This is a genomic window from Mesorhizobium sp. WSM4976 (assembly GCF_029625685.1).
Lineage (GTDB): Bacteria > Pseudomonadota > Alphaproteobacteria > Rhizobiales > Rhizobiaceae > Mesorhizobium.
In genome coordinates this window covers 57672-115342 of record NZ_JARTVT010000009.1, presented here as the reverse complement: position 1 = coordinate 115342, position 57671 = coordinate 57672, and the positions used below count along the sequence as shown (strand labels likewise).

The 57671-nt window shown below is 65.1% G+C and carries 47 protein-coding genes (2 of these 47 cut by a window edge); 22 read left to right on the top strand and 25 right to left on the bottom strand.

All coding sequences use genetic code 11. The annotated features are described in order from the left end of the window. From P9272_RS12970 to P9272_RS12950, 5 genes are all read left to right on the top strand, one after another. A protein-coding gene (locus tag P9272_RS12970) for an ABC transporter substrate-binding protein (protein ID WP_278160850.1) crosses the window boundary here: on the top strand, window positions 1-640 show its 3' portion. Its footprint begins 665 nt before the window's first position; 640 of the gene's 1305 nt are visible here — the last part of the coding sequence; its start codon lies beyond the left edge, outside the window; the stop codon is at window positions 638-640. A 218-nt stretch (window positions 641-858) separates the two neighbouring features. Continuing rightward, window positions 859-1740 carry a branched-chain amino acid ABC transporter permease gene (locus P9272_RS12965; protein ID WP_278160849.1) on the top strand — a complete coding sequence of 294 codons (882 nt, stop codon included), beginning with the start codon at window positions 859-861 and terminating at the stop codon, window positions 1738-1740. Then, window positions 1737-2699, top strand: coding sequence for a branched-chain amino acid ABC transporter permease (locus tag P9272_RS12960; RefSeq protein WP_278160848.1), 963 nt, complete (start codon window positions 1737-1739; stop codon window positions 2697-2699). Before P9272_RS12965 ends, P9272_RS12960 begins: the two co-directional genes overlap by 4 nt. Further along, on the top strand, window positions 2696-3424 hold the full coding sequence (locus P9272_RS12955; protein ID WP_128259869.1) for an ABC transporter ATP-binding protein: 729 nt from the start codon (window positions 2696-2698) through the stop codon (window positions 3422-3424). The genes P9272_RS12960 and P9272_RS12955 overlap by 4 nt, the downstream gene beginning before the upstream one ends. Further along, window positions 3417-4145, top strand: a complete 729-nt coding sequence (locus P9272_RS12950) for an ABC transporter ATP-binding protein (protein ID WP_278160847.1) — start codon at window positions 3417-3419, stop codon at window positions 4143-4145. Before P9272_RS12955 ends, P9272_RS12950 begins: the two co-directional genes overlap by 8 nt. A 115-nt stretch (window positions 4146-4260) precedes the next feature. On the opposite strand, the gene P9272_RS12945 is transcribed toward P9272_RS12950, so the two are convergent. Together P9272_RS12945 and pncA are read right to left on the bottom strand one after the other, a co-directional pair. After that, entirely contained in the window at window positions 4261-5661 is a 1401-nt protein-coding gene (locus tag P9272_RS12945) for a sodium:proton antiporter (protein ID WP_278160846.1), read from the bottom strand. Between the two features lie 58 nt (window positions 5662-5719). Further along, entirely contained in the window at window positions 5720-6334 is a 615-nt protein-coding gene (pncA, locus tag P9272_RS12940; protein ID WP_278160845.1) for a bifunctional nicotinamidase/pyrazinamidase, read from the bottom strand. 310 nt (window positions 6335-6644) lie between these two features. On the opposite strand from pncA, the gene P9272_RS12935 reads away from it, so the two are divergent. From P9272_RS12935 to P9272_RS12910, 6 genes are read left to right on the top strand one after another with little or no spacing between them, the layout of a single operon-like run. Continuing rightward, window positions 6645-7502, top strand: a complete 858-nt coding sequence (locus tag P9272_RS12935; protein ID WP_278160844.1) for a xanthine dehydrogenase family protein subunit M — start codon at window positions 6645-6647, stop codon at window positions 7500-7502. After that, on the top strand, window positions 7499-10282 hold the full coding sequence (locus P9272_RS12930; RefSeq protein ID WP_278160843.1) for a molybdopterin-dependent oxidoreductase: 2784 nt from the start codon (window positions 7499-7501) through the stop codon (window positions 10280-10282). Before P9272_RS12935 ends, P9272_RS12930 begins: the two co-directional genes overlap by 4 nt. Continuing rightward, on the top strand, window positions 10279-11820 hold the full coding sequence (locus tag P9272_RS12925; RefSeq protein ID WP_128259875.1) for a 6-hydroxynicotinate reductase: 1542 nt from the start codon (window positions 10279-10281) through the stop codon (window positions 11818-11820). Before P9272_RS12930 ends, P9272_RS12925 begins: the two co-directional genes overlap by 4 nt. Further along, window positions 11820-12704 carry a UPF0280 family protein gene (locus tag P9272_RS12920; protein ID WP_128259876.1) on the top strand — a complete coding sequence of 295 codons (885 nt, stop codon included), beginning with the start codon at window positions 11820-11822 and terminating at the stop codon, window positions 12702-12704. The genes P9272_RS12925 and P9272_RS12920 overlap by 1 nt, the downstream gene beginning before the upstream one ends. Continuing rightward, window positions 12697-13281 carry an amino acid synthesis family protein gene (locus P9272_RS12915; protein ID WP_128259877.1) on the top strand — a complete coding sequence of 195 codons (585 nt, stop codon included), beginning with the start codon at window positions 12697-12699 and terminating at the stop codon, window positions 13279-13281. Before P9272_RS12920 ends, P9272_RS12915 begins: the two co-directional genes overlap by 8 nt. Then, window positions 13278-13739, top strand: a complete 462-nt coding sequence (locus tag P9272_RS12910) for a MarR family transcriptional regulator (protein ID WP_278160842.1) — start codon at window positions 13278-13280, stop codon at window positions 13737-13739. The genes P9272_RS12915 and P9272_RS12910 overlap by 4 nt, the downstream gene beginning before the upstream one ends. Window positions 13740-13861: 122 nt before the next feature. Here the strand turns inward: P9272_RS12910 and P9272_RS12905 are convergent, their stop codons facing one another. Next, a complete protein-coding gene (locus tag P9272_RS12905) occupies window positions 13862-15550 on the bottom strand; it encodes a hydantoinase B/oxoprolinase family protein (protein WP_278160841.1) in 1689 nt (562 codons plus the stop codon). A 1-nt stretch (window position 15551) separates the two neighbouring features. Further along, window positions 15552-17624, bottom strand: coding sequence for a hydantoinase/oxoprolinase family protein (locus tag P9272_RS12900; RefSeq protein WP_278160840.1), 2073 nt, complete (start codon window positions 17622-17624; stop codon window positions 15552-15554). Between the two features lie 218 nt (window positions 17625-17842). Here P9272_RS12900 and P9272_RS12895 point away from each other — a divergent pair, with 218 nt between their 5' ends. The 5 genes from P9272_RS12895 to P9272_RS12875 all read left to right on the top strand — a co-directional run bounded on the left by P9272_RS12895 (window position 17843) and on the right by P9272_RS12875 (window position 24444). Beyond that, complete coding sequence (locus P9272_RS12895) at window positions 17843-18670, top strand: ferredoxin--NADP reductase (protein WP_128259881.1); 828 nt, start codon at window positions 17843-17845, stop codon at window positions 18668-18670. A gap of 141 nt (window positions 18671-18811) precedes the next feature. Next, window positions 18812-19858 (top strand): deoxyribose-phosphate aldolase, encoded by a 1047-nt coding sequence (gene deoC, locus P9272_RS12890; protein ID WP_128259882.1) that lies wholly within the window; start codon window positions 18812-18814, stop codon window positions 19856-19858. A gap of 241 nt (window positions 19859-20099) precedes the next feature. Further along, on the top strand, window positions 20100-22475 hold the full coding sequence (locus P9272_RS12885) for an aldehyde dehydrogenase family protein (RefSeq protein ID WP_278160839.1): 2376 nt from the start codon (window positions 20100-20102) through the stop codon (window positions 22473-22475). Between the two features lie 218 nt (window positions 22476-22693). After that, the gene (locus P9272_RS12880) at window positions 22694-23425 is read left to right on the top strand and encodes an SDR family oxidoreductase (protein WP_278160838.1); all 732 of its coding nucleotides are present in this window, start codon (window positions 22694-22696) and stop codon (window positions 23423-23425) included. Window positions 23426-23598: 173 nt separating this feature from the next. Beyond that, on the top strand, window positions 23599-24444 hold the full coding sequence (locus P9272_RS12875) for a fumarylacetoacetate hydrolase family protein (protein WP_278160837.1): 846 nt from the start codon (window positions 23599-23601) through the stop codon (window positions 24442-24444). 42 nt (window positions 24445-24486) lie between these two features. Here the strand turns inward: P9272_RS12875 and P9272_RS12870 are convergent, their stop codons facing one another. From P9272_RS12870 to P9272_RS12845, 6 genes are all read right to left on the bottom strand, one after another. Further along, on the bottom strand, window positions 24487-25485 hold the full coding sequence (locus tag P9272_RS12870) for an ABC transporter ATP-binding protein (protein ID WP_278160836.1): 999 nt from the start codon (window positions 25483-25485) through the stop codon (window positions 24487-24489). 14 nt (window positions 25486-25499) lie between these two features. Continuing rightward, window positions 25500-26561 (bottom strand): Gfo/Idh/MocA family oxidoreductase, encoded by a 1062-nt coding sequence (locus tag P9272_RS12865; RefSeq protein ID WP_128259887.1) that lies wholly within the window; start codon window positions 26559-26561, stop codon window positions 25500-25502. After that, complete coding sequence (locus P9272_RS12860; protein WP_278160835.1) at window positions 26558-27397, bottom strand: carbohydrate ABC transporter permease; 840 nt, start codon at window positions 27395-27397, stop codon at window positions 26558-26560. Before P9272_RS12860 ends, P9272_RS12865 begins: the two co-directional genes overlap by 4 nt. Window positions 27398-27405: 8 nt before the next feature. Continuing rightward, on the bottom strand, window positions 27406-28335 hold the full coding sequence (locus P9272_RS12855) for a sugar ABC transporter permease (RefSeq protein WP_128259962.1): 930 nt from the start codon (window positions 28333-28335) through the stop codon (window positions 27406-27408). 242 nt (window positions 28336-28577) lie between these two features. Next, entirely contained in the window at window positions 28578-29837 is a 1260-nt protein-coding gene (locus tag P9272_RS12850; protein ID WP_278160834.1) for an ABC transporter substrate-binding protein, read from the bottom strand. 53 nt (window positions 29838-29890) lie between these two features. Further along, window positions 29891-30799 carry an N-acetylmuramic acid 6-phosphate etherase gene (locus tag P9272_RS12845; protein WP_278160833.1) on the bottom strand — a complete coding sequence of 303 codons (909 nt, stop codon included), beginning with the start codon at window positions 30797-30799 and terminating at the stop codon, window positions 29891-29893. Between the two features lie 201 nt (window positions 30800-31000). Between P9272_RS12845 and P9272_RS12840 the strand changes: the two genes are divergently transcribed. From P9272_RS12840 to nagA, 4 genes are read left to right on the top strand one after another with little or no spacing between them, the layout of a single operon-like run. Continuing rightward, window positions 31001-31882: an N-acetylglucosamine kinase gene (locus P9272_RS12840; protein ID WP_278160832.1), complete on the top strand. Its 882-nt coding sequence runs from the start codon at window positions 31001-31003 to the stop codon at window positions 31880-31882. Next, entirely contained in the window at window positions 31879-32658 is a 780-nt protein-coding gene (locus P9272_RS12835; RefSeq protein ID WP_278160831.1) for a GntR family transcriptional regulator, read from the top strand. The genes P9272_RS12840 and P9272_RS12835 overlap by 4 nt, the downstream gene beginning before the upstream one ends. Further along, window positions 32655-33686: an SIS domain-containing protein gene (locus P9272_RS12830; protein ID WP_278160830.1), complete on the top strand. Its 1032-nt coding sequence runs from the start codon at window positions 32655-32657 to the stop codon at window positions 33684-33686. The genes P9272_RS12835 and P9272_RS12830 overlap by 4 nt, the downstream gene beginning before the upstream one ends. Then, on the top strand, window positions 33683-34843 hold the full coding sequence (nagA, locus tag P9272_RS12825) for an N-acetylglucosamine-6-phosphate deacetylase (protein WP_278160829.1): 1161 nt from the start codon (window positions 33683-33685) through the stop codon (window positions 34841-34843). Before P9272_RS12830 ends, nagA begins: the two co-directional genes overlap by 4 nt. Before the next feature lie 275 nt (window positions 34844-35118). On the opposite strand, the gene P9272_RS12820 is transcribed toward nagA, so the two are convergent. The 12 genes from P9272_RS12820 to P9272_RS12765 form a co-directional block, all read right to left on the bottom strand. After that, window positions 35119-36642 carry a malonyl-CoA synthase gene (locus tag P9272_RS12820; protein WP_128259895.1) on the bottom strand — a complete coding sequence of 508 codons (1524 nt, stop codon included), beginning with the start codon at window positions 36640-36642 and terminating at the stop codon, window positions 35119-35121. 107 nt (window positions 36643-36749) lie between these two features. After that, window positions 36750-37487 carry a GntR family transcriptional regulator gene (locus P9272_RS12815; protein WP_278160828.1) on the bottom strand — a complete coding sequence of 246 codons (738 nt, stop codon included), beginning with the start codon at window positions 37485-37487 and terminating at the stop codon, window positions 36750-36752. A 254-nt stretch (window positions 37488-37741) separates the two neighbouring features. Continuing rightward, a complete protein-coding gene (gene rpe / locus P9272_RS12810) occupies window positions 37742-38419 on the bottom strand; it encodes a ribulose-phosphate 3-epimerase (protein WP_278160827.1) in 678 nt (225 codons plus the stop codon). A gap of 187 nt (window positions 38420-38606) precedes the next feature. Next, window positions 38607-42461: a hypothetical protein gene (locus P9272_RS12805; RefSeq protein ID WP_278160826.1), complete on the bottom strand. Its 3855-nt coding sequence runs from the start codon at window positions 42459-42461 to the stop codon at window positions 38607-38609. Then, window positions 42458-44710, bottom strand: coding sequence for a hypothetical protein (locus P9272_RS12800; protein ID WP_278160825.1), 2253 nt, complete (start codon window positions 44708-44710; stop codon window positions 42458-42460). The genes P9272_RS12805 and P9272_RS12800 overlap by 4 nt, the downstream gene beginning before the upstream one ends. A gap of 79 nt (window positions 44711-44789) precedes the next feature. Continuing rightward, a complete protein-coding gene (locus P9272_RS12795; protein WP_278160824.1) occupies window positions 44790-45731 on the bottom strand; it encodes an alpha/beta hydrolase in 942 nt (313 codons plus the stop codon). Window positions 45732-45947: 216 nt separating this feature from the next. After that, window positions 45948-46730, bottom strand: a complete 783-nt coding sequence (locus P9272_RS12790) for a carnitinyl-CoA dehydratase (protein WP_128259901.1) — start codon at window positions 46728-46730, stop codon at window positions 45948-45950. Next, window positions 46723-48801 carry an acetate--CoA ligase family protein gene (locus tag P9272_RS12785; protein WP_278160823.1) on the bottom strand — a complete coding sequence of 693 codons (2079 nt, stop codon included), beginning with the start codon at window positions 48799-48801 and terminating at the stop codon, window positions 46723-46725. Before P9272_RS12785 ends, P9272_RS12790 begins: the two co-directional genes overlap by 8 nt. 64 nt (window positions 48802-48865) lie before the next feature. Then, entirely contained in the window at window positions 48866-50029 is a 1164-nt protein-coding gene (locus tag P9272_RS12780) for an acyl-CoA dehydrogenase (RefSeq protein WP_278160822.1), read from the bottom strand. Window positions 50030-50033: 4 nt separating this feature from the next. Beyond that, the gene (locus P9272_RS12775; RefSeq protein ID WP_278160821.1) at window positions 50034-51176 is read right to left on the bottom strand and encodes a carnitine 3-dehydrogenase; all 1143 of its coding nucleotides are present in this window, start codon (window positions 51174-51176) and stop codon (window positions 50034-50036) included. A gap of 2 nt (window positions 51177-51178) precedes the next feature. After that, complete coding sequence (locus P9272_RS12770) at window positions 51179-51805, bottom strand: peptidase (protein WP_278160820.1); 627 nt, start codon at window positions 51803-51805, stop codon at window positions 51179-51181. Between the two features lie 14 nt (window positions 51806-51819). Continuing rightward, on the bottom strand, window positions 51820-52743 hold the full coding sequence (locus P9272_RS12765; RefSeq protein ID WP_278160818.1) for a 3-keto-5-aminohexanoate cleavage protein: 924 nt from the start codon (window positions 52741-52743) through the stop codon (window positions 51820-51822). A 124-nt stretch (window positions 52744-52867) separates the two neighbouring features. On the opposite strand from P9272_RS12765, the gene P9272_RS12760 reads away from it, so the two are divergent. After that, window positions 52868-53848 carry a GlxA family transcriptional regulator gene (locus P9272_RS12760; RefSeq protein ID WP_278160817.1) on the top strand — a complete coding sequence of 327 codons (981 nt, stop codon included), beginning with the start codon at window positions 52868-52870 and terminating at the stop codon, window positions 53846-53848. 29 nt (window positions 53849-53877) lie between these two features. Here P9272_RS12760 and P9272_RS12755 read toward each other — a convergent pair whose 3' ends face one another. Further along, the gene (locus tag P9272_RS12755) at window positions 53878-54081 is read right to left on the bottom strand and encodes a hypothetical protein (RefSeq protein ID WP_128259908.1); all 204 of its coding nucleotides are present in this window, start codon (window positions 54079-54081) and stop codon (window positions 53878-53880) included. A 199-nt stretch (window positions 54082-54280) separates the two neighbouring features. Beyond that, the gene (xylA, locus tag P9272_RS12750; RefSeq protein WP_278160816.1) at window positions 54281-55606 is read right to left on the bottom strand and encodes a xylose isomerase; all 1326 of its coding nucleotides are present in this window, start codon (window positions 55604-55606) and stop codon (window positions 54281-54283) included. Between the two features lie 112 nt (window positions 55607-55718). Here xylA and P9272_RS12745 point away from each other — a divergent pair, with 112 nt between their 5' ends. After that, entirely contained in the window at window positions 55719-56081 is a 363-nt protein-coding gene (locus tag P9272_RS12745; protein WP_128259910.1) for a nuclear transport factor 2 family protein, read from the top strand. Window positions 56082-56269: 188 nt separating this feature from the next. Here P9272_RS12745 and xylB read toward each other — a convergent pair whose 3' ends face one another. Next, on the bottom strand, window positions 56270-57671 hold the 3' portion of the coding sequence (xylB, locus tag P9272_RS12740) for a xylulokinase (protein WP_278160815.1). It continues 53 nt past the right edge of the window; the window shows 1402 of its 1455 coding nt (coding positions 54-1455); its start codon lies beyond the right edge, outside the window — the gene reads right to left on this strand; the stop codon is at window positions 56270-56272.

Below are 57671 nucleotides of genomic sequence, written 5' to 3'. Positions count from 1 at the left end.
GCCGACGGAGAGCTCCTTCACCAAATACTTCCCGCAGATCCCGGCCGAGACCGAGGTGATCTACCACGTCATGGTCGGCCCTGCGGTGCTCACCTTCGTCAAGGAGCTCGGCGAGTTCTACGGCTCGCAGCGGCCGCAGCTCTTCGGCTTCATGGATTCGCTAGAAGCCGTCGACATCAACAGCCCCGGCCTCGAGTTCCTCGACGGCAGCCATTTCTGGGAAGGCTCACCCCGCTACGCGCAGCCCGACGATTCCGCCGCGCAGAAAGCCTACCGCGCCGCCGTCGGCATCGACGACAACGGCGCCGCGGTCGGCGATCCCAAGGACATTTCCACCGCCTCGCACATGTTCGGCTGCTGGGAAACGCTCTATGTCGTCAAGAAGGCGATGGAAGATGCCGGCTACAAGGGACCCGAAGACCGCGCCAAGCTGGTCGAGGCTACCGAGGCGCTGAAGGAATTCGCAGAAGGGCCGGAGCATCCGCAGGGGCCGAAAACCTTCAACGGCAAGATCCACCAGTGTTTCGGCATCCAGAACATCTCCAAGGTCGAAGGCGGCAAGCTCAGGGTCGTCCACAAGACCAAGATCGAGGACGGCCTCTACGAGCCGGAAGGGGATTACACGACGCAGGCGCTGTGAGTTTAGCTGCTCCTGCAAAGGTGAACGCCAAGGCACCCCCCTCTGGCCTGCCGGCCATCCCCCCCGCAAGGGGGGAGATCAGCAGTTCGCGCGGCGGCGCCTATCTGGCCACGTTGGCGATTTGCGAAGCCTGCGATGACCTCCAATCTCCCCCCTTGTGGGGGAGATGCCCGGCAGGGCAGAGGCGGGTGCCTCGCGCATCCCTCGGTGCCTAGCCAATGCATTTCGGCCCCCATCTTCTCCTCGCCGCCCTCGAAGGCCTAGTCACCTCCGCCGTGCTGGCGCTGACGGCGCTCGGCCTGTCGCTGGTGTTCGGCGTCATGCGCATCGTCAATGTCGCCCATGGCGAGTTCTTCATGCTGGGCGCGGTGCTCGCCTGGGCGATCTCGACGGCGATTTCCGGCCATCCGGCCATCGGCTTTGCCACAGCACTTGTGATCGCGCCCCTGCTCGTCGGGCTGGTCGCGTTTCTCGCCGAGTGGCTGGTGCTGCGGCGGCTGAACTACAACCCCGAAAGCACCATCGTCGCCACCATCGGCATGCTCTACATCATCCAACAACTGGCGCTCACCTTTTACGGACCGGAGGCGCGCCCGGTTGAGCCGCCCTTCAGCTATCGCATCCTTCTGCCGTGGTTCGGCTATTCCGGCTACAAGCTGTCGGTGGTTGCCGCTTCCGCCATCCTGCTCGTGATCACCTGGCTGGTGCTGACGCGCACCAAGATCGGACTGATCATGCGCGCCACCCAATACGATCGCGAGACGGCGCAGGCCTTCGGCATCCCGGTCGAGCGCGTCTATGCCGGGGTCTTCGCCATAGGCGCCATGCTGGCCGCGATCGCCGCGGTTCTGATCGTGCCGATCAGCCAGGCGCATTATCTGATGGGACAGGACCCGCTGCTGCTCTCCTTCATCGTGGTCATCATCGGCGGCCTCGGCTCGCTCCGCGGCACCGTGGTCGCGGCCGTCCTGATCGGCCTCTCCGACGGCATCATCTCGATGTTCTTCTCGCCGACGCTCGCCAAGATCATCGCCACGCTGGTTGTCGCCATGGTGCTGGTGTTCCGGCCGCAGGGCCTGTTCGGAACCGCGCCGCGATGAGGGATGCTTCGCCCGCAAAGACTTATGCCCTGCACATCGTGGTCATCGCGCTTCTGTTCGCGTTGAACTTCGTTCTGCCGGATTATCACCAGGGCCTGTTTGCCCGCATCATGGCGCTTGCGGTCTTCGCCATGGGCTACAATCTGCTGTTCGGCTATGTCGGCCTGCTCAGCCTCGGTCACGCCATGTTCTTCTCGGCCGGCCTCTATGGCGCGGGCTTGACCGTCTACCACCTCGGCTGGGGCGTGCCGGAAGCTTTCCTGGCCGGCGTCGTTTCCGGCGCGCTGCTCGCTCTCGCCATCGGCCTGCTGGCGCTCCGCACCTCGGGCGTGGCGTTCATGATCGTCACCATGATGTTCGCCCAGGTCTTCTATCTGCTCATCCTCTATTTCGCCGCCTGGACCGGCGGCGACCAGGGCCTTGTCATCCAGCAGGCATCGAGGGCGATCGCGATCGGCGGCGTCTCGCTCGACCTGACCAACCCGACGGTGCGCTACATGGGCGCGCTGGCGCTGTTCTCGGTCGTGCTGCTTATCACTTTGGCCATCGTCCGCTCCCGCTTTGGCCGCGTGCTGGTCGCCATTCGCGAGAACGAGGAACGGACAAAGATGCTTGGCTATGACACCGTGGCGAGCAAGCTCATCGCTGTCATCACCTCCGGCGCCATCTGCGCGGCATCCGGCGCCGCCTATGCGCTGCTGTTCGGCTATGTCGGATCGAATTTCGCATCGATCCAATATTCGATCCTGCCGCTGCTCTGGGTGCTGCTGGGGGGCGCTGCGACCACGCTCGGACCGCTCATCGGCACCCTGTTCATGTATTATGTCACCGACATCACCAGCGGCTTCACCTCGGCCTATCTCCTGATCGTCGGCGTGGCGCTCATCCTGCTCGTCCTGTTTGCACCGAAAGGTATTATGGGCAGCATCCGCGAGCGCTGGTTGGGATGGCTGCCATGACGCCGCTGCTCACCACCAAGGGCCTTTCGCGCCAGTTCGGCGGCCTGCGCGCCGTCGACGGCGTCGACTTCGCGCTGATGCCGGGCGAGATCCGCGCCGTGATCGGCCCCAACGGCGCCGGTAAGACGACTTTCGTCAGTCTGCTCAGCGGCCGCATCCGGCCATCGTCGGGTGTCGTTGTCTTCAACGGGGTCGACATCACGGGCATGCCGGCCTACCAAAGGGTCAGGCTCGGCGTCGCCTACACGTTCCAGATCACCAGCGTCTTCGCCAACCTCACGGTCTTCGACAATGTCGCGCTGCCGGTGCAGCGCACGCTGACGGACGGCCGCACCAAGGGACAGGTCAGGACCGGCGTCATGGCGGCGCTGGAGCGCACCGGGCTTGCCGACCGCGCCGCCACGCTGGCCGCGCATCTTTCCTACGGCCATCAGCGCCTGCTCGAAGTGGCGATGGGCCTGGCGCTGAAGCCGCGCCTGCTGATCCTAGATGAGCCCACACAGGGGCTGGCCGATAGCGAGATCGACAATTTCATCACGCTGGTGCGCGGGATCGCCAAGGACGCGACGGTTCTTCTGATCGAGCACAATATGCCGGTCGTCATGGGACTCGCCGATCGCATCACCGTTTTCAATTCGGGAAAGATCCTCGCCGAGGGCACGCCGGGTGAGATCCGCGCCAATACCGAGGTGCAGGATGCCTATCTCGGGGCGACCCATGGCTGACGCCATTAGAACCGATGACGAATTGCTCACCATTGCCGGCCTCGACTGCTTCTATGGCGAGGTCCAGGTGCTGTATGGCCTCGACCTCGTCCTCAACAAGGGCGAGGTGCTGTGCCTGTTCGGCCGCAACGGCGCCGGCAAGACGACGACGCTGAAGGCGATCATGGGGCTGGTGCCTGCGGCGGCCGGCTCGATCAGGCTTGACAGCAAGGAACTGACCGGGCTCGCCGCGCATGATGTACCCAAGGCCGGCATCGCCTATGTGCCGCAGGGCAGGCGCCTGTTTGCCGAGATGACGGTGGCGGAGAACATCGAGATCGGCCTGATGGCGTGCCGCAAGGGCAGGCAGACGCGCGAGAATGTGCTCGATCTCTTCCCGCTGCTGCGCGAGCGGCTGAAGCAGCGATCCGGCACGCTCTCCGGTGGCGAGCAGCAGATGCTGGCCATGGCCCGCGCGCTCTGCCTCGAACCGCAGGTGCTGTTGCTGGACGAGCCGACCGAGGGCCTGATGCCGTCGATGATCGCCAGGATCCGCGAGACGGTGGCGAAGCTGCGCGAGCTTGGCGTCTCGACCATTCTGGTCGAGCAGCGCGTTGACGCCGTGCTGTCGGTCGCCGACCGCGTCTCGTTCATCGAGAACGGCCGCAACCGCGAGACGATCGATGTCGAGGCATTGCGCGCCGACCCATCCGCGGTGCGGCGCTATGTGGGGGTAGGCTGAGGATTACCCCTTTGTTGGGAGGGTCGCAGCGAAGCAGCGGGGAGGGGCGGCGCCGACCCCCACCCGGACCTTCGGTCCGACCTCCCCACAAGGGGAGGTAACGCTCTGCACCGCTTCAGCTAAAAAACAAAAAGCCGGCAATCAAAAAGGCCGGGATCAGCACCAGGCCCGACCACGCCATGTAACCGAAGAAGCCCGGCATCTTGAAGCCACGATGCCTGGCAATGGCGAAGACCATGAAGTTCGGCGCGTTGCCGATATAGGTGTTGGCGCCCATGAAAACCGCCCCGGCCGAGATCGCCGCAAGCGTCGAGGCGGCCTCCGTCATGAGATGCCGCGCATCACCACCGGCGAGCTCGAAGAACACCAGATATGTCGGCGCATTGTCGAGGAAGGAAGACAGCGCCCCGGTCAGCCAGAAATAGGCGAGATCGTTGGGCTGGCCGTCGGCGGATGTGACCAGTGCCACCAGCGGCGCCAGCGCGCCGTCATGGCCGGCTCGCAGGATGGCGATGACAGGCACGATGCAGATGAAGATGCCGGCAAACAAATTCGCCACCTCGGCGATCGGCCCCCAGGTGAAGCCGTTCGCTTGCCTGTGGCTCTTGTACGAGACTTTCAGCGACAAGAAGGCCAGCGCCAGGATGAAGGCGTCGCGCACAAGGTTCTGCAGCTCGAGTCCGACACCCAGCACGGAAACCCCGATTCCCGGCCTCCAACTCGCCGAAAGCAGGATCGCGCCGATCACGCCGGCGAGCAGCGGCAGGTTGGCCAGCCCGCGCAGGCGCACCTTTGTGTCGGGTGTCGGATCCTTGATCTTGGGCATGCCAGCCTCCCGGCGGTGCAGGATGATGTCGATCGCGAGAAAGACAGCCAACACCAGGCCGCCGACGAAGAGCGTGTCGGGCAGGATGTGCACCGTCGTCCAGAAGAAATCGACGCCGCGCAGGAAGCCGACGAACAGAGGCGGGTCGCCGAGCGGCGTCAGCGAGCCGCCGATGTTGGAGACCAGGAAGATGAAGAAGATGACCACATGCGCGTTGAACGGCCGGTTGTCGTTGGCGCGCAGCATCGGCCGGATCAGGATCATTGAGGCGCCGGTCGTGCCGATGATCGAGGCAAGCAGGGCGCCGATCGAAAGCAGGCCGGCATTGACGAGGGGGGTACCATGGATGTTGCCGGCAAGCAGGATGCCGCCCGAGATTGTGTAGAGCGCGAACAGCAGGATGATGAAGGACATGTATTCGGTCAGCAGCGTGTGCAGCACCGCTTCGCCTGCCGTCGGAATGCCGAAGGCGACTGCCAGCGGGACGACCGCCAGCGCCGCCCAGCCGGCGGCGATCTTGCCGTAATGATGTTCCCAAACGTGATGAAAGAGCAGCGGTCCGGTCGCGATCGACAGCAGCAGGCCGGCAAAGGGCAGTCCCCACCAGAGCGACATCGCGGCGCCGGGCAGTTCGTGAATTTCGGCAGCAAAGGCCGATACCGGACAACCAAGAACGAGTGCGGCAGCCATGCCTGCCGCCAGCACTTTCGCGAATGTCGTGAAGCCCCCTCGCTGCCTCACCGGGGCGTCAATCCGCCGAGTGATCTTCGAGCGTCACGCCGGCTTCGCGCATGCGCTTCAGCATGGCCTCGACCGAGCCGGCGAGGTCGATGCCGCGGCAGGCGTCGAGCCGCACGGTCGTTTTGAAACCATGCTTCACCGCGTCGAGCGCCGAGAAGGCCACACAGAAATCGGTGGCCAGCCCAACCAGCGTGATCGTGTCGATGTCGCGTTCCTTGAGGTAGCCGCCAAGGCCGGTCTGCGTCGTGTGGTCGTTCTCGAAGAACGCCGAATAGGAGTCGATCGCTGTGCGAAACCCTTTGCGGATCACCAGTTCGGCCTTGGTCCATGCCAACCCGGAATGGAAATCGGAACCGAGGCTGCCCTGGATGCAATGGTCCGGCCACAAGGTCTGCGACCCATAGGGCATCTCGATGGTTTCGAAGGGCAGTTTGCCCGGATGGCTGGAGGCGAAGCTCGAATGGCCGGCCGGGTGCCAGTCCTGCGTCAGGATCACATGATCTGTCCGCCGGATCAGGTCGTTGACCAAAGGCACGATCTCGTCGCCGCCGGCAACTGCCAGCGCGCCGCCTGGACAAAAATCGTTCTGCAGGTCGATGACGATGAGCGCTTCGTCGGCCATGCGGCTTCCCTCTCGTTTGGGCCCCTTCGTTTCGGCTTGGGGCTCCAGTCCAAAAGCCGCTGACGCGACCGGACACGGAACCTTGACCAGATGGCCGGCGGCGTCAACCTCCAAGGCCACAGCAATGCGTTCAGGCCGGCACGCCGCCCCAGCGGCACGAAGTCTTGCTTTGACAATTCCAGTCCGCCTGATATCATTTGCATACGAATGAATTTGAACGGTGTGAAACCGGCAGAAAGCCCGAAGCCAAGTGCTTTGGGAGGGCCAAGTGGGAATGGTCCGTTTCTGGGAAGGTTCTGGAAGGCAGAGCGTGATCCGTTACGCGAAACCCACCACGGTCGACGAGGCGCTCGCTCTGCTTGGCGAGGATCGCTGGCGCATTCTCGCCGGCGGCACCGATTTCTACCCCGCCCAGGGCGCGAAACCTTTTCGCGACAGCATCCTCGACATCAACGGTCTCGCCGAACTGCGCGGCATCGCCGAGACCGACGAGAATTGGCGGATCGGCGCCCGCACCACCTGGACCGATATTGTCCGTCACAAGCTGCCGCCTGCCTTCGACGCGCTGAAGGCCGCCGCACGCGAGGTCGGCTCGGTCCAGATCCAGAATGTCGCCTCGGTCGCCGGCAATCTCTGCAACGCCTCGCCGGCCGCCGACGGCGTTCCGGCGCTGCTGACGCTCGATGCCGATGTCGAGTTGCGCTCGGCTGCGGCCATCCGCCATCTGCCGCTCGGCGCGTTCATCCTCGGCAATCGCCGCACGGCGCTGCAGCCGGGCGAGATGGTCACCGCCATCCGCGTCCCGAAGCGTTCGGCCGTCGGCACCTCGGCCTTCGTCAAGCTCGGCGCTCGTCGTTATCTCGTCATCTCGATCGCCATGGCGGCGGCGCGGCTCGTGGTCGAGGAAGGCGTGATTGCCGATATGGCGATCGCGGTCGGCTCCTGCTCGGCGGTCGCGCGCCGCCTGGTCGGCGTCGAGGCGGCGTTGTGCGGGCATCGGATCGATGAGGCGCTTGCCGACGCGGTGCTGTCCGCGCCCATGGATGAACTGTCGCCGATCGCCGATGTGCGCGGCAGCGCCGAGTATCGGGAGCAAGCGGCGCGCGAGATCGTCGTCCGGGCCGTGCGCCACGCAGTCGGGCTCGATAGAGGCAAGGTGGCCGCATGACCATGGTCCGACCAGGCATGGCCCAGTCCGGTATGGATCGCGCCGACATTGCCTTCGATCTGAATGGAGCGGCTGTCAGCGTCTCGGTTCCGCCGGTGCGGCGCCTGTCGCAAGTGCTGCGCGACGAGTTGCGGCTCACCGGAACCAAGGTCGGCTGCGATGCCGGGGATTGCGGCGCCTGTACCGTGCTGGTCGACGGCAATCCCGTCTGCGCCTGCCTTGTGCCGGCGGCATCTGTGACCGGGGCTTCCGTCACCACAGTCGAAGGCCTTGCCGATGGCAGGCTCTCCGCCCTGCAGGCCTCCTTCCTCGAACATGGCGCCGCGCAATGCGGCATCTGCACGCCCGGCCTGCTGGTCGCGGCCACCGCGCTTTTGGAGCGCAACCCGACACCCAGCGAAGCCGACACACAGGACGCGCTGGGGGGCGTGCTCTGCCGCTGCACCGGCTACCGGAAGATCGTCGCAGCGGTGATGCAGGCCTCGCGGCATATGAACGGCATCGATCTTCGCCTGCCGGACGTGGGGCACGCGGTCGGTGCTTCGCCGATCCGCCTCGACGGCGTGCCGAAAGTCACCGGCGGCGAGAAGTTCGGTGGCGACTCCTTTCCGGCCGATGCGTTGTCTGTGCTGGTGGTCCGTTCGCCGCATTATCATGCCGGCTTCAGCTTCGGCGATCTCGATGCCTGGACCAAAGCGCATCCCGGTATCGCCGGAATCTTCATCGCCGCCGATATTCCCGGCAAGAACTGCTTCGGCGTCATCGGTCCTTTCGCCGATCAGCCGGCGCTCGCCGAAGGGTTTGTCCGCCTGCGCGGCGAGGCTGTGGCGCTGGTGGCGGGAGACCGCGAGGCGATCCTCGATCTCGACCTGACGGATTTTCCGGTCACCTGGACCGAACTGCCGCATTTGCTTCAGCCGCGCGAGGCGAAAGCCGAAGGGGCGACGCTGATCCACCAGCACCGCCCGGCAAACCTGCTGACCTCCGGCTATGTCGAACGCGGCGATCCTGAAGTAGCGCTCGCGGGCGCTGCTGCTACTGTCTCCGGCTCAATCGAGACTTCCTTCGTCGAGCACGCCTATATCGAGCCGGAAGCCGGCTACGCTTATATGGATGGCGACACGCTGGTCGTCGTCGCCTGTACCCAGGCGCCCTATATGGACCGCGACGACACGGCCAAGGTGCTTGGCCTGCCCGTCGACAAGGTGCGCATCGTGCCGACCGCCACCGGCGGCGGCTTCGGGTCGAAGCTCGATGTCTCGCTGCAGCCGCTCATCGGCCTTGTGGCGATGAAGACCGGCCGGCCGGCGGCGCTCGCCTACACCCGTAATGAATCGATGATGTCGACCACCAAGCGCCATCCGGCCGAGATGAAGGCGACCATCGGCGCTGATGCCGAAGGCCGGATCACCGGCATGGTGTTTGAAGGCGATTTCAACACCGGGGCTTATGCAAGCTGGGGGCCGACCGTCGCGAACCGCGTGCCTGTGCATGCCTCCGGCCCTTATGCTACGCCGAACTACCGCGCCACCGGCTACGCCATCCACACCAATGGCCCGATCGCCGGCGCCTTCCGCGGCTTCGGCGTGCCGCAGGCCACCATCATGCAGGAAACGCTTTATGATGAGCTTGCCGCAAAACTCGGCATCGACCGGCTCGATTTCCGCCTGAAGAACTGCCTGCGCGACGGCTGCGAGACGGTCACCGGTCAGCGCCTGGAATCGGGTGTCGGCATCGGCGAATGCCTGGAGCGGCTTCAGCCGCATTGGGCGCGTGCGCTGGCCGAGGCGGAAGCGTTCAACGCCGCCAACGCAGCAAGCAAGCGCGGCGTTGGCGTCGCCTCCTGCTGGTATGGCTGCGGCAACACTTCACTGCCCAATCCTTCGACCATCAAGGTCGGCATCTCGGCTTCGGGCGAGGTGATCCTGCATCAGGGCGCGGTCGATATCGGCCAGGGCTCCAACACGGTGATCACCCAGATCTGCGCCGACGCGCTCGGCCTGCCGCTGGACACGTTCAAGCTGAAGGGCGCCGACACCGCCATCACGCCCGACGCCGGCAAAACATCCGCCTCGCGCCAGACTTTTGTAACGGGCAAGGCGGCGGAGAAGGCAGGTCGCTCATTGCGTGAGAAGATCCTGCGCTTCGCCAATGTTTCGGGCGAAGCGACGATCGCGCTCCACGGCGGCAGCCTCTCCATCCGTGAAGGCGACGCCGCGCGGCGCATTGAACTGGCGGCATTGAAGGCCGATGCCGACGGCCTGGTGTTCGTCGCGGAAGAGACCTACGACCCGCCGACGCTGCCGCTCGACGCCAAGGGCCAGGGCAAACCCTACGCGGTCTATGGCTATGGCGCGCAGATCGCCGAGCTCGAGGTCGACCTCAAGCTGGGCACCGTGAAGCTGATCAAGATCACCGCCGCGCATGATGTCGGCAAGGCGATCAACCCGGTGCTGGCCGAAGGCCAGATCGAGGGCGGCATCGCGCAGGGCATCGGCATGGCGCTGATGGAGGAATACATCCCCGGCCGCACCGAGAACCTGCACGATTACCTCATACCCACTATCGGCGACGTGCCGCCGGTCGAGCACATACTCGTCGAGGTTCCGGATCCGGAAGGACCATTCGGCGCCAAGGGCCTTGGCGAGCATGTGCTGATCCCCACCGCGCCGGCGATCCTCAACGCCATCCGCCATGCCACCGGCGTCCTGGTCACCAAGGTGCCGGCGACGCCGAGCCGCATCCTGGCGGCGATCCGCGAGAAGGAGGCGCGCCGATGAGCGAGCTTGCCGAACGTTTCGAAACCCATGATCCCGGCGAAAAGCAGGTGGCGGAGAAGATCCGCTGCGATGCCTGTCCGGTCATGTGCTACATCGCTGACGGGCGCACCGGCGCCTGCGACCGCTACGGCAATATCGGCGGCCGAATCGTGCGCATGGACCCGCTGACTATTCTCGACCATGCGGCCGAGACCGCCGGCGCGGTCGTGCCTTTCGTCGCCGAGGGCGAAGCGTGGAGCGGCGAGCTGGTCAACACCGGCCGCCGCTTCGTGACTGCCATCGGCGCCGGCACCACCTATCCCGACTACAAGCCGGCGCCCTTCATCGTCAGCCAGGAGGTCGAGGGCGTCGACCTCGTCACCGTCGTCACCGAAGGCATCTTCTCCTATTGCGGCGTCAAGGTGAAGATCGACACCGACCGCCACATCGGCGACGAGACGGCGATCGTGCGCTCGGAAGGCGAGGCGATCGGCCATGTGACAACCGGCGAATATGGTTCGCAGATGCTGTCGCTTGGCGGCGTCCATCACCTGACCGGAGGCTCCAAGGCTGAGGGGCGCGCGACTTGCGACGCGCTGCTCAATCTGTGTAACCGCAAGCCGGTCGAGCTCACCATCGATGGCGGCGCGACGGTCGTCGTCGAAGCCGGCAAACCGCCGGTCATCGACGGGAAGGTCGAGCACCGCATGCGTGTCGGCTGCGGCTCGGCCACCATCGGCATGTTCGCCACGCAATGGCGCGGGCTGGTCGACGAGGTGGTGGTGGTCGACGACCACATCACCGGCGTCGTCTCCGAGCATCAGGCCGGCAAGGTGCTGGGCTGGGAGGATACCGGTATAAAGATCATCGGCCGTCGCTCGACGCCCGGCCGCTACTTCAAGGTGTCGGAGCCCGGCCTCGGCTGGGGAGGCACCACGATCTCCGACCCGCTGTCGATCCTCGGCGACTGGAACGCCAAGAAGGGCGCGCGTCCCGGCCTGTCGCTGCTGATGGTGTCGACCACCGGCGAGCAGTTCGCCTATTACGAGCTGGACGACGAGTTGAAGCCGGTCCAGAAGCCATTTCCCGAGCGGCTGCAAAAGTCGGTCGGCCTGATCGAGGACAATTGCGAGCCGGCGCTCTGCACGGTTCTCTTCGTCGGCGGCGCCGGCGGCTCGCTGCGCGCCGGCGTCACCGAAAACCCCGTCAACCTCACGCGCTCGGTTCAGGGCCTGAAGACTTACGTCACCGTCGGCGGCGCCCCGGTCTATGTCTGGCCGGGCGGCGGGATCACGCTGATGGTCGACGTCACCCGCGTGCCGGAAGGTGCCTTCGGCTACGTGCCGACTCCAGCGCTCGTGGCGCCGATCGAATTCACCATGCGCCGCGACGACTATGTCCGGCTCGGCGGCTATGAGAATGAGATACGCAGCGTAGAGGATATCCTCGCCAAGGGCGGCGAGTATCTCAACCCGCGCCGCGGCACCGGCGCGCCGGTCGACAACCCCTGGCCGCTGCTGGCGCAGCTGCGGCGCGCGGCCGCGAACGGTGTCGGGTGATGAACGGCCCGCAGGCGCATTGGCTTGCCGACGGCCGGCGGCTCCATCTCAATCACGGGCCGATCGATCTGATCGTCGAGACCTTTGGCGAGCCCGATGAATGCCGCGCCGCTTACGAGCAGGCGGTCACCCGTTTTCAGACGATCCTGATCGAGGTGGTCGAGGAACTGCCCGAATTGCGCTTGCCCGCCTTCTTCCTGGCGCCGCGCGATTTTGCCGGCCCAACGGCGCGCCGCATGGAAGCGGCCGTCATGCCATTGGCGGAATGCTTCATCACGCCGATGGCCGCCGTTGCCGGTTCGGTAGCCGACGAAATTCTCGATGCTCTGCTTTCCGGTCGCCGGCTCGAACGGGCCTACGTCAACAATGGAGGCGACTGCGCTCTGCATCTTGGCGTTGGCCAGTCGATGACGGTGGCGATCGCTGGCACCGGGAATGGCATGGCCGATCGCGTCACCGTTTGCGCCGAGGATGGCGTGCGCGGCGTCGCCACCAGCGGCTGGCGTGGCCGGTCGTTTTCCTTAGGGATAGCCGATGCCGTCACCGTTCTTGCGCGCACCGGCGCGGAAGCCGACGCGGCGGCGACGCTGATTGCCAACGCCGTCGACCTGCCTGGACATCCGGCCATCGCACGAGCTTCGGCGCGCGATCTGGCGCCTGACAGCGATCTCGGCGATCGCCTGGTGACGCAGAGCGTCGGTGCGCTCGCGCCAGGCGATATTGCCCAGGCGCTAGACAAGGGCCTCGCCGTCGCCGAAGATTTTCGCCGGCGCGGCCTGATCGTCGCCTCGGCGTTGTTTCTGGCGGGCGAAGCCCGCGTCAGCGGCGCGATAGCGCTCGCCGCGCCCAACAAGCATGAAAGGGAGGAATTTGCCCATGCCTGAGTTTCCGATCCGCAAGGTCGCGGTGCTGACCGAGGAGATTTTCCACGATGGCGGCCCCATGGCCAAGCAACCGCGCCTGCGTGCCGCAGCTCTTGCCGTGGTCAAGAACCCGTTCGCGGGTCGTTACGTAGAGGATTTGCAGGGTGCGATGGAAGATCTGAAGCCGCTGGGTCTCCTGCTCTCCGACAGGCTGATCGCGGCGCTCGGCGGCGATGTGAAAAAGATCGACGGCTACGGCAAGGGCGCCATCGTTGGCACCGCCGGCGAGTTGGAGCACGGCGCGCTCTGGCATGTGCCGGGCGGCTACGCCATGCGCGAGCGGCTCGGCGATGCTAAGGCCATCGTGCCGTCGGCCAAGAAGGTCGGCGCTTTCGGCTCAAGGCTCGACGTGCCGCTCGGCCACATCAACGCCGCCTATGTGCGCAGCCATTTCGACGCCATGGAGGTCGGCATCAGCGACGGCCCGCGCCCCGACGAGGTCCTGTTCTGCCTCGCCATGACCTGCGGTCCGCGCGTCCACAACCGCATGGGCGGGCTGGCGGCGGAAGACATCAAGGCATGGGATGGCCTCAGATGAGCGGCGAGGACAATCTGCTGCGCCTGGTCGAGGCCGAAGACGGCGACGAGAACAACTACCATCTGCAGGATCAGGTCGGCTTCATCCTGCGCAAGGCGCATCAGCGCCATGTCTCGATCTTCGCTTCGCAAATCGGCGACCTGACGCCGCCGCAGTTCGCCGCTTTGGCCAAGCTCTACGACATCGGCGAAACCTCGCAGAATCAGCTCGGAACGCTGATCGCGATGGACGCCGCCACCGTGAAAGGCGTCATCGACCGGCTGAAGGCGCGTGGCCTGGTCGAGGTCTCCAAGCACGAAGTCGACAAGAGGAGGCTGCTGGTCAATCTGACGTCGGAAGGCCGCGAGGCGATCGAGCGGCTGATCCCTCTGGCGCGAGCCATCACCGACGAAACGCTGGCGCCGCTCACCGCCAAGGAAGCCGCGACGTTGTTGCGGCTGCTGGCTAAGCTGGCTTAGAAGGATTGCTTTCGACAGAGTGATAGACGCTGGCGGGACAGCACCCCCCTCTGCCCGGCAGGGCAGAGGGGGGTTGGCGGGAGCTCGACCTAGGTATTTGGCCTATTCCCCACGTCGGTCCCCTACAAATCCACCCCAAACATCTCCTTGGCCTGCTCTGCCGTATAGTACCCAAGCCTGACATCCTCCGCGACCAACCGCGCGTCACGCTCGCGCGGATCGCAATAGCCGCCGCCGCCGGGCGTGCCGACGCGCACGCGATCACCGGCCTTGAGCGCGATGTCCTGCTCCTTGGACAGATGCGGCGGTACATGCGCTTCGCCGCCCCGGAACACGGTCACGCTGTTCGGCATGCCATCCTTGCCGCCGAGCGCGCCCTGCGGGCCGAAGCGGCCGTGATCCATCACGAAGGACGCGCGCGCCTCGCCGCGCAAGATCTCGACCTCGTAAGCAAGCCCGAAGCCGCCGCGATGTTTGCCGGCGCCCCCCGAGCCCTCGCGCAGCGCATAGTGGCGGTAGAGCACCGGAAAGGCCTGCTCCATGATCTCGACCGGTGGCGACTTCGAAATGCCGATGGTCGAGCAGCCATTGCTCAAGCCGTCATGGCCGGCATTGCCGCCATAACCGCCGCCGGAGATCTGGTACATGACATAGTCGCGGCCACGCGCCGGATCGTTGCCGCCGAGCGCGAAATTGCCGCTGGAGCCGGCGGGCGCCGCCGTCACCTTTTCGGGCAATGCCTGCACCATACCCGCGAACACGGCTTCCGCGATGCGCTGCGACACCTCCGCCGCGCAGCCCGACACCGGGCGCGGGTATTTGGCGTCGAGGAAAGTGCCCTCCGGCCGCTTGACGATCAGCGGTTCGAAGGCGCCGGCGCTGATTGGCACCTCCGGAAAAATATGGCGCATCGCGAGGTAGACGGACGACAAGGTCGTCGCCAGCACGCTGTTCATCGGCCCGGCGCAGGGTTTCGACGAGCCGGAGAAATCGAAGGTCAGCGTATCGCCCTTCTTCTCGACGGCGAGATTGATGGTCAGCGGCTCGTTCACCACCCCGTCGGAATCGACGAAGGCCTGCGAGCGATAGACACCGTCCGGTATGACGGCGATCGAGGCGCGCATCTGCTCGGCGGCACGGCGTCGCAGTTCCGCAATCGCCTCAATGACGGTTTCGTCACCGTAACGATCCAGGATTTCGTTGAGCCTGTCCCGGCCGATCAGCAGCGCCGCCGCCTGCGCGCGGATGTCGCCGATCCGCTGGTCGGCAACGCGGATGTTCGAGCAGATGATGGCGTAGATCTCGGGATCGAGCACGCCCTTCTTGAACAGTTTCACCGGCGGCAGCCGCAGCCCTTCCTGCTCGACTGCCGTGGCCGACGCCGAGAACCCGCCCGGCACCGAGCCGCCGATATCCGGCCAATGTCCGGTGTTGGACAGCCAGCAAAAGATCTTGCCGTCCCGATAGACCGGCATGACGAAGCGAACGTCCATCAGATGCGTGCCGCCGAGATAGGGGTCATTGACGATGTAGATGTCGCCTTGTTCCGGCGCGAGGCAGCGGCCATCGGCGATCATCTCGATCACCGTCCTGGTCGAATATTGCATGACACCGACAAAGACCGGCAGGCCCTGGCTGCCTTGCGCGATCAGGGACCCGTCGACCGCCGAATAGATGCCGTCCGAGCGGTCATTGGCTTCGGCGATGACCGGCGAGAAGGCGGCGCGGGAGAAGGTCAGGTCCATCTCGTCGCAGACCTGCTGCAAGGCGGCCTGCAATACCGAAAGGGTGATCGTGTCGAGCTTTGCCATCTCAAGCCTCGCCGATGTCGATGATGATGTTGCCGTCCGCGTCCGAGCGCGCCCGGTCGCCGGGTTCGAGCACCGTGGTGGCGTCCATCTGTTCCAGGATCGCCGGCCCTTCGATCACGGCGTCGAGCGGCAGCTTTTCGCGGGCATAGACTGGCGTGTCGTGCCAGGTGCCGTGATACCAGACCGGCCGGATCTCGCGCCGCGCCTCGTCAAGCGTCGCCGCGCGGCCCGCGGGGTCGATCAGCCGCGACAGGTCGATCTGCGGCCGCACGCCGGTGACCGAGGTGTTGAGGTTGACGAGGTTGGCGCGGATTTCCGGCAGCTCGACCTTGAAGCGAGCGAAATAGGCTTTTTCGAACAGAAGCTGCAGCGTTTCTCGTGAAACCGAAGAGGAGGGCAGCGGCACGTTGATGATATGCGTCTGGCCGACAAACTGCATGTCGGCGGAATGCGTGACGCGGATCGCGTCCGGCTTCACCGCTTCCTTGGCGATCAGCGCCTCGCCTTCGTTACGATGCCGTTCCAGCACCTCGCGAAGGGCAGCTTCGTCGAGTAGCTTGACGGGCTGATTGATTGTGTTGACGAAGTCGTGGCGCAGGTCCGCGACGACGCAGCCGAGCGCGTTGGTGATGCCCGGGCGCGCCGGCACCAACACTCTGGGTAGGCCGAGTTCGCGGGCAAGTGCCGTCGCGTGCAGCGGCCCGGCGCCGCCAAAGGCGAACAGCGCGAAATCGCGTGGGTCGTGGCCACGCGAGACCGAGACCATGCGGATCGCGCCGGCCATCTTCATGTTGCCGAGCCTGAGCACAGCGCCCGCCGCTTCGACGCCGGAGAGGCCGGTGCGCTTGCCGATCTTGTCCTCGAAAATGCCGGTGACGCGCTCGACGGTGACCGGGTTGTCAACCGCGAGCAGCTTTTTCGGCGCAAGGCGTCCGAGCACCAGATTGGCGTCGGTGATGGTCGGCTCCTCGCCGCCGCGCCCGTAGCAGATCGGGCCTGGATTGGCGCCGGCGCTTTCCGGGCCGATCTGGATCAGCCCGGCCGCATCGACGCGCGCTATCGAGCCGCCGCCGGCGCCGACCGTATGCACGGCCACCATTGGCACATGGATCGGCATCGCATATTCGATCTCGATCTCGTTGGAGACGGCCGGCTCGGCGTTGCGAATCAGCGCCACATCGGTCGAAGTGCCTCCCATGTCGTAGGTGACGAGGTTGCCGAAGCCGGCACGCTTGCCCGTATAGGCGGCAGCGATGACGCCGGAGGCCGGGCCGGACATCACCGTCTTTGCCGATTCCAACGTGACGAAGCGGGCCGAGATCATGCCGCCGTTGCCGTTCATGATCAGGAAGTCGCGCGCGTAGCCTTTCGCGCCAAGCTCCTTGCGCAGCCGCTCGACATAGCGCTCGAGGATCGGCTGCACCGAGGCGTTGACCGCCGCCGTCACGCCGCGTTCGAACTCGCGCGCTTCCGAAAGCAGCGCATGTCCGGTGGTGATGTGCCCGTTCGGCCAGAGCTCCGCCGCGATCTCGGCGGCGCGCCGCTCATGCGACGGGTTGGCATAGGAATGCAGGAAATGGATGACGAGGGATTCGCAGCCGGCGTCGAGCAGCTTCTTCACCGCATCGCGCATCTCGGTTTCGTCGAGGGGAATGCGCACCGTGCCCGAAGCCTCGACCCTTTCCGACACTTCGAGCCGTAGGTCCCGGGGGATGACGGGGACAAACGTGCCGGTCATGCCATAGGCCTGCGGCCTTGTGCGGCGCCCAAGCTCGATCACATCGCGAAAGCCGCGCGTGGTGATCATGCCGGTCCGCGCCAGGCGGCGTTCCAGCACGGCGTTGGTGGTGGTCGTCGTGCCGTGCACGATGAGGTCGATGCCGTCGATCGGAAAGCCTGTCGCGCCGAGCGCGGCGACCACGCCGAAGGCCTGGTTTTCCACCGTGGTCGGTGTCTTGGCGATATGGACCTTGCCACCCGCCTTGCCGTCGATCAGGAGCAGGTCGGTGAAGGTCCCGCCGACATCGATGCCTGCGACAACATTTCCCGCCGACGCCGAAAATTTCTCACCCATTGTCGAAACCCGAAATGCTAAAACTACGGACATGTCCTAGTTTGGAAAGGCGTTTTACGCCTCGATCTTGACCGCAAGATCGTTTGTATACTAATAACTTTCCAACACAAGGGCCTACTGTTGGCAGTGTGCGGTAAGCGCGTCGGAACCGACCGTTCGGAGGCGCAGGGAGCAATTTGGCGCCAGGGCCTCGCGTCTGGGCCGGAAAGTTGGGTTTGATGAACACGACATCCGCGTTGAACACCGCCGGCGCAAGGCCGCTGCAGTTCCCGATCCCGGCCAATGTCTACGCCGAGACTGTGGTGTCGGTGAAGCATTACACCGACCGGCTGTTCTCCTTCCGCATCACCCGCCCGCAGTCGCTGCGCTTCCGCTCCGGCGAGTTCGTCATGATCGGCCTGCCCAATGCCGAGAAGCCGATCTTCCGCGCTTATTCGGTCGCCAGCCCCGCCTGGGACGACGAGCTGGAATTCTTCTCGATCAAGGTGCCGGACGGCCCGCTGACCTCCGAGCTGCAGAAGATCCAGGTCGGCGACACCGTCATCATGCGCCAGAAGGCGACCGGCACGCTGGTGCTCGACGCGCTGACGCCCGCCAAGCGTGTGTTCATGATCTCGACCGGCACCGGCATCGCCCCCTTCGCCAGCCTGCTGCGCGATCCCGACACCTATGAGAAGTTCGACCAGGTGATCCTCACCCACACCTGCCGCGACATTGCCGAGCTCACTTACGGCCAGGAACTGGTGGCGGCGCTCGAAAGCGATCCTCTGATCGGCGAGCTGACCGCCGGCCGCGTCACGCTCTACAATTCGACGACCCGCGAGGAGTCGGCGCGCATGGGCCGCATCACCGCGCTGATCGGCTCGGGCAAGTTCTATTCCGACCTCGGGATCGAGAAGCTCAATCCCGAGACCGACCGCATCATGATCTGCGGCTCGATGCATATGCTTAAGGACGTCAAGGAACTCGCCGAAAGCCTCGGCTTCCAGGAAGGCTCCTTGAGCAATCCGGCAAGCTTCGTCGTCGAGCGCGCCTTCGTCGGCTGAGGCACGCCATTCCGTTTTGACCATGCGGTCAAAAATCGGCTGCTTTTGCTGCCTTTTTCCGCTATGAGCCTTTGAAAGACTCGTGAAGCATCGCTTCACGGGCTATCCTTCGGCGTAATCAGCTGAATGAAAGGGCAGGAGATGAGCACGATCCGCGAAGCAGGCGCTGGCGCTTCCAAGGTGATGCCGCTGCCGTCGCGCGCCGCCGCCAACACGCCGCTGCCGCTGGAACACGGCATTGCCCGCAATCCCGGCATGAAGCTCGATCTCGGCTTCCTGGAATCGGTACGCAGCGTCAACCGCTCAGCGCTGGAGCGCCGCGTCGCGACGCTGACCAAGCGGCGCTCGATCAAGGCCGACAATCAGGCCGCCTGGCTCCTGCGGGCCATCGCCTGCATGGATCTCACCACGCTGAATTCCAATGACACGGACGAGCGCGTGCGCCGGCTCTGCGCCAAGGCGATCAATCCGCTGCGCCGCGACATCGTCGAGGGTCTCGGCATATCAGGTGAAACCATCCGCCCGGCGGCAGTCTGCGTTTATCATCCCTTCGTCGCCACCGCGGTCGACGCGCTGCGCGGCACCGGCATCCATGTCGCCGCCGTCTCCACCGCCTTCCCGCACGGCCTTGCGCCGCTGTCGACGCGCCTGCAGGAGATCGAGGCTTCCGTAAAGGACGGCGCAAACGAGATCGACGTCGTGATCCCGCGCGGCCTAGTCTACGGCGCCAAATGGCGCGAGCTGTTCAACGAGATCGTCGCCATGCGCGCCGCTTGCGGCGATGCGCATCTGAAAGTCATCCTCGGCACCGGCGATCTCGCCACTTTGCGCAACGTGATGCTCGCCTCCATGGTAGCGATGATGGCGGGCGCCGATTTCATCAAGACCTCGACCGGCAAGGAGAGCGTCAACGCCACGCTCCCCGTCGGTCTCACCATGGTGCGCGCCATTCGCGCCTATTTCGAGGAAACTGGTTATCTCATCGGCTTCAAGCCGGCCGGCGGCATTTCCACCGCCAAGGTCGCGCTCGACTGGCTGGTGCTGATGAAGGAGGAGCTCGGCCGGCCGTGGCTGGAGCCAGACCTGTTCCGCTTCGGCGCCTCCAGCCTGCTCACCGACATCGAACGCCAGCTCGAGCATCATTTGACCGGCCATTACTCGGCCAACCATCGCCACGCGATGGCGTGAGGCGAGTGAAGGCCTTGAACGCCGAGTTCCTTCGCGCCCCCCTCTGTCCTGCCGGACATCTCCCCCACAAGGGGGGAGATCAGCTTCCGCCTTTGTCCGCTTCAGTCCTGCAACGCTGGCGATTGGCGAAATCGCCGACGGCGGCCAATCTCCCCACAAGTGGGGGAGATGTCCGGCAGGACAGAGGGGGGCGCCGTAGAGCACCTACTTGTCCTGAAATCTCCTCCCGAAGGAGCGCCCCATGAACATCCTCGAACGCTATCACGCTATGGAATACGGCCCGGCACCGGAAGCCCGCAATGAGGCCGATGCCTGGCTCGCCGGGCGCGATTTCTCCAAGGCTCTGTTCATCGACGGCGCCTGGAAAGCGGCGGCCGGCGGCAAGACCTTCGAGACCAGCGAGCCGTCCTCCGGCAAGCTGCTGGCCAGGATATCGGATGCCGGCGCCGCCGATATCGATGCCGCGGTCACGGCGGCCGCCAAGGCGCTGCCCAAATGGAGCGCCAGCCCAGGTTACGCCCGCGCAAAAATCCTCTACGCCATCGGCCGCGCCATGCAGCGCCATCAGCGCCTGTTTGCCGTGCTGGAATCGATCGACAATGGCAAGCCGATTCGCGAGAGCCGCGACATCGACGTGCCGCTGGCGATCCGCCATTTCATCCATCATGCCGGGTGGGCTCAGACGCTGGAGAAGGATTTTCCCGACCACAAGCCGGTCGGCGTCGTGGGCCAGGTCATCCCGTGGAACTTCCCGCTTCTGATGCTGGCCTGGAAGATCGCGCCGGCGCTGGCCGCCGGCTGCACCGTGGTGCTGAAGCCTGCCGAGTTCACGCCGCTCACCGCCATTCTGTTCGTAGAGATCTGCGAGCGGGCCGGCGTGCCGAAAGGCGTCGTCAACATCGTCCAGGGCGGGCCTGAGGCGGGCGCAGCCATCGTCAATCATCCCGGCGTGCAGAAGATCGCCTTCACCGGCTCTTCGGAAGTCGGCAAGATCATCCGCAAGGCGACGGCCGGGTCCGGGAAAAAACTGTCGCTGGAGCTTGGCGGCAAGTCGGCCTTTGTCGTTTTCGAGGATGCCGATCTCGACAGCGCCGTCGAGGGGCTGGTCGACGGCATCTGGTTCAACCAGGGCCAGGTCTGCTGCGCCGGCTCGCGCCTCCTTGTGCAGGAGGGCATCGCCGAGGCCTTCATCGCCAAGGTCAAGGTCAGGATGAGCCGGCTGCGCGTCGGCAACCCGCTCGACAAGAACACCGATATCGGCCCGCTGGTCGACCGAACCCAGCTCGACCGTGTCAAGGGCCTGATCGCCGAGGGCGCCAAGCAAGGCGCCGTCTGCTGGCAGCCCGACGCTACCTTGCCGTCCTCCGGCTACTATCACCTGCCGACGCTGGCGACGTCTGTTTCGCCGGCTAACATTCTCGCGCAGGAAGAGGTGTTCGGCCCGGTGCTGGCGACCATGACCTTCCGCAACATCGAGGAAGCGATCGAGCTTGCCAACAACACGCGCTACGGCCTTGCCGCTTCCGTGTGGAGCGAGAACGTCAATCTGGCGCTGCATGTCGCGCCGCAATTGAAGGCCGGCGTGGTGTGGGTCAACGGCACCAACATGTTCGACGCCGCTTGCGGCTTCGGCGGCTATCGCGAAAGCGGCTTCGGCCGTGAGGGCGGCCGCGAGGGCATGTTCGAATATCTGGCGGCGAAGCTGCACGCCGGGCCGGCCATCAAGCCGTCGGCCCCCGGTTCCGCCCTGCCGGTCGAGCAGGCCGACGGCACAGCCATCGACCGTACCGCAAAACTGTTCATCGGCGGCAAGCAGGCGCGGCCGGACGGCAACTATTCTCTGGCTGTCGCCACCGCCAAGGGCAAGTTTGCCGGTGAAGTCGGTCTCGGCAACCGCAAGGATATCCGCGATGCCGTGGCCGCAGCCCGCGCCTGCAAGGCCTGGCCGGACGCGACCGCCTATAACCGCAGCCAGGTTCTCTATTATTTCGCCGAGAACTTGTCCGGCCGCGCCGACGAGTTCGCCGCGCGCCTTGTTCAGCTGACGGGCGTTACGGCTAAGGCGGCGCGCGAGGAGGTCGACCAGTCGATCGAGCGGCTGTTCCTCTATGCTGGCCTCGCCGACAAGTTCGAGGGCCGTGTCCATCAGCCGCCGGCCCGTGTCGTGACATTGGCGCTGCATGAGCCCGTCGGCGTCGTCGGCATCGTCGCGCCGGACAACCAGCCGCTGCTCAACTTCATCTCGCTGGTCGCGCCGGCGCTCGCCATGGGCAACACGGTGGTCGCGGTTCCGTCGGAGCGGCATCCGCTTTTGGCTACCGACCTCTATCAGGTGATCGAATATTCCGACTTGCCTGCCGGCGCCATCAACATCGTCACCGGCCGCAGCGCCGAGCTTGCCGGCGTTCTGGCCAAGCATGACGATGTCGACGGACTCTGGCTGTTCGCCGATGCCGACACCTGCGCCAAGGCGGAGGCCGATTCCATCGGCAACCTCAAGCGCCTCTGGACCGGCAACGGCCGCACGCTCGACTGGGCGTCGAGCGAAGCGGCCGGGGAGCCCTTCCTGCGCCGCGCCATCGAGGTCAAGAACGTCTGGGTGCCCTACGGCGACTGAGGCATCCCGCCTGAGGCGCGCCGCGCGGAGTCATTTCGGCCGCTGTCGCGAAGGTGATGGCGTTCGGGCTTGACGCTCGTGCGCGTGTTCTTTAACGAGAAAAAACATCTTTATCTGTGAAGCGGCAGTCTGACCGCACGATGCCGGCTGTCTGGCACACGACGCCGGGGCCGGCCATCGTTAGAGGCGAAACGCTCCAGGCGGGCGAGGAGGAATACATGGCGGATCTGGCGGGTAAGGTGGTTGTCGTCACTGCGGCGGCGCAAGGCATCGGCCGGGCGAGCGCGCTGGCTTTCGCCAAGGCGGGCGCGAGCGTTCACGCCACCGATATCAACGAGCCGCTGCTGGCCGAACTGGGTAAGACGCCCGGCATCCAGACCCGCAAGCTCGATGTGCTGAACGACGCGGCCGTCGCCTCCGCCTTCGCCGAGATCGGCCGGGTCGACGTCCTGTTCAACTGCGCCGGTTTCGTCCATGGCGGCTCCATTCTGGAGATGAAGGACGAGGATCTCGACTTCGCGATCAACCTCAACGTCCGCTCGATGATCCGCACCATCCGCGCCGTGCTGCCAGGCATGCTGGAGCGCGGAGACGGCTCGATCATCAACATGGCCTCGCTGGCAAGCTCGCAGAAGGGCGTGCCGAACCGCTTCGTCTACGGGCTGACCAAGGCGGCCGCGGTCGGCCTGACCAAGGCGGTTGCCGCCGATTATGTCGCCAAGGGTATCCGCTGCAACGCCATCTGCCCGGGCACGGTCGAAAGCCCGTCGCTGCAGGACCGCATGCATGCGCAGGGTGACTATGAGGCTGCCCGCGCCGCTTTCATCGCCCGCCAGCCGATGGGCCGGCTGGGTACGCCTGAGGAGATCGCCGATCTCGCCGTTTATCTTGCCGGCGCCACCTACACGTCGGGTCAGGCCTACAACATCGACGGCGGCTGGTCGATCTGACGAAAGGCTCCGAAGTCGGCGGGTTGGTCGGATCGAAACGTCTGAAAATCTCGACGATTTGGTCGGCATCGCAGCGGGCTCGCTTGCCGCCGGTGTGGTCGGCGACTAGGGTCCGCTGGCTTTGACGGGAATTTATGAAAACGGCCGCTGGCCGCAAGGTGGAGAAAGTTGAGATGAAGTTGTTGCGCTATGGCGAAGCTGGCAGTGAAAAGCCCGGCCTGCTCGATGCGGATGAGAATATCCGCGACCTTTCCGCTCATGTCGCTGATATTGCCGGCACGGCGCTTCATCCGGCCTCGCTGGAGATGCTCTCCAAGCTCGATCCCAAGACGCTGCCGGTGGTCTCCGGCAAGCCGCGCCTGGGCGCCTGCGTCGCCGGCACCGGCAAGTTCATCTGCATCGGCCTCAACTATTCCGACCATGCCGCCGAGACCGGCGCCACCGTGCCGCCGGAACCGATCATCTTCATGAAGGCAAGCTCGGCCATCGTCGGGCCGGATGACGACGTTCTGATCCCGCGCGGCTCGGTCAAGACCGACTGGGAAGTCGAGCTTGGCGTGGTGATCGGCAAGACGGCGAAGTATGTCTCAGAGGATGACGCGCTGGATTATGTTGCCGGCTACTGCGTCTCGCACGATGTGTCCGAACGCGCCTTCCAGGCCGAACGCCAGGGTCAGTGGACCAAGGGCAAGTCCTGCGACACGTTCGGACCGATCGGCCCATGGCTGGTGACCAAGGACGAGGTCGCCGATCCGCAGAACCTGAAGATGTGGCTGACCGTCAACGGCAAGACCATGCAGAACGGCTCGACCAAGACCATGGTCTTTGGCGTGAAGTATCTGGTCTCTTACCTCAGCCAGTTCATGTCGCTGCATCCCGGCGACATCATCTCCACCGGCACCCCGCCCGGCGTCGGGCTGGGCATGAAGCCGCCGGTGTTCCTGAAGGCCGGCGACGTCGTCGAGCTCGGCATCGAAGGCATGGGTCAGCAGAAGCAGACGTTCAAGGCGGACGAGTAAGCGCCGACCTCCCCTGGCGGGAGAAGGGAAGGTCGCGCCAATCTACCTCAGCACCTTCCCATCCGCTCCAAACCGGTACGTCTTCGCCGCATCCGGGGTCACGTAGAGCGTTGCCCCCGGCTCGGCATTGTAGACGCCAAAAATGCGCACGGTGATCAGCCCGGCCTTCTCGCAGTCGAGATAGACGTTGGTGTCGGCGCCGAGATGCTCGGCATGTACCACCGTGCCTTTCCAGGCACCGGAATTGGCATCCACCGTCAGATGCTCCGGCCGCACCCCGACGGTCTTCGCCGTCTCGCCGAGCCGCGCGCCGTCGATGAAATTCATCTTCGGCGAGCCGATGAAGCCGGCGACGAATTCGTTGGCCGGCGCATTGTAGAGCTCCATCGGGCTGCCGATCTGCTCGATCCGGCCGGCGTTGAGCACCACGATCTTGTCGGCCAGCGTCATAGCCTCGACCTGGTCGTGGGTGACGTAGACCATCGTCGCCTTCAGCCGCCGGTGTAGTTGCGCGATCTCCAGGCGGGTGTTGACGCGCAGCGCCGCGTCCAGGTTCGACAGCGGTTCGTCAAAGAGAAAAAGCTTCGGCTCGCGCACCACGGCGCGGCCGATGGCAACGCGCTGTCGCTGGCCGCCCGACAGCTCCGCCGGCCGGCGTTCGAGATAGGGCTCGAGCGACAGCATGGCGGACGCGATCTTGATGCGGCGCTCGATCTCGGCCGTCGGTGTGCTGGCCTGCTTGAGGCCCAGCGCCATGTTGTTCTTCACCGTCAGATGCGGATAGAGCGCATAGGTCTGGAATACCATGGCTATTCCGCGTTTGGCCGGCGGCGTGACCGAAACGTCCGCGCCATCGATCAGCACACGGCCCGAGGTCGAATCCTCCAGCCCGGCGATCACGCGCAGCAGCGTCGATTTTCCGCAGCCGGACGGGCCGACGAAGACGACGAACTCGCCGTCATTGACCTGAAGGTCGATGCCCTTCAGCACCTCGACCGGCCCGAAAGCCTTCTTCACATTCTCGATCTTCAGCGAGCCCACGGCTTCTTCCTGTTCTAGAGTTTGACGACGTTGCCGCTGCGCACGCTCTCATCGGCTGCAAGGCAGACGGCGAGCGACTTCACGGCATCGTCCATGTGGCGGGTGAGGTCGATGTCTTCGCGGATGGCCTTGAGCAGGAAGGCCTGCTCCAGGTCGCACAGCTCCTGGTGGCCCGGCTCGCCCTCCATCGACAGCAGTTGGTCTTCCTTGGCGAAGCTGCCGTCCGGACCCGTCGCCGCGCTGTGCAGCCGGATGGTCGAGGTCTTGGTGTGGGTGTCGATATCGTCGGACTTCACACCTTCCTTCATGACGATCGACACGCAGCCCTTGGGCGACATCACGTCCTTCACGAAGAAAGCTGTCTCCGAGATCATCGGTCCCCAGCCGGCTTCGTACCAGCCGACCGAGCCGTCCTCGAACAGCACCTGCAGGTGCCCATAATTGTACATCGACGGCGCCACCTCGTCGCTGAGCCGCACGCCCATGCCGCGCACCTCTACGGGCTTCGCATCGGTGATCTGCAGCATCACGTCGAGATAATGCACGCCGCAGTCGACGATCGGCGAGGTCGTCTGCATCAGTTGCTTGTGCGTCTCCCAGGTGTGGCCGGAAGACTGCTGGTTGAGGTTCATGCGAAAGACATATGGGCCGCCGAGCTTGCGCGCCTCGGCGATCAGCCGGATCCAGGACGGATGGTGGCGCAGGATATAGCCGATCACCAGCTTCCTGCCGTTGGCCTTGGCGGCGTCGACGACGCGCTGCGCGTCGGCAACCGTCGTCGCCAGCGGCTTTTCGACGAAGACATGGCAGCCGGCCTCGAAGGCCCTGACCGCATAGTCGGCGTGGCTGTCGGAATAGGTGGCGATCGCAGCCACATCCGGCTTCTCGTCGCGCAACACGTCCTCGAACGAGCGCCGTATGCCGTAGCCGCCGAGCCCCTCCGGTAGCGGCACGTCGGAACGGTTGACGAGCGCGGCTATCTCGAAGCCCGGATTGGTGTGATACGCCAGCGCATGGCTGCGGCCCATATTGCCGAGCCCGGCGACGACGACGCGAAGGGGTTTTTGCGAACTCACTTGACGGCTCCCGAGGTGATGCCGCGGATCAGCTGCCGCGAGAAGATGACATAGAGGATCAGCACTGGCAGGATCGCCAGCGACAGCGCCGCCAGGATCGCGTTCCAGTTAGTGACGAACTGGCCGAGGAAGAGCTGCGCGCCGAGCGTCACCGTCTTGGTCTCTTCTGACGGCGCCAGGATCAGCGGGAACCACAGATCGTTCCAGATAGGGATCATGGTGAAGACGGCGACCGTCGCCATGGCCGGCCGCACCAGCGGCAGCACGAGCCGGAAGAAGATCGTGTATTCCGACAGCCCGTCTATGCGTCCCGCATTCTTCAAATCGTCGGACACCTGCTTCATGAATTCCGACAGGATGAAGATCGCCAGCGGCAGGCCTTGCGCGGTGTAGACCAGGATCAGCGCCGCGAGCGTGTTGACCAGCCCCGTCGCCACCATCAGTTGCAGGATGGCCACCGTGCCGAGGCGGATCGGGATCATGATGCCGAGCGCCAGGTAGAGCCCCATCAGCGTATTGCCGCGGAAGCGGTATTCCGACAGCGCGAAGGCGGCCATCGCGCCGAACAAAAGAACGAAGAACAGCGAGAGCACGGTGACGACGAGGCTGTTCTGGAAATAGTGGACGAAATCGCCCTGGCCGAACACGGTGGTGTAGCCGATCAGGTCGAAGGTCTTCGGCGTCGGCGGCGTCAGTGGCGCCCCGAAGATGCCTGCGCGCGACTTGAACGAATTCATCACCACCAGGACGACCGGGAACAGCGCGATCATCGTGTAGGTGATAAGGATGGCGTGCGCGCCGATGGTGCGGGAAAGCGAACGGGTAGCTGTGCTCATGGCGCGCCTCAGAACTGGTAGCGACGCAGGCGCGTCTGCACGAGGAACAGGTAGACGCAGACGCCGGCGAGGATGATCAGGAACATGATGGTGGCGATCGCCGCGCCCATATTGGGATCGCCGACCTGCAGCTGAAAGCCGAAGAAGGCGCGGTAGAGGAAAGTGCCGAGGATGTCGGTCGAATAGTTCGGCCCGGCGAGCGCGCCCTGCGCCGTGTATATCAGGTCGAAGGCGTTGAAATTGCCGACGAAGGTCAGGATCGAGATGATGCCGATCGAAGGCAGGATCAGCGGTAGCTTGATCTTCCAGAACTGCGCCATGCCGGTGACGCCGTCGCATTCGGCCGCCTCGATCACCTCGTCGGGGATCGACAGCAGCGCCGCGTAGATCAGCATCATCGGGATGCCGACGAACTGCCACACCGACACCAGGCTGAGCGCGGTCAGCGCATATTGCTCCTTGCCGAGCCATGGCGTGAAGAAGCTCTTCAAGCCGACGAAATCCATCAGATGCGGCGCCACGCCCCAGATCGGCGACAGGATCAGTTTCCAGGCGAAGCCGACGATGACGAAGGACAGGATCGTCGGCACGAAGATCGCTGTGCGGTAGAAGGCGGTGAACCGCAACCTGGGGCTGGAAAGCAGCGCCGCCAGAAGGATGCCGATCGGGTTCTGCACCAGCATGTGGATGATGAAGAACCAGACATTGTTCCTCAGCGCATTCCAGAAATTCACCGACCAGTTCGGGTCGCCGAACAGCGTGCGGAAATTACCGAGTCCGACAAAGACCTGGGACTGTTCGATGTTGCGGAACAGCGAGAGCTGCAGCGTGCCGAACAGCGGCAGGATCATGAAGGCGGTGTAGACCAGCACCGCCGGCGCCAGGAAGACGCCGACATGCCAGCGGATCGGTCTTTTCGCTCGCGTTTCTGCAGCCATGGTTTCGGTATCCATGAGTTCGGTTCCCCGCCGTCTCTGGGTTCCAGTTCGGTGATGCTAGCTGATGCCTCGATGCATGGCCTGGCTGTCCCCTCAGGGGAAGGACAAGGCCAGCGACAGATCGGCTCCGTCTTTCCCTCGGGATCGAGGGTAAGACCGGGAGGCTGCGCCGACAATCGCCATCTGGATGCGTCTGAATGCCGGCCGGGCACGCGCCCGGCCGGCATCGCTCTTCGATTCTCTTACTTCGCCGGCTTGTACCAGCTGTCGAGACCGTCCTGCAGCTTCTTGGCCGCGGCTTCCGGGGTGTCGGTACCGTTGATCACATTGGCCGATTCAACCCAGGTCTCGTTTTCGAGGTTCGGCGTGCCGCGCGACAGGATCTGGTAGGTCGAGCGGATCGTCGACTTGCATTTGCCGCGCCAGGAGACGAATTCCTGCGCCAGCGGGTCTTCCATCTTCACCGGCGTCGAGTTCAGGCTGAAGAAGCCCGGCAGCGCGTTGGCATAGATGGTGGCGAAGTCCGGCGAAGCCACCCATGAGAGGAACTTCTTGGCCTGTTCCGGATGCTTCGATGCCGCGTTCAGGCCCATGCCGATATCGGTATGGTCGGAGATGTAGCAGGTGTCGCCGGCCTTCTGCACCGGCGGCGGGAACGCGCCCATCTTGAACTGTGCCTGGGTGTTGAACAGGCCGATCTCCCACGAGCCGGCCGGGTAGATCGCGGCGCGGCCGAGCGTGAACAGGTTCTGGCTGTCCGGATAGGTCTGCGCCTCGAAGCCGTCGCCGAGATAGGGCTTCCACTTGGCCAGTTCCTTGTAGGGCTCGACCCACTGCGGATCGGTCAGCTTCTGCTCGCCCTTGATCAGCGCCTGGCGGCCTTCCTCGCCCTTCCAGTAGTTCGGGCCGATATTCTGGTAGCCCATGGTCGCGGCTTCCCAGAGGTCCTTCGTGCCCATCGCCATCGGAATGTAGGTGCCGTCGGCCTTGATCTTGTCGAGCACGGCGAAGAACTCGTCGCGCGTCGTCGGCACCTTGAGGCCGAGCTTCTCGAAGGCGTCCTTGTTGTAGATGAAGCCGTGGATGACCGAAGCCATCGGCACACAAAAGCTCGACTTGCCGTCGTCGGTCTGCCAGGCGGCCTTGGCGACCGGCGAGAAGTTGTCCATGCCGGGCAGCGAGGAGATGTCGGCGAGGTTGCCCTTCTTGAACAGCTCGAGCGACTTGTCGAAGGGGCGGCAGGTGATCAGGTCGCCGGCCGAGCCGGCGGCGAGCTTGGCGCCCAGCGCCGCGTCATACTCGGTCGGGGCCGAAGGCGCGAACACCACCTTGATACCGGGGTTCTTTGCTTCGAAGGCCGGGATCAGCTTGTCCTTCCAGATGGTCAGGTCGTCGCCGCGCCAGCTTTCGATGTTGAGGGTCACGTCCTCGGCCAGAGCCATCCCGGTGGTGCCGAGGATGCTGGTGCCGAGCAGAAGGGCCGTCAGTAGTTTGGTCTTCATCTTCAGTCTCCCTGTTGACCTTTTTCAGGTTCGGTTTTGATGAGAACAGGGGCTCAGCGCCCCTTGCTCCCCTCGATCTCGGAAAGCGCCGGCCGAAGCTTCTGGCCGGTTCCTTCCAGTATCTTCTCGGCCGCGTCGGCGCTGGCGGCGCCCGCGGCGAGCAGAATGGCGGTCTTGACCACGCCGCCGCTCTCCTCGAGCAGGCGGGCGGCGTCGTCGCGGCTCTTGCCGCTGATGGCCGCGACCATGCGCACGGCGCGGTCGCGCAGCTTGATGTTGTCGGCGGTGAGATTGACCATGTAGCCGTCATGGACATGGCCGAGATGAATGGCGGTCAGCGTCGACAGCATGTTGAGCGCGATCTTCTGCGCGGTGCCGGCGCCCATGCGCGTCGAGCCGGCGATCAGCTCGGGCGGCGTTTCCAGCAGGATGGCGACGTCGGCCTGCTTGAACAGCGCGGCGCCCCGGTTGTTGGCGATCGCGATCGTCGCCGCGCCGCGGCCGCGCGCGTCTTCGAGCGCCCGAACGGCGTAAGGTGTGGAACCGCTGGCGGAGATTGCGATCAGGCAGTCGCTCTTGCCGATGGCGGCCGCGGCAACAGCCGCAGAAGCTTCGTCGGTGTCATCCTCCGGTCCGCCTGCCAGCGTGCGGAAAGCGTCGTCGCCGCCCGCAATCAGGATGGCGATGCGATCGCGTGCAATGCCGAACGTGCCGGGCAGTTCCAGCGCGTCGGCCACGGCCATCAGGCCGGAGCTGCCGGCCGCCGCGTAGGCGAGCCTGCCGCCGCTTTTCAGCTGCTTCGCGATGAGATCGGCTGCGGCGGCGATCGCCGGAATGGCGCCGTGCACGGCCTTGGCGGCCTCGATCTGGGCGTTGGCCAGGAACGCCAGAATGGCTTCCGGGGCTTGGATATCCAGCCCCTCGGCATTCTGGTGGAGCGCTTCCGTGCGCGTCTCGGCCATCCATTTTCCTCCGACCTGATCGAACAATACCAAAAAAATACCACTTGTCCACACGCATTAACGAATTTCAGGCAGAGGAATTCCCTTGTCGGCAAATTACCGTGATTTTTCAATAAAATATGGCTTAATCTTTTTTGAACCGAAATTAACTCTTGGCTATTGGTATTTTATTGGTATTATCCAAACCCGAGGAGAAATCGCGTGAAATTCGTGCTTGGCATCGATGGCGGCGGCACCAGCTGCAGGGCGGCCCTTGCGACCGTCGACGGCGCTGTCGTCGGCCGCGCCAAGAGCGGCGCCGCCAACATCCGCACCGATCTCACCGGCGCGCGCGCCAACATCGTAGAAGCGGCCAGGCAGGCTTTCCTTGCCGCCGGCGCCAATCCGGAGCTGATCCCGCAAACGCCGGCCATTCTCGGCCTCGCTGGCGCCAATGTCGGGACCTACCGGCAGCAGCTCGAGGCGATCCTGCCTTTCAGCCTCAGCCGTGTCGAAACCGATGCCGAAATCGCGCTCGAGGGCGCGGTCGGTTCCGGTGACGGCGCCATGGCCATCCTGGGCACCGGCACCGCCTATATGGCACGTAAAGAGGGCAAGTCGCGTGCCATCGGCGGCTGGGGTTTCCAGGTCGGTGACCAGGGCAGCGGCGCCCGCATCGGCCGCGACCTGCTGGAGCAGACGCTGCTTGCCTATGACGGCATTCGTCCGGGCTCGCCGCTGACCGATGCCATGCTCGCCGTCTTTCGCAACAATCCCGAAGACGTGGTCGAATTCACCACCAACGCCAAGCCCGGCGATTTCGGTGGCTTCGCGCCGAAGGTCTTCGAGCACGCCGAAAAGGGCGATCTCGTCGCCAATTTTATCCTCGCCAAGGCGGTGGCTGACGTCGAGGCCTCGCTCGGCGCGCTCGATCTTGCCGACGACGCTCCGCTCTGTCTGCTCGGCGGGCTGGCGCCGCTTTACGCGCCGCGGCTGTCGGCGCGCTATCAGGCGCTGCTCAAAGCTCCGCTTGACGATGCGCTGGGCGGTGCCGTGCAGATGGCCGTGCGTCTCTTCGCCAAAGGCCCGGGGGCGACGCGATGAGCGCCGCCGACCAGATCTTCGCCATGTTGAAAGAATCCTCACAGAGCGGCGCGCCGCTCTATCTGCAGCTCAGGCGCAGCATTGAGGAAGCCGTCAATCGCGGCCTGATCGGCCCGGGCGATGCCCTGCCGTCCGAGCGCGATATCGCCAGCAAGGCCGATATTTCGCGGGTCACCGTGCGCAAGGCGGTGCAGGACCTGGTCAAGGGCGGCATCCTCGTCCAGCGCCACGGCTCCGGCACGTTCGTCGCTCCGCGCATGGAACGCGTCGAGCAGTCGCTGTCGCGGCTCACCTCCTTCACCGAGGACATGGCGCGCCGCGGCATGAACGTACGCTCCGTCTGGCTCGACCGTGGCCTCTATGCGCCGTCGCCGGACGAGATGATGGTGCTGGGGCTGTCCTCGACCGAACTGGTGGCGCGCGTCGCGCGCCTGCGCATCGCCAACGAGACGCCGCTGGCGATCGAGCGCGCGGCGCTTTCGGCCAGCGTCCTGCCCGATCCCGAAGCGATCGGCTCCTCGCTCTACGCGGCACTGGGCACGACCGGCAATCGCCCGGTCCGCGCCGTGCAGCGCATCTCGGCAACCAATCTCGGCGATGCCGATGCGCGCCTCCTGGAAGTGCCCCCGGGGGTTGCCGGCTTGCAGATCGAGCGCATTTCATACCTGGCGAGCGGCAAGGTGATCGAGTTCACCCGCTCGGTCTACAGGGGCGACGCCTATGATTTCGTCGCCGAACTCCGGCTGACCGGGCCGGGAGAGGAGATCCGGCCATGAGCGCCAACACCACGCATATGCGGCGCGAGATCGACGAGATCCCTGAAGCCGCCGCCCGCCTTCTCGACGGCTCGGCTTCGGCTTTGGTCGAGGCCGGTCGCGGCTTGCGCGAGCGCGATCCGCAGTTCGTCGTCACCGTCGCGCGCGGCTCGTCCGACCATGCCGCGACCTTCATGAAATATGCGGTCGAGCTGACGGCAGGCCTGGCGGTCGCCTCGGTCGGGCCCTCCATCGCGTCCATCTACGGCGCCAAGCTGAGACTCCGCGGCTCCGCCTGCCTGGCAGTCTCGCAGTCGGGCAAGAGCCCGGACATCGTCGCCATGGCCGAAACGGCCCGGGCGGGCGGCGCGCTCACCGTGGCCATCACCAATACCGCCGACTCGCCGCTCGCGCGGGCTTCCGATTACGCCATCGACATTCTTGCCGGGCCGGAACGCTCCGTCGCGGCCACCAAGACCTTCGTCAATTCCGCCGTCGCCGGCCTGGCGCTCATGGCGCATGCGACCGATGACAAGCCGTTGCTGAAGGCGCTCGCCGGCCTGCCGGCTCATTTTGAGAAGGCGATCGCCTGCGACTGGATGGCGCTCGCCGGCGCCCTAGAGGATCCGCAGTCGCTCTTCATCCTTGGCCGTGGCCCATCCTTCGCGATCGCCAGCGAAGCGGCGCTGAAATTCAAGGAGACCTGCGCCATGCATGCCGAGGCCTACAGCGCGGCCGAGGTTATGCATGGCCCGCTGGCGCTGGTCGGGCCTGGTTTTCCGGTCCTGGCGCTCGCCGCCCGTGATGCGTCCGAACCCTCGGTCGCCGAGGCGGCCGACAGCCTGACGGCCAAGGGCGCCGCCGCCTTCGTCACCTCCGACAAGGCCAAGGCCGCGAGGCTTCTGCCGCATGTGGCCACCGGCCATCCGCTGACCGATCCGCTGCCGCTGATCGTGTCCTTCTACGGCTTCGTCGAGGCCTTCGCGCGTCATCGCGGCCTCGACCCCGACACGCCGCGCAACCTGCGTAAGGTGACGGAAACCGTATGAGCAATCGTTTCGCACTCACTGGCGCCCGCATTTTTGACGGCGCCGACTGGCATGACAACGCTGCCCTTGTCGTAAAGGGAGACGCGGTCGAGGCCATTCTGCCCGCCGGCGCCATTCCGTCCGGCGTTCCGGCGGTCGAGGCTGGAGGCGGCCTGCTGGTGCCGGGCTTCGTCGACATTCAGGTCAATGGCGGCGGCGGCGTCATGCTCAACGACCATCCCGACGTCGCCTCGATCGAGACCATCTGCCGGGCGCATGCGCCATTCGGCACCACGGCGCTGCTGGTGACGCTGATCACCGACACGCCGGCGATCACCGCCGCCGCCGTCGCTGCCGGCGCCGAGGCCAACCGGGCAAAGGTGCCGGGCTTCCTCGGCCTGCATCTGGAAGGTCCGCATCTTTCCCTGGCCCGCAAAGGCGCGCACGATCCGGCGCTGATCCGGCCGATGACCGATGCCGACCAGGCGGCGCTTATCTCGGCGCGCAAGGACCTGCCGGTGCTGCTCACCACGATCGCGCCCGAATCGGTCGAACCGGCCCGTGTCACGGCGCTGGCCAAGGCCGGCGTTGTCGTCAGCCTCGGCCATACCGATACGAATTACGCCACGGCCAGAGCCTACGCCGAAGCCGGCGCTACGGTGGTCACGCATCTGTTCAATGCCATGAGCCAGATCAGCAACCGCGAACCGGGCCTGGCGGGCGCGGCGATCGACACTGGCGGCTTGTATGCAGGCATCATCGCCGACGGCATCCATGTCCATCCGGCGACGATGGTCCTTGCGCTGCGCGGCAAGCAGGGGCCCGGCAAAATCATGCTGGTCACCGACGCCATGGCGACGATCGGCACCGACATGACGTCGTTCACGCTGAACGGCCGTACCATCTACCGCAAGGACGGCAGCCTCAGGCTCGCCGACGGCACGCTGGCGGGCGCCGACCTCGACATGATCTCCGCCATCCGCTTCGTCCATCGCGGCATCGGGCTCGATCTCGACGAGGCGTTGCGCATGGCCTCGCTCTATCCGGCCGAGGCAATCGGCCAGGCGCACCGGCTCGGGCGGTTCGCCAACGGTACCGCCGCCGACATCGTTGGGCTGTCGGAGGGGCTGGATGTGAAGAACGTCTGGATCGGCGGCAAGAAGGTTTTTGGCGCGTAGGCCTGTCGATCCCGTCGTCACAGGAAACCCACGCAAACGTTCGCGATTGGCCGAAGCCTTTAGCGCGTCGTCATCCTCGGGCTTGACCCGAGGATCCATTCCGTGACCTGTGACGTAGAGTGCAACGGTGCGGAATTCTGCAATGTTAGCGGCGCGTTAGCGTCACGGCATGGATCCTAGGGTCTGCGCGCGTCGCTTCGCTCCTTGCTCCGCCCTAGGATGACCACCTGATGGCCGTCTCGGCTAAATAACCGAGGTTCGCCGCTCGATAATTGTTAGCCAGCTTTGCCGGCATAAATATCCTTATACGTCTCGCGCAGCACGTTCTTCTGCACCTTGCCCATCGTGTTGCGCGGCAGCTCGTCGACGAAGATCACCTGCTTCGGGTGCTTGTATTTCGCCAACCGGCCGGCGATGGCGCCAGCAATGTCGGCGGCGCCGATCGCCGATCCCGGCTTGCGGACCACCACCGCGGTCACGCCTTCGCCGAAATCCGGATGAGCGACGCCAATCACCGCGCTTTCGCTGACGCCGTCGAGCATGTCGATCTCGCTCTCGATCTCCTTTGGATAGACGTTGTAGCCGCCGGATATGATCAGGTCCTTGCCGCGTCCGACGATGTGCACATAGCCGTCGGCATCGATCAGCCCGAGATCACCGGTGATGAAGAAGCAGTCGTCGCGGAATTCGGCCTTGGTCTTCTCGGGCATGCGCCAATAGCCGGCAAAGACGTTGGGGCCTTTGACCTCAATCATCCCGATCTCGTCCTGGGCCAGCGGCTTGGCCGTCTCAGGATCGGTGATGCGCAGCGAGACCCCGGGCAAGGGGAAGCCGACCGTGCCGGCGCGCCGCTCGCCGTCATAGGGGTTGGAGGTGTTCATGTTGGTCTCGGTCATGCCGTAGCGCTCGAGGATGGCGTGGCCGGTGCGCTCGCGCCAGGCATTGTGTGTCTCGGCGAGCAGCGGCGCCGAGCCGGAGATGAAGACCCGGATCGTCTTCGTTGTCTCGCGCGTCAGGCCCTCCTGCTGCAACAGCCGCACATAGAAGGTCGGCACGCCCATCAAAGCCGTCGCGCGCGGCAAAAGCGACAGAATCCGCGCTGGGTCGAATTTCTGTTCGAACAACATTTTCGCGCCGGCCATCAGGACGACGTTGGTGGCGACGAACAGCCCGTGCGTGTGGAAGATCGGCAGTGCGTGGATCAGCACATCGTCGGCGCCGAAGCGCCACTGCTCGACCAGCACGCGGGCATTGGACGCAAGATTCTCGTGGGTGAGCATCGCGCCCTTCGAACGACCAGTGGTGCCGGAGGTGTAGAGGATGGCGGCGAGGTCGTCTGGCCCGCGCGCGACATCGCTGAATTCCGTCGCCTGCCGCGAAGCCTGGCTGGCCAAAGTCCCTTGTCCGTCGCGGCCAAGCGTGAGCACCGTGGCGCCGATCGACGCGGCAAGCGGCTCGACGCCGGCAAGCCGGTCCGGATCGCATATAATCAGCCTCGGCTCGGCGTCGCGGAAGAAATAGTCGAGTTCCGGCAGCGTGTAGGCGGTGTTGAGCGGAAGGAAGACCGCGCCGGCGCGCAACGAAGCGAGATAGAGCAGCGCCGCCTCCGGGCTCTTCTCGACCTGGACCGCGACGCGGTCGCCGGGCTCGACGCCGGCCTGCGCCAGGGCATGCGCCAGCTGCGCCGACTTTGCCAGCATGTCGCCGTAGGTGATCGACCGGCCGTCATCCGTCTCCATCAGCAGCCGGCCGGGCGCCGGCATGCGGGAACGGAAGGCATCGAACAGGTGATTGGTCATGCATCTCTCTCAGCCGCGCTGAAGCCGAATGGCCCATGCGTTGCGCTTGCCTGAGCGAATATCAGATTTGGCGGCCGGAGCAAAAAGCCGCGTGGTTTGCCAATCCGCTATTTGCGACGGCGTCGCGACTTGCTGGCTCTCGGGTCATAGCCCCGGGCGAGGCCTTCCATGCACAGAGCCGCTGTGAGGCGGTAGTGATTGAGAAGCGCCTCGACCGCGCCGTCGGCATCGCCGTCCAGTGTGCGCTCGGCAATGATGCGGTGCTCGCCGAGATCGTCGCGCCCAATTCCTGGCGCGTCTTGCGAGATCAGCCGGTAGCGCGAGGCCTGGTCGGAAAGCTGGTCGCAAAAGCCGATCAGCCAGTGCGACCTGCATGCCGAGATCAGTGCCCGGTGGAAAGCCCGGTGCAGCTTCTCCCATTCAGGATTGTTGGTCGAGGGATCTTCCGGCAGGCGGCGCTCCGCGCGGGCCAAGCGGTGGAGGGCCAGCACCAGCTGTTCTTCCGATTCGGCCGTGCGATGAGCAATGGATTCGCGCAGCGCCCTTTCCTCCAGCCAGCACCGTGTCCGCGTCAATTCTTCCAATTCCGCGGCGCTGACCGGCATGAGGAAAAAGCCGCGCTGGTCGTGGCGGCCGAGCAGCCCCTCGGCGGCCAAGCGGTTGAGCGCCTCACGTACCGGTGAAGCGCCAGCGCCATAACGCGAAACGACCCATTCGACGCGCAACTTCGTCTCGACTTCCAGAGCTCCGCGAAGCAGATCGTCACGGAGTTGCTGGTAAACCGCGCTGGCAAGCGTACTTTTGACGCCCTTGGCGGCGCTTTGCTCGATGTTTCCGCTTGTCAATCGAACTCCTTGCCCCTGGCGCGCCAGGGCCCCTCGGCGAAGCAATTCTCGTAAACGTATCATACAGCGAGGCAACGACGCCTCAAGCGGAAGATGATGATATTGGACTTAAAAGCGGGGCGAACCGTCTATTTATTGGATAAAGTACAATTTGGAGGAAAAGCGGATGTTCCTGCACAGCCTCATCTATTCAACAGTCGCTCAACCGTCGGGGCGATTGTGCAACTCTCGCGTGAGGTCTGACGGGCATAGGTTTAACTGGCGGCCTTGTCGCCGGCCCCTCTGATTGCTTCGATATTTGCCCGATAGGCTTCGACGCTGCCGCCCTTGAAGACAGCGGCGCCCGCCACCAGCACATTGGCGCCGGCCGCGGTCACGAGTGGCGCCGTCTCGGCCGAGACGCCGCCATCGATCTCGATGTGGATCGGCCGGCTGCCGATCAGCGCCTTCACCCGCTTCACCTTCTCGACGATCGCCGGGATGAAGGCCTGTCCGCCGAAACCCGGATTGACGGTCATGATCAGGATCAGGTCCAGCCGGTCGAGCACATACTCGATCGCCGTCTCCGGCGTCGCCGGGTTCAGCGAGACGCCGGCTTTCTTGCCGAGGCTCTTGATGGTCTGCAGAGAGCGGTCGAGATGCGGCCCGGCTTCGGCGTGCACTGTCATGCCATCGCAGCCGGCTTCGGCGAAGGCCGCCAGATAAGGATCGGCCGGCGCTATCATCAGATGGCAGTCGAAGAAGGCCTTGGTGCGGTTGCGGATCGCCTTGATCACCGGTGGGCCGAAGGTGATGTTGGGCACGAAATGGCCATCCATCACGTCGAGATGGATCCAGTCGGCGCCCGCCGCCGCGACTGCCTCGACCTCATCGCCCAGCTTGGAGAAATCCGACGCCAGCACCGACGGCGCGATCAGGGTCTTCTTGCTCATGGCGCAAATTCTCCCGGCAGTCCTGCGCGCGGCCGCGCGCCTGTCAGGGCGATTGCCTAGACCATGAACCGGCCAAGGGGAAGCATGTTTTCAGACGGGCGCATCGCTCGCCTGCTGTGATGTGGAAAAGAAACCCGCCGGATCGCTCCGGCGGGTTCTCGTTCAGTCGGCAAACTGCGGCTTGATGCTACTGGATGTTCGCGCCTGTCGGGTCCTGCAACATGCGCCGCGGCTGGCGCTGCGGCACCAGTTGCTGCAACACGTTCGGATTGAGCAGGATGCCGGGGTTGATCTCGATACCCGGCTGCCTGCGGATAGGCGTGCAGTCAGGGAACCGCCCGGTCGTGCCGGCCGGGCAGCGCCGCCGGGTGAAGACTGGCTGGCACTGTCCGTCGATGAACTCCGCACCCGGCGCGCATTCCACCTGCGGCTTGCGGCAGGCGCCGTTGCGAACCTCGGTCCCGCGAGGGCAGACGCAGTCGCCCCGTTTGTTGTGGACCTGGCCGCGAATGGTGCACTGCTCCTGGCTCGGCTTCGGCCGTTGGCAGGCCTTGCCGCGCACTTCCAGGCCGTCCGGGCAGGCGCAATTGCCGTTGGCGTCGCGCACCTGGCCTCGGATCGGGCATTGCCTCGACACGATCGGCCGGCAGGCGCCGCCACGCACCTCCGTACCGCTCGGGCAGACGCAATCGCCGTCACCGTTTCGGACCTGACCGCGGATGCCGCACTGGACCGGCGGCTGTCTGTCGGGCACGCAAGCCTTGGCAATGCGGTCGAGATGCGTGCCGTCCGGGCAGGTGCAGCCATTGCCGTTGGAAGTCGGCACCGCGCCACGGATCGTGCATCGAGGCGGGACGACCTGGCACACACCGTTCACCAGCTCGCCACGGCGACAGACGCAATTGCCGTCCTGGTCGCGGTATTGGCCTGGACGCAGCGTACACTGCGGCTCTTCCGGTATGTCGCTCCGTACGCATTTGCCGTTCTCGAGATCGGTCCCGCGCGGGCAGACACAGCGTCCGTCCGCCGTCCGGATCTGGCCCTGCAGCAGGACACAGCGGGGCGGTGGGGGCAGCGGCAGAAGTTTGGTGCCTCCGCCGGACGTGCCCCCGCTGCTCGAACACTGGCCATTGCGGAAGGTGGTGCCCTCAGGGCAGACGCAACGGCCGGCCGAGTTCATCACCAGTCCGAACGAGCACTGATTCTTCACCTCATGCCTGATGGTGAAGGGGTGGCACGCATAAGCCTTGCCGCGATCGCCCTGGACGTTGGTCAGGTCGCGCGACAGCACGTCGCCGCCGCCTTGCACCGGCGTATTCGGAGGAAGCACGCCGACGCAGTTCTGGCCGCTGACCGTGCCCTGAAGAGCGGCAAGCCGCCCATCCTGGGGAAGGGTCACGGTGACGTGGTGGCTGTGGCTTTCGCCGGCTCCCAGCCTCAGATTGGCGATGCAGGACGCGGGCAGCGTCGTCGGCTCCGGCGAGCAGCCGAAAGGCGGATCGATCGAGGTGATCTGAACGCCATCCAGCCGGCCGAGACCCTCCACGCCGATCGCATCGCCGATGCGGAGGGGACCGGAGAAGGGGTTCGGCCCATCGTTCGTGATGGTGATCTCGAAAGAGCATGGTTGTCCCGGCCGGCATTCGGCGTCGCCGGTCTTCTCCACACGGATGGTGGAGGCGCCGCCGCCCTTCGCGCAGGCCTGGCCGATCGGGTAAACGATGTCGTCACCCGGCGCCGGCCCGAAGCTGCCGCGCGCGCAGTTCTCGAACGCGCCATTGCCGCTCACCGTCACGTCGAAGTGCCGGCTGGTTCCGGGCGTCATCACGGCGCCGGGAATCTGGCAAGACAGCGTGTTGGCAGGCACCGATCCGCAAGCCCAGTCCGCACCGTCAGGGGTGACTGTCTGGACTTGCACCGGCGCTCCGCTCGACACCAGCGTCGCGGCATCGCTCACGCGCACTGGGCCAGTCGGGGCCGCGGTGCCGGCATTGCTGACGGTGATCCGGCAGGAAACCATCCCAGCACCCACGAGCTGATCGCCGCCGCAGGTCTTGGTGATGCGCAGGCCGGGCTGACCGCCATTCGGATGGCGGATGCGCTCGGTGGCGCAAGCCTTGTTGTTGGCGAGGTCGACCTCGCCGGGAATGCCTTTCACCTCGGCGCAGTTCTCGACCGTGTCCGGCCGGTAGTTTGCCGGCATCACCGCCTTGACGACGATCGGCGTCGAGGCACCCGGAGGCAGCGAGATGCCGCCATTGTCGCAACGGAATTGGCCGGGCCCGTTCGGTCCGCACGCCCATGGCGGGCTCGGCCCGAAGGTCGACGAGGTCGGCGCGCCGCCCGGATAGGTGTCGATCACCGTCAGCGGCCCGTTATAGGTGCCAGTGCCGTTGTTGATGATGTGGATCACGAAGGAGCAGACGCCCTCCGGCGTGCAGACCGGGGTGCGGGCGCGCTTCTTCAGGATCAGGTCGACCTTCTTCTCGACCGGCGGGTTGCACTGCGGATCGCGATCGCCACGGCGGCAGATGGGGATCGAAGCGCAGCCGCGGTCGTCCTGCTGGCTGCCGAACAGCGGCTTGCCGCTGGCTTGGTAGTCATAGGCGGCGCAGTTGCGCAGCACGCTGCCCTGCCAGCCGCCCGCCGGCTTGAAGCCGAGCTTGAGGTTGACGGAGGCGCCGGGGTTGAGCGTCGTCGCCGGATAGGTGCAAGTCATCGGTGTCGTGCCGGGCACGCAGACCCAGGGCACATTCGGCCCGGAAGTCAGCACGGAGTTGGCCGGCAACGTCACCTCGTCGAGCACGATCTTGCCGTTATAGGGCGCGTCGCCGACATTGGTGACGGTGATGGTGAAGTCGCAGCCGCCGGCCATCGTGCAGCGTGGCACATCGGCATGTTTCTCGACCTTTAGGTCCGGCTCCTTGTCTTTCGGCGGGCATCTCAAATCGCGCGGGATGACGATGTCGATGACCTGCGTGCAGCAGAGCCCCCAGCCCTCCTTGGGTCCGGCATAGGTCTCGATGCCGGTGACGATGAGGTGGATGGCCTCGCCTGGCGAGGCGCCGATGATCTTCCAGTTCAGCACGCCGCCACCGACCGGCACCTTCTGAGTGTCGGGAACGATGCTGATGCCGGGGGTGGTCGTCGACACCTGCACCCATTTGCCGCCCATCTCGGGTCCGACCGGCATGTGGTAGATGAAGGCGCCGCCGCCGGGCACGCAGTCGACCGTGCCGTGCTCGACCTTGAAGCATTCCTTGCCGGGAGGGGGAGGCGGCGGGTTGCATTTGGTCGGGTCGATCTTGATCGAGGTTTTCACCCCGGTGAGGAAATCGCCGTCGTCTGGCTTGTCCGGATCCTGCGAAGGGATGGTCGTTGCCGGTCCGCCACGCAACGAGACCTTTATCTCACCCTGGTTGTCGACCGCCGCCGGCACGGGGAAGGTCGCATGGTCTATCTTGGCGGTGATGCGGAAGGTGATGACGCGTTCGTTGGCGGCGCCGACGCCATCGAGGTTGGCAGCGCTGATGCGGAAGTTGGAGATGTTCGCCGTGTCGTTCGGGCCGGCCGACGTGCTGATTGAAGCAGCGGGCAGCGGTCCGCCGGAGGCGCTGGTGCCGTCGCCGGCGACATTGACGCTGACGATCTGCAAGCCGTGCGGCAGCTGGTCCTTGAAATCGAGCCTTGTCGCCTTGAGCAAAGCAGCCACGCTTGGCCGGTCGAAGTCCTGCGGGTCGCCGTGGATGCCGAAGGTCAGGACATACTCGACCGTATCGCAGCTTCTCTGGCCGCCTTTCTTGGTGAAGAACGGCACGATACGCGCGAGTTCCGCATTGATGCCGCGTGCCGGATTGGCGGCCTGATTGGTCGTGGCCGGAGTCTGGTCCTGGGCGAGCACCGGCAAGGCCGGCATCATGGCGACCGCGATACCGGCCGCCATCAGCCAGCGCGCGCCGCGCCTGGCATATGACAGGGGTTTCATGATCGTCTCCATGATGGTTTTGCACGAGGCGAAGCGGGAATGGGCGAGATCGCTCATCTGTCCCTCCTCGGCGCTTCGCAGTCGACGGCTGGCGTCCTGAGCGGCAGCGTCATCTTGCAGCAAGGGTAGTAGCCACCCTTGTCCTGGTCTGACTTGCGGTAGAAGCAGAGCCCGACATTGACGGTGTCGCCCGGATTGTGGCCGGTGATGTCGACCGTGTAGGGCTTGCCCGGGACATGCGACATGGGGGTGGTCACCCCGATGCCGGGCGTCCTGGACTGCGCCTTGATCGAATCGCCGCCGAAGCCGGCGTGGTCATGGAGAGTGAGTTCGGCCCGCAGCCCGCGCGGCGTGCAGTAGAAGTGCACGTCCTCGACGTCGACGCAGGGCGGCAGATTGCCGGGCGGCGGGAAGTCGGGCGGATAGAACGGAGGCAGATAGCCACCGGGAATTTCCTCGTAATAGCCGGCGCGGCCCTCACAGGGGCGCCAGACCTTGACGTCGCCGACATGGCCTTGGACGTCCGGGTCTTCGAAATAGCCGTCGAAGTCGACGAACCAGGAGCCGAACGGCGGGACGTTTGCCGGCTTGGCCAGTGCGCTTGGCGTCACCTGCACGCCATGAACGGCAAGCGGTCCGCCGGCGCCGAGCCGCTCGGCAAGTTCGGGATTGTCGCGCAATTTGTCGCCGGTGTTGACGATGGTGTCGGTGCAGACGGACGTATCGAGATCGCCTTCGGCATCGTAGCGATATTGCAGGTCGACGCCGCCGGCCGACTGGCGATTGCCCTGGGGGAAGCCGACCGCATATTCCTCTGGAACCTCGACCCAGGCCGATTCCGTCGCCGGATCGTCCGGCTCCTCGCGCCGGTAGCGGATCAGCTCGCCTTTTCCGGAGGAGGCGAAGCGGCTGTAGTCGTAGCGGTTCTCGACCGGGCCGCGCTGGGCGAGATACATAAAGCCGTGGTTGTCGAAGGCGATGTCGGTGACGGCGTAGTCCTGGTCCGCCTTGACTGTAAGCTCCCAGCGCGGATCGGCGGCAAAGCCTCCGTCGCTCGCAATGCCGACCGACCAGATTTCGGCCTTCTCGCCGACGGAATAGTAGAGCCGGCCGCCATGATAGGTCACGGCCCAGACCCGGCGCGCATCCTGCGTGTAGCCCCAGGTCGCGGGATCTTCGCTATCGAAAGCGGCAGCCTGGATGTCCATCACGACGCCGTCGTCGGCGACCGGAGCGAGCCCATGGGCAGGGCGCCCGGCGACGCCATGATCGAAGCTGTCGATCGGATTGCCCTCGATATCGATGCGGTGAATGAGCCCCGTGTCGAGATCCGATGCGAAGAATTCGCGATGGGCCGGATCGAAGGCGAGATTGCCGATGCCCGGCCCGCTGTTGATGTCGATGTCGGCGAATTTGGAGACAGCACCCGTGATGCCGTCGATCTTCCAGATCGTGCCCGGACCGCCGCCATTCTCAGTGCCGAACTGGCCGTCCATGAAGACCGCGCCCGCGGCGCCGCGGCGCTGCCGCTCCGGCCTTCCGTCATTGTCGGCATCCGGCGTGACGATCTCGATGCCGTGCAGCGAGGTCGCTGCCGCATAGAGGTTGGGAATGCCCGAGGGCACGCCGTCGCGCACGCCGTCGTCATAGGCGAGGCCGAACACCTCGCCGATCTGCCCGGCCGTCACCTCGAAGGGAGGCGGCGTGAAGACAAGCTGACCCGAAGCTGGGCCGCCGAGATGCGAAACGTCGAAAATGCGCAAGGATGCGCGAGACGTGTCGATGAAGGTCTCGTCGACCGGGTCGACGCCAGGCGGCAGACCCTGGTCGAAATCGGGAATGATGGTGCCGGGGAAGCCGGTGACCGCCATTGAGCCGGGATAGATGATCTGGGTGTCCTGCGCCTGCGCGGCGCCGCCGAGAAAGAGGCCGGCGGACAGCGCCAAAGCGAGAATTCCGCTTCCTGTCGCGATTGCGCGGCGCAAACGGCCGCCGTGAGAACGCAGGAACGAGCCGCGAACGACAGACATCGTACTCCCCCCGAAGCCGCTGGGAGAAACGTCCATTCCTGCCGCGCCAACCAGGGCAAGGCGCGGCGTTGCAGCACGTTCTTCCCCGATCGAATTGTCTGCTTTCCTCTTCGCGACGATACGACGGCTCTTCCGCAGGGTCAACGGAATCAGCCGGAAGCCCAGCGCGTCGACCTCATCCCGAAGGCGGTGGTCACGGTCGACTCCCGCTGTTCCCGGAGACCGCGAATTCCCTGGATTTCTGGGCATGGCGGCTTTCCTTTCCGGCCGCATCATCGCGGCGCCTGGCCATCAGTCGCGGGCCGGAGCGGAAAGGTTCATCGGAGGATAGCTGAGCGGAAAGCGCCCTGGGGTGTTACCAGATCCAGTCGCCGTGACCGAGCGCCGAAACTGCCTCGACGATGCGGGTGAAGCTGGTCCGCGCACGGCCCACAATGTGCCTGGCTCGGAGATAACCGTGCACGAGGCCGGGCTCCTCGAACCAGAAGGCGCGTCCGCCGGCCGCGACGACCCGGTCGCGATAGGATTCGCCGTCGGACGACAGCGGGTCGCATTGCGCGGTGATCAGCACGGTCGGCGGCAGGTTCGCGAAATCCGCATCGGCAAGCGGGTAGAGCGTGATGTCGCCGGTCATATCGACGCCGCCGGTGCGGACATGCTTGTAGAAGTCGAGGTCGCGCACGGTCAGCATCGGCGCCTCGGCATGCGTAACGTAAGAGCCCTTCGAGTGGTCGCCGCCGAGGCCCGGATAGATCAGCACCTGGCCGGCCGGCTTCTTTTCATGACCGCGCGTAGCGTGGGCGACGGCGGCGCAAAGATTGCCGCCGGCGCTGTCGCCGCAGAGCACGATCGCGCGATCATAGGTCTTGGCGGCCCATTCGAAGGCGTCCATGGCGTCGTCGAAGGCGGCTGGATGCAGATGCTCCGGCGCCAGCCGGTAGTTGAGCGAAACCACCTCGAAGCCGGTGCGGGCGCAAAGCTCGGCGCAGACATCGTCATGGCTGTCCAGCCCGCCAAGGATGAAGCCGCCGCCATGGATATAGAGCACCATCGCGGATTTGTTCGGAACGGCGTTGCGGTAGATGCGGATCGAGATGCTGTTGGTTGGTGCGGCAACGGCGGTCGTCTCGGCGGTCACGCCTTGCGGATAGCCAGCAAAGAACTCCCGGCACATCCGGTCGTAGATCGCGCGCTGCTGGGTGATCGTGTAGTCGATCGTGTCCGGCGGATAATAGGAGTTGGTCTTCTCGATGAAGGCCCAGGTCTCAGCGTCGATGAGGGTTTTGTAGTCGGTCATGATGGCTGGGCCAACTGGAGAGGTCGAGCCCAGGCACCCCCCTCTGTTCTGCCGGACATCTCCCCCGCAAGAGGGGAGATCAGATGTCGCCCCGACTTTCGCCAATCGCCGACGTTGGAAAGGGAGTGCCGTCGACGAAGTTGCCAATCTCCCCCCTTGCGGGGGAGATGCCCGGCAGGGCAGAGGGGGGTGTGAAGGAACGCCATTGCTGCGAGATTATCGTCCCTTCCAAACCGGATCGCGCTTCTCCGCGAACGCCCGGAACCCCTCCATATTATCTTCCGACCCGTAGAGGATGTCGACCGTCCGAAGCTGCCGGCGCGTCACCTTGTTCATGGCGTCCTGGAAGGTCAACGCCTCGGCCACCCGCGCCGTCTCCTTGATCGAGGCGAAGACCAGCGGCGGGCCGCTGGCCAAAAGCCTCGCGATCTCCCAGACGCGCTCCTCGAGCTTGTCCTTGGGCAGCACCTCGTTGACCAGGCCCCAGCGATGCGCCTCGGTGACATCCATCCAGCGGCCGGTGAACAACAGGTCCATCGCGATATGGTAGGGAATGCGCTTCGGCAGCTTGATCGTCGCGGCATCGGCCAGCGTGCCGGCGCGTATCTCGGGCAGCGCGAAAGAGGAATGGTCCGAGGCGTAGATGAGGTCGCAGGACAACGCCAGCTCGAAGCCGCCGCCCACCGCCATGCCGTTGACGCAGGCGATCACCGGTTTGTTCAGGTCGCGCAGCTCCTGCAGCCCGGCAAAGCCGCCGACGCCATAGTCGCCGTCAACCGCATCGCCGGCTGCCGCCGCCTTCAGGTCCCAGCCGGCGCTGAAGAACTTGTCGCCGGCCGTCTTGACGATGGCGACGCGCAGCTCCGGATCGTCGCGGAACGCCTTGAAGGTCTCCCCCATCAGCCGCGATGTCTTCAGGTCGATTGCATTGGCCTTCGGCCGGTCGAGCGTGACTTCGAGGATCGCGCCTTCGCGGCGGGTGGTGATGACGTCAGCCATTCTTTTTTTCTCCAAGCACCAGCAGGGCGTCCGCGATCCAGGCGCCCTTGCCTTCGGCGCAGACGATCAGCGGGTTGATGTCGAGTTCCTCGATCTCGTCTTCGTTCTTCTGCACGAAGTCGGCAATGCCGGCGATGGCGTCGATGGCTGCCATCACGTCGGCCTTCGGCCGACCGCGATAGCCTTCGAGGAGAGGATAGAGCTTCAACCCACGCAATGCCGCCTCGATGTCGTCTCGCGTCGCCGGCAGCATGAGCGTCACGCTGTCGCGCAACAGCTCGACCAGCACGCCGCCAGTGCCGAGCGTCATCACCACGCCGAACATCGGGTCGCGGGTGAAGCCGACGATCAGCTCGGCTACGCCGTCGCGCACCATGCGCTCGGCATAGAGCCCGGTGCCGAGCGGCAGAAGGTCATGCGCGGCGGCACTGACGGATTCGGCATCCTTGAGGTTCAGCCTGACGGCGCCGACTTCCGACTTGTGCGTCACGCCGAGCGCCTTTAGCGCCACCGGGAAGCCCAGCGTCATGGACGAGATCACCGCCTCGACCGCATTGGAGGCGCGCTCGCCCTTCGGCACCGGCAGGCCGGCCTTGATCAGCCTTTCCTTGGCTTCAGCCTCGTCCGGCGTCACGCGCCTGACTTCGGACGCGCCTGCCGCAGTTGTGTCGACAGGCTGCGCCTGCGGCTCGCGCCAGGCCCAGCCGATGAAGGCGGCGGCCTGGGCGGCGTCCATGGCTTCGGAAATGCCAAACAACGGCACCATGCCGCGCGCCATCAGGCCTGCAGTGTATTCCTCCGGCAGGTTCTCCGGCAGCGAGGAGACGATCGCGCCTTGCGCCTTGTTGGTCTTCAGCGCCGCTTCGAAGGCGCGCAGCGTCGCCCACCAGTCGACGTCCGAGCAGCGGTCGGGGCGCGGGAAGTCGAGCACCAGCATGTTCAGGTCGAAACCGCCCGACACCATGGCCGTGAAGGTGGCGGTCATCGCCGGCTCGTTGTTCCAGATGAAGGTGTGGTAGTCGAGCGGATTGGCGACCGCCACCAGCGGCCCGAGCGTCGATTTGACATGCGCGCGATGCTCGGCCGTCAGTGTTGGGAAATGCACCCAGCGCCCCTCGGCGCTGTCGGCCATCACGGACGCCTCGCCGCCCGAGCAGCTCATCGAGGACAACTTGTAGCCGGGCAACGGGCCGGTGATGTGCAAGAGCTTCAGCGCCTCGATGAAGGCTGGGATGGAATCGACGCGGGCTATGCCGAGCCGCTTCAGGAAAGCGCCGGAGGCGGCGTCCGAGCCCGCGAGCGAGGCGGTGTGCGACACCGTCGCCTGCCTTGCCTGTTCGGACCGCCCGACCTTCATGGCGATGATAGGCTTCTTCAGCTCGCGCGCCCGCGCCGCGAGCTTCTCGAAGCCCGCGACCGAATCGAAGGCCTCGATATGCAGGCCGAGCGAAGTGACGCGCTCGTCCTCGATCAGGCCGAGCGCCATTTCCGAAAGGCCGGTCTGGGCCTGGTTGCCCGCCGTCATTAGGAAGGCGATCGGCAGGCCGCGCTTCTGCATCGTCATGTTGATGGCGATGTTGGACGATTGGGTAATGATGGCGACGCCCTTGCCGCCTTCGGCCAGGCGGATGCCGCCATGCTGGTCGGGCCACAGCAGGGCGCCGTCGGCATAGTTGATCAGGCCGTAGCAGTTCGGGCCGATGATCGGCATCTGGCCGGCGGCGGCGACGAGTTCGGCCTGCAGCCGCTCGCCGTCCTCGTCATAGGCCTCGGTCTCCAGGAAGCCCGCCGCGAAGCAGACGGCACCGCCGGCACCGCGCTCAGCCAGCGCCTTGATTACGTCGATGGTGAGATGCCGGTTGACGCCGACAAAGGCGGCGTCCGGCGCGCCCGGCAGGTCGGCGACGGAACGGTACGCCTTGCGGCCGGCGACCTCGTCCTTGGTCGGATGCACCGGCCAGATTTCGCCGGCAAAGCCCATCTTGATTGACTGCGCCACGACGGCAGCGGCCTGCGCTCCGCCGAACACGGCGATCGATTTGGGGCGCAGGAGACGTTCGAGTTTATGCATGGTCATCTTTTCGTTTGAGCATGTTCCCGTCCAAAGCCCGATCCCGGCTCTGGCGCATCATGCTCTAAGCCCCGAACGGACGCAGCAGCGCCCGCGAAATAATATGTCGCTGAATTTCCGACGTGCCTTCCCAGATGCGCTCGACGCGGGCGTCGCGCCAGATGCGCTCCAGCGGCAGGTCGTCCATCAGCCCCATGCCGCCATGGATCTGGATGGCTTCGTCGGCGACGAAGGCGAGCATTTCGGTGGCCTTGAGCTTGGCCATCGCCATGTCCTGGTCGGTCACGGTGCCCTGATCGTACTTCCAGCCGGCTTCGAACACCATCAGGTCGGCGGCCTTCAGTTCCGTCGCCATGTCGGCGAGCTTGAAAGAGACGCCCTGGAACTTGCCGATCTGCTGGCCGAACTGCTGGCGCTGCGCGGCATATTCGATGGCATGCGACAGCGCCCGCTCGGCACGGCCGAGGCAGGTCGCGCCGACTTGCAGACGCGTGGCACCGAGCCAGGAATTGGCGACATCGAAGCCCTTGTGCACTTGGCCAAGCACCTGGCTTGCCGGCAGCCGGCAGTCGTCAAATTCGAGAATCGAGTTGGTGTAGCCGCGATGCGAGACATTGCGGTAGCCGTCGCGCACGGAAAAACCCTTGGTGCCCTTGTCGACGAAGAAGGCGGTGATCTTCTTGCGCATGCCGCGCGGCGAATCCTCCTCGCCCGAGGCCATGAAGACGATGGCGAAATCGGCAATGTCGGCGTGCGAGATGAAATGCTTGGTGCCGTTGAGCACCCAGTCGGACCCGTCCTGCACGGCGGTCGCCTTCATGCCGCGCAGGTCGGAGCCGGCACCGGGTTCCGTCATCGCCAGGCAATCCCACTTCTCGCCACGGATGCAGGGGAAGAGGTATTTCTCGCGCTGCTCCGGCGTGCCGGCGAGCAGGATGTTGGACGGGCGCGCCACGCAGGTCCAATGCAGCGCGTAATTGGCGCGGCCAAGCTCCTTCTCGTAGAGTAGCCAGCTCACCGTATCGAGGCCGGCGCCGCCGACATCGGCCGGCATGTTGGCGGCATAGAGCCCGGCTTCGATCGCCTTGCCCTTCAACTCATCGATCAGCTCGCGGCGCAGCACGCCGGTGCGCTCCACCTCACGCTCATGCGGGTAAAGCTCGTTCTCGACGAAGGCGCGCGTCGTCTCGACGATGAGCTTCTGCTCTTCCGAAAGACCGAAATGCATCGCCTCAGCCCTTCTTCTTGCCGCTCTTCTTCGCCTTGTCGGCCTTCCCGGCTTTTGCTGGCTTTTCAACCTTTGCCGGCTTGGCTGCCTCCTTCCCAGGCTTTGTCGCCTTGGCCTTTGCGACAGCCTTAGCTGGGGCCTTCTTCGCCGCCAGCTTGGCGAGCTCCCTAGTATAGTCCTTGTGCAGCGCGCCGGCGCCCCAGCCCTTGCCCTTGTTCTGCTTCGACAGCGCTTCCATGATCGCGACCAGATTGTCGTCGCGGATGCGCTCGAGCTCACGGATCGACAGGCCGTGCGCCTGCTCGTCCGACTGCGTGGCGATCAGGTCGACCAGCTCGTCGTTGAACTCCGGCACGTCCATCAGCTTCGTCCACGGCCATTTCAGGCAAGGCCCGAACTGCGCCATGAAGTGGCGCATGCCCGCCTCGCCGCCGGCGACGCGGTAGACCTGGAACATGCCCATCTGCGCCCAGCGCAGGCCGAAGGAATAGCGCATGATGTCGTCGAGTTCCTCGACGGTGCAGATGCCGTCCTTGACCAGCCACAGCGCCTCGCGCCATGCGGCTTCGAGCAGGCGGTCGCCGACGAAGGCTTCGATTTCCTTGCGCACCACCACCGGCTTCATGCCGATCGAGGCATAGAGCTCCTTGGCGACCTCGATCGCCTCCGGGAACGTCTGCTCGCCGCCGACGATCTCGACCAGCGGCAGGAGATAGACCGGGTTGAATGGGTGGCCGACCACCAGCCGCTCCGGATGCTTCTTCATCGCCACCTGCATGTCGGTCGGCTTGATGCCGGAAGTGGACGAGCCGACGATGGCGTTGGCCGGCGCATGCGCGTCGATCTCGGCCAATACCTTGTGCTTGAGGTCGAGCCGCTCCGGCACGCTTTCCTGGATGAAGTCGGCGTCGGCCACCGCTTCGGCGATGGTCTTGGCGAAGGTCAGCTTGCCTTCCTTGGGCAGGCCGCCGGGCAGCATCTGCTTATAGGCGCGGCGCGCGCCCTTCATCACCTCGCCGACCTTGCGCGACGCCTCCGGATCCGGATCGAAGATCGCGACGTCGATGCCATTCAAGAGCAGCCGCGCCACCCAGCCGGCGCCGATGACGCCGCCGCCTATGGCGGCAGCCTTGTTGATGATGCTCATGGTCAGGCTCCGGTTCTTGTCTTGGCTGTTTCGGGGTTGGTGAGGGCCACGCGCTCGCCGGCGCGGATCACTGCCGGGTCGTAGGCCTTGCGGGCGAACACTTCGAGCACGAAGGGTCGGAAGAAGTCGACCGGCAAAGTCTCGTAGTCGGGATCGAAGCTCGACTGGTCCCAGCGTTCGCAGAACTGGTCGCAATCGTCGAAATAGGGATGGCCGGCGAAGCGGTCGCGGGCATGCCGGTTGCCGCCCAGGTGATGCGCGTAATAGAGCCGCTGGAAATCGCCGTGCTTTTCCACCACCCAGGTGCATTGCTCGCGCACGAAGGGCTTCAGGATCGCAGCCGCATATTCGTCGTGGTTGTAGGGCGCGTAGATGTCGCCGATGTCGTGCAGCAGCGCCGAGACGATCCAGTCGGTGTCGGCGCCGTCCTGCCACGCGCGCGTCGCCGCCTGCAGCGAATGGCCGAGCCGGGTGATCTTGTAGCCGGAAAGGCCCTCATCCAGCTGCACGAGCGCATCCAGCAGCCGGTCGCCGGTCTTGGCGGCATAGTCGATCTCATGGGCGGTCAGGAATTCGTAGTCTTCCTTGTCGCCGTCCTTCATCGCGGTGAACTTGACGGTATCAGTCATCGCCAACTCCCGCCTTAAGCTGCGGCAGCTAGGGGCGCCCGCTTGGTGAGGTTGAGCTTCTTGCGCACTTCTTCCGGACCGAGGATACGGGCGCCGAGATTGGTGACGATGCTCGCCGCGCGCTCGACCAGCTGCGCGTTGGTCGCCAGAACGCCCTTGTCGAGCCACAGATTGTCCTCGAGCCCGACGCGGACATTGCCGCCGGCAAGCACGGCCGCAGCCGCATAGGCCATCTGGTTGCGGCCGATCGAAAAGGCCGACCAGTTCCAGGTCGAGGGCACGTTGTTGACCATCGCCATGAAGGTGTTGAGGTCGTCCGGCGCGCCCCATGGCACGCCCATGCAGAGCTGCACCAGCGCATCCGGGTTGAGGACCTTTTCCTCGACCAGTTGCTTAGCGAACCACAGATGTCCGGTGTCGAAGGCCTCGATCTCCGGCTTCACGCCCAGCGCCGTCATCATGCCGCCCATGGCGCGCAGCATGCCGGGCGTGTTGGTCATCACATAGTCGGCCTCGGCGAAGTTCATCGTGCCGCAATCCAGCGTGCAGATCTCCGGCAGGCACTGGCGCACATGCTCCATGCGATTGGTGGCGCCGCCCATGTCGGTGCCTTTTTCGTTGAGCGGCAGCGGCGCTTCCGGCGAGCCGAACACCATGTCGCCGCCCATGCCGGCGGTGAGGTTCAGCACCACATCGACATTGGCGTCGCGGATGCGTTCGGTCACTTCGCGGTAGAGATGCACGTCGCGGCGCGGCTTGCCGGTCTCGGGATCGCGCACATGGCAGTGCACGATCGCGGCGCCCGCCTTGGCCGCGTCGATCGCCGAATCGGCGATCTGCTTGGGCGAGCGCGGCACATGCGGGCTGCGGTCCTGCGTGCCGCCGGAGCCGGTCACGGCACAGGTAATGAAGACCTCACGGCTCATCGCGAGCGGCATGGTTTATCCTCCCAGATTCGATCTGCCATGCATGCCGCCAAGCGCGGAAGCCGTTGGGCTATGCACGGGATGGACTCAGAATGACCGACTTGTTGGAAACTGTTTTGCGTATTACGAAGCTCTCATGATAAAAAACGAAAAGCAGACCATCTTTCGGTCCGAGCGCGAAACTCTCAAGGTGACATTCCTGGTGTTCTCGGGCTCGTCGATCATGTGCGTGGCCTCGGCGGTGGACCCGCTGCGCGCCGCCAACCGCATCTGCGGCGAGACGCTGTTCGATTTCAAGCTGGTCTCGGTCACGGGCGAGGCGCCGGTCACCACTTGCGGCCTGCCGGTTGCCGTCAGTGGCCGCTTCGACGCCGCCGAGGCGACCGACATGCTTGTCGTCGTCGCCGGCTTCGGCACGCAGAATTATGCCACCTCGGCCCTGCTTGCCGGCTTGCGCCGCGCCGCGCGTGCCGCGCGTGCCTGCGGCGGCGTCGAGGCCGGCACCTGGCTGGTTGCGCGCGCCGGCCTGCTCGAAGGCCGCAGTGCCACCACGCATTGGGAGGACATGGAGGATTTCTCCGCCGCCTTTCCCGGCGTCGACGTCCGGCCGGACCGCTATGTCATCGACGGGCCGGTCTTCACGTCGGGCGGCGCCTCGCCGACCTTCGACCTGATGCTGCACCTGGTCCGCACCAGGCTCGGCATGGCGATCGCGCTCGATGTGGCAAGCGTCTTCATCTACGATCAGGCGCGCGCCGCGACAGATGCGCAGCCGCTGGTCTCGCTTGGCCGACTCGACGGCTATGATCCCAGGCTTGCCCAGGCTATCCGGCTGATGGAAGCGCATGTCGACCAGCCGCTCACCATAGACGCCGTGGCCAAACGCGCCGGCGTGACGGCGCGTACTTTGGAAAGCGTCTTCCGCAAATCAATCGGCGAGACGCCAGGCGCCTACTACCTCAGGCTGCGCCTCAGCGCCGCCCGCCGCCTGGTGGTCGACACGCGCATTGCCATGGCGGATATTGCCGGGCGGACAGGCTTTTCGTCCGCCGCGGCATTCTCCAGGGCATTTTCAAGAGCTTTCGGCGAGGCGCCGGTCAGGCTTCGCCGAGGGTAGCGCTTTCCAGTTAAGCGGCGGTCCGCCGCTCAGGCGGCGCTCTTGCGCTCGCCGGCGCCGTCGATCTGTGAGCGCATCTGTCTCGCCAGACGGATTTCAAAGCGGTTGCTGACGGCGCGATCCCATTCGGTCTTCGCGTCGTCGGTCGGCCGCGGCAGTGCCATCAGCCGGTCGATGATCGATCCGGTTTCGCCGGACGAGAGCAGGGCGTCGATTTCGCTTTCGTGCTGCATATCGGTTCGCCTCCTTCTTCTTCACCCGCCACAGGAGCCACGTTTATACGAGTTCCGTGACGGCTGTTTGAAGGCAAGAACGAGGTGATTGAGGGGCAGTACGGGGCAAAGTTTTGTCGCGTGATTCCGCCCTCGCGAATGCAGTTTTCAGGCCTGCCCAGCGTCCCGACAGCTGGGACGCGAGGCAGGCTGCCGTTCTTTAGACATACCTGTTGACGATATTTTCCAGCAGCTCCTGCCGGCCGGAGCGCGGCTGCGGCTCGATCTTCTTCTTCACCACGCGTTCGGCGATCTCTTCCAGCGTGCGCTTGCCCGAAAGCATGGCCTTGCCTTCGGCGGTGTTCCAGCCGGCATAGCGCTCGGCGAGCGGGCCGGACAGCGCCTTGTCCTCGATCATCTTCGCCGCTGCCTTCAGGCCGCGCGCGCAGGCATCCATGCCGCCGATATGGCCGATCAGGAGGTCGTCCGGGTCGAGCGACTGGCGCCGGAGCTTGGCGTCGAAATTGGTGCCACCGGTCTTGAAGCCGCCGCCCAGCAGCACCTGGTAATAGGCCAACGCCATTTCCGGCACGTTGTTGGGGAACTGGTCGGTATCCCAACCCGACTGATAATCGTTTCGGTTCATGTCGATCGAACCGAAGACGCCCAACGCGTTGGCCAGCGCCAGTTCGTGCTCGAAGGAATGGCCGGCCAGGATCGCGTGGCCCTGCTCGATGTTGAGCTTGACCTCCTTCTCCAGCCCGAAGCGCTTGAGGAAGCCGTACACCGTGGCGACGTCATAGTCGTACTGGTGCTTGGTCGGCTCCTGCGGCTTCGGCTCGATCAGGATCGTGCCCTTGAAACCGATCTTGTGCTTGTAGTCGACAACGAGGTTGAGGAAGCGGCCGGCCTGCTCCTGCTCGCGGGCGAGGTCGGTGTTGAGCAGGGTCTCATAGCCCTCGCGCCCTCCCCACAGCACATAATTCTCGCCCTTCAGCTTCTTGGTGACGTCGATGCATTTCTTCACCGTCGCCGCCGCATAGGCGAACACATCCGGGTCGGGGTTGGTGGCCGCGCCCGACATGAAGCGGCGGTGCGAGAACAGGTTCGCCGTGCCCCAGAGCAGCTTGACGCCGGTCTTCTTCATCTTGTCGGCAAAATAGTCGGTGATCTCGTCGAGGCGCGCAGCGCTTCCGGAGAAATCCTTGCCTTCCGGACGCACGTCGGCGTCGTGGAAGCAGAAATAGGGCGCTCCGAGCAGCGAGAACATCTCGAAGGCGACATCGGCCTTGAGCTTGGCCAGTTCCATCGTGTCGATACCGCCCGGCTTGGCGAACCAGGGGCGGTCGAAGGTCTGGCCGCCGAACGGGTCGCCGCCCGGCCAGGCAAAGGAATGCCAGTAGGCGACGGCGAAGCGCAGATGATCTTCCAGCCGCTTGCCGGCCACCACCTCGTCCGGGTTGTAGAAACGATAGGCCAGCGGATTGGTCGAATCCGGCCCCTCATATTTGATCTTCTTGATGTCGCCGAAAAATCCGCTGCTCATGGTTTCCTTCCTCTCCGGGTGCATGCGCCCGATTACCTCAGGCGTAATTGGTTTGGCTCGTTGGCGGCGCGAAAAGGGTCATGTCGAAACGATCCAACGAAGGAGCATGACAATGACCGACCTCAATATGATCGCCCGCAACTACATCGCTGCCTGGAACGAGAGCGATGCGACCCGCCGCAAGGCGTTGCTCGAAGCGACTTTCACCAGCGATGTCAGCTATCGCGACCCGGTCATGCAGGGCGACGGCCATGAGGGCATCGCGGCACTGATCGACGGCGTGCAGCAGCGCTTCGCCGGCTTCCGCTTTTGGCTGAAGGGTGAGCCGGACGGTTTCGCCGACAAGATACGTTTCTCGTGGAATCTCGGACCCGAAGGTGTTGAGTCCGTCATCGAAGGCACCGACATCGGCGTCATCGAGAACGGGCGGTTGAAGAGTGTCACCGGATTTTTGGACAAGGTGCCGGCGCAATGAGGGTAGCCGGGTAAGGGAGGCGCGAGGCACCCCCCTCCGGCCTGCCGGCCATCTCCCCCGCAAGGGGGGAGATTGGCTGTCACCCAGCTCTTCGCCAATCGCCAGCGTTGACAATAGTGCGGCGCCGGAGCTGCTAATCTCCCCCCTTGCGGGAGAGATGCCCGGCAGGGCAGAGGCCTCGCGCCTGCTCACTCAGTTACAGCCCTTATCGCCGGATAAAGCGCTCGATACCTCTGATAGGCATCTGAGAAAGCCCCACCATGCCCGGCATCCGGCTCGATCGTCGCATCGGTAGCCGGCGCGGTGCACACCGCAAGCGGATCGGCCCCCGTCGCGGCGATCAACCCAAGCCGAGCCGCCCCGAAAGCCGCGCCGAAATCGCCGTCGGCGGGAATATCGACCGGCACCTGCAGCGCGGTGGCGATCGCCTTCAGCCAGTAGCGCGAGCGCGAGCCGCCGCCGATCGCGGTGACCCGGCTCAATGTCGTACCGGCCGTTTTCAGCGCTTCGAGACTGTCACGGAAGGCGAAGGCGACGCCTTCCAGCACCGCCTGAGTCAACACGGCCCGGCTCGATTGATGCGCCAGCCCGGTGAAGGAGCCGCGAATGGCCGAGTCATTGTGCGGCGTGCGTTCGCCCGAAAGATAGGGCAGGAAGGTGACACCCGTCGGCGCCTTGAGCTTGTCGCCGAGCTCGCCGGTCAGGTCGCCGGCGTTTTTTCCCGTGATTTCCGACAGCCAGTTGAGCGAATCGGTGGCCGACAGGATCACGCCCATCTGATGCCAGGTGTTGGGCAGCGCGTGGCAGAAGGTGTGCACCGCGCTTTCCGGGTTGGGCAAATAGGAGGCGTTGGCCGCAAACAGCACGCCCGACGTGCCAAGCGATACGAAGGCGTGCCCGGCGCCGACCGTGCCCATGCCGCAGGCCGAGGCCGCATTGTCGCCGGCGCCGCCGGCAACCGGGATGCCCGCCGCGATGCCCCATTTGGAAGCGAGCTCGCCGCGCAGCCCACCGGCCTTGGCGGTGCCTTCGACCAGCGACGGCATCTGTTTTTCGTCGAGTGACGTCGCCGCCAGCAGTTCCGGTGCCCAGCGGCGCTCGCCGACATCCAGCCAGGACGTGCCGGCCGAATCCGACATTTCCGAAATATGCTCGCCGGTCAGCCAGAGCCGCAGATAGTCCTTCGGCAAGAGCACCTTGGCCACCCTGGCAAAGATTGCCGGCTCGTTGTTCTTCACCCAGGCAAGCTTCGGCGCCGTGAAGCCCGGGAAAACGATGTTGCCGGTGAGCTTGCGGAAGCGCGGATCGGAATCGAGCGCCGCCGCCTCGACATGGCTGCGCGTATCGTTCCACAGGATGCAGGGGCGCAGCACCTTGTCCGATTGATCGAGCAGGGTGGCGCCGTGCATCTGGCCGGAAAGGCCGATGCCTTCGACCGCCGCAAGCTCTTTCGGGTGTGAAGCCTTGAGTTCGGCAATCGCCGTTTCGCAGGCCTCGATCCAATGCGACGGGTCCTGCTCCGACCAGCCGGGATGCGGTCGCGAGACATCGAGCGAGCCATGGCCGGAACCGATTACCTTCTGGCCGCCG

Excerpts from the sequence above, each read along its gene's own strand:
- P9272_RS12915 (WP_128259877.1), top strand. The coding sequence starts at position 12,697 with ATGCCTGAGTTTCCGATCCGCAAGGTCGCGGTGCTGACCGAGGAGATT.
- pncA (WP_278160845.1), bottom strand. The coding sequence starts at position 6,334 with ATGGCCGACGAAGCGCTCATCGTCATCGACCTGCAGAACGATTTTTGT.
- P9272_RS12785 (WP_278160823.1), bottom strand. The coding sequence starts at position 48,801 with ATGCATAAACTCGAACGTCTCCTGCGCCCCAAATCGATCGCCGTGTTC.
- P9272_RS12845 (WP_278160833.1), bottom strand. The coding sequence starts at position 30,799 with ATGGCCGAGACGCGCACGGAAGCGCTCCACCAGAATGCCGAGGGGCTG.
- xylA (WP_278160816.1), bottom strand. The coding sequence starts at position 55,606 with ATGAGCAGCGGATTTTTCGGCGACATCAAGAAGATCAAATATGAGGGG.
- P9272_RS12850 (WP_278160834.1), bottom strand. The coding sequence starts at position 29,837 with ATGAAGACCAAACTACTGACGGCCCTTCTGCTCGGCACCAGCATCCTC.
- P9272_RS12745 (WP_128259910.1), top strand. The coding sequence starts at position 55,719 with ATGACCGACCTCAATATGATCGCCCGCAACTACATCGCTGCCTGGAAC.
- rpe (WP_278160827.1), bottom strand. The coding sequence starts at position 38,419 with ATGAGCAAGAAGACCCTGATCGCGCCGTCGGTGCTGGCGTCGGATTTC.
- P9272_RS12795 (WP_278160824.1), bottom strand. The coding sequence starts at position 45,731 with ATGACCGACTACAAAACCCTCATCGACGCTGAGACCTGGGCCTTCATC.
- P9272_RS12950 (WP_278160847.1), top strand. The coding sequence starts at position 3,417 with ATGGCTGACGCCATTAGAACCGATGACGAATTGCTCACCATTGCCGGC.
- P9272_RS12910 (WP_278160842.1), top strand. The coding sequence starts at position 13,278 with ATGAGCGGCGAGGACAATCTGCTGCGCCTGGTCGAGGCCGAAGACGGC.
- P9272_RS12755 (WP_128259908.1), bottom strand. The coding sequence starts at position 54,081 with ATGCAGCACGAAAGCGAAATCGACGCCCTGCTCTCGTCCGGCGAAACC.
- P9272_RS12760 (WP_278160817.1), top strand. The coding sequence starts at position 52,868 with ATGATAAAAAACGAAAAGCAGACCATCTTTCGGTCCGAGCGCGAAACT.
- P9272_RS12875 (WP_278160837.1), top strand. The coding sequence starts at position 23,599 with ATGAAGTTGTTGCGCTATGGCGAAGCTGGCAGTGAAAAGCCCGGCCTG.
- P9272_RS12965 (WP_278160849.1), top strand. The coding sequence starts at position 859 with ATGCATTTCGGCCCCCATCTTCTCCTCGCCGCCCTCGAAGGCCTAGTC.
- P9272_RS12945 (WP_278160846.1), bottom strand. The coding sequence starts at position 5,661 with ATGGCTGCCGCACTCGTTCTTGGTTGTCCGGTATCGGCCTTTGCTGCC.
- P9272_RS12900 (WP_278160840.1), bottom strand. The coding sequence starts at position 17,624 with ATGGGTGAGAAATTTTCGGCGTCGGCGGGAAATGTTGTCGCAGGCATC.
- P9272_RS12905 (WP_278160841.1), bottom strand. The coding sequence starts at position 15,550 with ATGGCAAAGCTCGACACGATCACCCTTTCGGTATTGCAGGCCGCCTTG.
- P9272_RS12885 (WP_278160839.1), top strand. The coding sequence starts at position 20,100 with ATGAACATCCTCGAACGCTATCACGCTATGGAATACGGCCCGGCACCG.
- P9272_RS12855 (WP_128259962.1), bottom strand. The coding sequence starts at position 28,335 with ATGGCTGCAGAAACGCGAGCGAAAAGACCGATCCGCTGGCATGTCGGC.
- P9272_RS12830 (WP_278160830.1), top strand. The coding sequence starts at position 32,655 with ATGAGCGCCAACACCACGCATATGCGGCGCGAGATCGACGAGATCCCT.
- P9272_RS12800 (WP_278160825.1), bottom strand. The coding sequence starts at position 44,710 with ATGATGCGGCCGGAAAGGAAAGCCGCCATGCCCAGAAATCCAGGGAAT.
- P9272_RS12860 (WP_278160835.1), bottom strand. The coding sequence starts at position 27,397 with ATGAGCACAGCTACCCGTTCGCTTTCCCGCACCATCGGCGCGCACGCC.
- deoC (WP_128259882.1), top strand. The coding sequence starts at position 18,812 with ATGAGCACGATCCGCGAAGCAGGCGCTGGCGCTTCCAAGGTGATGCCG.
- P9272_RS12820 (WP_128259895.1), bottom strand. The coding sequence starts at position 36,642 with ATGACCAATCACCTGTTCGATGCCTTCCGTTCCCGCATGCCGGCGCCC.
- P9272_RS12895 (WP_128259881.1), top strand. The coding sequence starts at position 17,843 with ATGAACACGACATCCGCGTTGAACACCGCCGGCGCAAGGCCGCTGCAG.
- P9272_RS12775 (WP_278160821.1), bottom strand. The coding sequence starts at position 51,176 with ATGAGCATCATCAACAAGGCTGCCGCCATAGGCGGCGGCGTCATCGGC.
- P9272_RS12770 (WP_278160820.1), bottom strand. The coding sequence starts at position 51,805 with ATGACTGATACCGTCAAGTTCACCGCGATGAAGGACGGCGACAAGGAA.
- P9272_RS12880 (WP_278160838.1), top strand. The coding sequence starts at position 22,694 with ATGGCGGATCTGGCGGGTAAGGTGGTTGTCGTCACTGCGGCGGCGCAA.
- P9272_RS12835 (WP_278160831.1), top strand. The coding sequence starts at position 31,879 with ATGAGCGCCGCCGACCAGATCTTCGCCATGTTGAAAGAATCCTCACAG.
- P9272_RS12780 (WP_278160822.1), bottom strand. The coding sequence starts at position 50,029 with ATGCATTTCGGTCTTTCGGAAGAGCAGAAGCTCATCGTCGAGACGACG.
- P9272_RS12790 (WP_128259901.1), bottom strand. The coding sequence starts at position 46,730 with ATGGCTGACGTCATCACCACCCGCCGCGAAGGCGCGATCCTCGAAGTC.
- P9272_RS12960 (WP_278160848.1), top strand. The coding sequence starts at position 1,737 with ATGAGGGATGCTTCGCCCGCAAAGACTTATGCCCTGCACATCGTGGTC.
- P9272_RS12765 (WP_278160818.1), bottom strand. The coding sequence starts at position 52,743 with ATGCCGCTCGCGATGAGCCGTGAGGTCTTCATTACCTGTGCCGTGACC.
- P9272_RS12955 (WP_128259869.1), top strand. The coding sequence starts at position 2,696 with ATGACGCCGCTGCTCACCACCAAGGGCCTTTCGCGCCAGTTCGGCGGC.
- nagA (WP_278160829.1), top strand. The coding sequence starts at position 33,683 with ATGAGCAATCGTTTCGCACTCACTGGCGCCCGCATTTTTGACGGCGCC.
- P9272_RS12925 (WP_128259875.1), top strand. The coding sequence starts at position 10,279 with ATGAGCGAGCTTGCCGAACGTTTCGAAACCCATGATCCCGGCGAAAAG.
- P9272_RS12930 (WP_278160843.1), top strand. The coding sequence starts at position 7,499 with ATGACCATGGTCCGACCAGGCATGGCCCAGTCCGGTATGGATCGCGCC.
- P9272_RS12920 (WP_128259876.1), top strand. The coding sequence starts at position 11,820 with ATGAACGGCCCGCAGGCGCATTGGCTTGCCGACGGCCGGCGGCTCCAT.
- P9272_RS12805 (WP_278160826.1), bottom strand. The coding sequence starts at position 42,461 with ATGAGCGATCTCGCCCATTCCCGCTTCGCCTCGTGCAAAACCATCATG.